Origin of the sequence: Methylobacterium sp. J-067, assembly GCF_022829465.1 — a bacterium.
GTDB lineage: Bacteria > Pseudomonadota > Alphaproteobacteria > Rhizobiales > Beijerinckiaceae > Methylobacterium > Methylobacterium litchii.
In genome coordinates, this window is record NZ_JAKSXZ010000030.1 from 1 (window position 1) to 56387 (window position 56387).

At 67.6% G+C, this 56387-nt stretch carries 54 protein-coding genes; 33 read left to right on the forward strand and 21 right to left on the reverse strand.

Features of this window, described 5'->3' with window-relative positions; all coding sequences use genetic code 11:
• Window positions 1–363 precede the first annotated feature (363 nt).
• Window positions 364–630, reverse strand: a complete 267-nt coding sequence (locus MKK52_RS02020; protein ID WP_243952081.1) for a hypothetical protein — start codon at window positions 628–630, stop codon at window positions 364–366.
• 146 nt (window positions 631–776) lie between these two features.
• Between MKK52_RS02020 and MKK52_RS02025 the strand changes: the two genes are divergently transcribed.
• The 7 genes from MKK52_RS02025 to MKK52_RS02055 all read left to right on the forward strand — a co-directional run bounded on the left by MKK52_RS02025 (window position 777) and on the right by MKK52_RS02055 (window position 4075).
• Complete coding sequence (locus MKK52_RS02025; RefSeq protein WP_243952082.1) at window positions 777–983, forward strand: hypothetical protein; 207 nt, start codon at window positions 777–779, stop codon at window positions 981–983.
• Window positions 984–1050: 67 nt separating this feature from the next.
• Window positions 1051–1470, forward strand: coding sequence for a DUF5681 domain-containing protein (locus MKK52_RS02030; protein WP_243952083.1), 420 nt, complete (start codon window positions 1051–1053; stop codon window positions 1468–1470).
• Window positions 1467–2066, forward strand: coding sequence for a hypothetical protein (locus MKK52_RS02035; protein ID WP_243952084.1), 600 nt, complete (start codon window positions 1467–1469; stop codon window positions 2064–2066). Before MKK52_RS02030 ends, MKK52_RS02035 begins: the two co-directional genes overlap by 4 nt.
• Window positions 2063–2314, forward strand: a complete 252-nt coding sequence (locus MKK52_RS02040) for a hypothetical protein (protein ID WP_243952085.1) — start codon at window positions 2063–2065, stop codon at window positions 2312–2314. The genes MKK52_RS02035 and MKK52_RS02040 overlap by 4 nt, the downstream gene beginning before the upstream one ends.
• A complete protein-coding gene (locus MKK52_RS02045) occupies window positions 2311–2562 on the forward strand; it encodes a hypothetical protein (protein WP_243952086.1) in 252 nt (83 codons plus the stop codon). Before MKK52_RS02040 ends, MKK52_RS02045 begins: the two co-directional genes overlap by 4 nt.
• Before the next feature lie 199 nt (window positions 2563–2761).
• A complete protein-coding gene (locus tag MKK52_RS02050; RefSeq protein WP_243952087.1) occupies window positions 2762–3343 on the forward strand; it encodes a chemotaxis protein CheB in 582 nt (193 codons plus the stop codon).
• Window positions 3344–3829: 486 nt separating this feature from the next.
• Window positions 3830–4075, forward strand: coding sequence for a hypothetical protein (locus tag MKK52_RS02055; RefSeq protein WP_243952088.1), 246 nt, complete (start codon window positions 3830–3832; stop codon window positions 4073–4075).
• Window positions 4076–4257: 182 nt separating this feature from the next.
• On the opposite strand, the gene MKK52_RS02060 is transcribed toward MKK52_RS02055, so the two are convergent.
• A complete protein-coding gene (locus tag MKK52_RS02060) occupies window positions 4258–5223 on the reverse strand; it encodes a site-specific integrase (RefSeq protein WP_243952089.1) in 966 nt (321 codons plus the stop codon).
• Between the two features lie 398 nt (window positions 5224–5621).
• Here MKK52_RS02060 and MKK52_RS02065 point away from each other — a divergent pair, with 398 nt between their 5' ends.
• The 3 genes from MKK52_RS02065 (at window position 5622) to MKK52_RS02075 (ending at window position 7312) form a co-directional block, all read left to right on the forward strand.
• Window positions 5622–6272 (forward strand): ParA family protein, encoded by a 651-nt coding sequence (locus MKK52_RS02065; protein WP_243952090.1) that lies wholly within the window; start codon window positions 5622–5624, stop codon window positions 6270–6272.
• Window positions 6269–6601 carry a hypothetical protein gene (locus MKK52_RS02070; RefSeq protein WP_243952091.1) on the forward strand — a complete coding sequence of 111 codons (333 nt, stop codon included), beginning with the start codon at window positions 6269–6271 and terminating at the stop codon, window positions 6599–6601. Before MKK52_RS02065 ends, MKK52_RS02070 begins: the two co-directional genes overlap by 4 nt.
• A gap of 264 nt (window positions 6602–6865) precedes the next feature.
• Entirely contained in the window at window positions 6866–7312 is a 447-nt protein-coding gene (locus MKK52_RS02075) for a MucR family transcriptional regulator (RefSeq protein ID WP_243952092.1), read from the forward strand.
• Between the two features lie 392 nt (window positions 7313–7704).
• On the opposite strand, the gene MKK52_RS02080 is transcribed toward MKK52_RS02075, so the two are convergent.
• Window positions 7705–8094 (reverse strand): hypothetical protein, encoded by a 390-nt coding sequence (locus tag MKK52_RS02080; protein WP_243952093.1) that lies wholly within the window; start codon window positions 8092–8094, stop codon window positions 7705–7707.
• Window positions 8095–8140: 46 nt separating this feature from the next.
• Between MKK52_RS02080 and MKK52_RS02085 the strand changes: the two genes are divergently transcribed.
• Together MKK52_RS02085 and MKK52_RS02090 are read left to right on the forward strand one after the other, a co-directional pair.
• Window positions 8141–8329, forward strand: coding sequence for a hypothetical protein (locus tag MKK52_RS02085; RefSeq protein ID WP_243952094.1), 189 nt, complete (start codon window positions 8141–8143; stop codon window positions 8327–8329).
• 388 nt (window positions 8330–8717) lie between these two features.
• The gene (locus MKK52_RS02090) at window positions 8718–10361 is read left to right on the forward strand and encodes a DUF4214 domain-containing protein (protein WP_243952095.1); all 1644 of its coding nucleotides are present in this window, start codon (window positions 8718–8720) and stop codon (window positions 10359–10361) included.
• Window positions 10362–10488: 127 nt separating this feature from the next.
• On the opposite strand, the gene MKK52_RS02095 is transcribed toward MKK52_RS02090, so the two are convergent.
• Both MKK52_RS02095 and MKK52_RS02100 read right to left on the reverse strand, forming a co-directional pair.
• Entirely contained in the window at window positions 10489–11400 is a 912-nt protein-coding gene (locus tag MKK52_RS02095; protein WP_243952096.1) for a DNA-binding response regulator, read from the reverse strand.
• Window positions 11393–14782, reverse strand: a complete 3390-nt coding sequence (locus tag MKK52_RS02100) for an ATP-binding protein (RefSeq protein ID WP_243952097.1) — start codon at window positions 14780–14782, stop codon at window positions 11393–11395. The genes MKK52_RS02095 and MKK52_RS02100 overlap by 8 nt, the downstream gene beginning before the upstream one ends.
• 253 nt (window positions 14783–15035) lie before the next feature.
• Between MKK52_RS02100 and urtA the strand changes: the two genes are divergently transcribed.
• The 14 genes from urtA (at window position 15036) to MKK52_RS02170 (ending at window position 29281) form a co-directional block, all read left to right on the forward strand.
• A complete protein-coding gene (gene urtA / locus MKK52_RS02105) occupies window positions 15036–16304 on the forward strand; it encodes an urea ABC transporter substrate-binding protein (protein WP_243952098.1) in 1269 nt (422 codons plus the stop codon).
• Window positions 16305–16375: 71 nt separating this feature from the next.
• A complete protein-coding gene (urtB, locus tag MKK52_RS02110) occupies window positions 16376–17302 on the forward strand; it encodes an urea ABC transporter permease subunit UrtB (protein WP_243952099.1) in 927 nt (308 codons plus the stop codon).
• 13 nt (window positions 17303–17315) lie between these two features.
• A complete protein-coding gene (urtC, locus tag MKK52_RS02115) occupies window positions 17316–18500 on the forward strand; it encodes an urea ABC transporter permease subunit UrtC (RefSeq protein ID WP_243952100.1) in 1185 nt (394 codons plus the stop codon).
• A gap of 7 nt (window positions 18501–18507) precedes the next feature.
• Entirely contained in the window at window positions 18508–19293 is a 786-nt protein-coding gene (gene urtD, locus MKK52_RS02120) for an urea ABC transporter ATP-binding protein UrtD (RefSeq protein WP_243952101.1), read from the forward strand.
• 2 nt (window positions 19294–19295) lie between these two features.
• Window positions 19296–20060 (forward strand): urea ABC transporter ATP-binding subunit UrtE, encoded by a 765-nt coding sequence (urtE, locus tag MKK52_RS02125; RefSeq protein ID WP_243952102.1) that lies wholly within the window; start codon window positions 19296–19298, stop codon window positions 20058–20060.
• A 59-nt stretch (window positions 20061–20119) separates the two neighbouring features.
• Window positions 20120–21349, forward strand: coding sequence for a formamidase (gene fmdA, locus MKK52_RS02130; RefSeq protein ID WP_243952103.1), 1230 nt, complete (start codon window positions 20120–20122; stop codon window positions 21347–21349).
• A gap of 1 nt (window position 21350) precedes the next feature.
• On the forward strand, window positions 21351–21668 hold the full coding sequence (locus MKK52_RS02135) for an FmdB family zinc ribbon protein (RefSeq protein ID WP_243952104.1): 318 nt from the start codon (window positions 21351–21353) through the stop codon (window positions 21666–21668).
• 35 nt (window positions 21669–21703) lie between these two features.
• Window positions 21704–22753, forward strand: coding sequence for an aliphatic amidase (locus MKK52_RS02140; RefSeq protein WP_243952105.1), 1050 nt, complete (start codon window positions 21704–21706; stop codon window positions 22751–22753).
• 197 nt (window positions 22754–22950) lie between these two features.
• Window positions 22951–24177, forward strand: coding sequence for a transporter substrate-binding protein (locus tag MKK52_RS02145; RefSeq protein ID WP_243952106.1), 1227 nt, complete (start codon window positions 22951–22953; stop codon window positions 24175–24177).
• Window positions 24178–24190: 13 nt separating this feature from the next.
• Window positions 24191–25801, forward strand: coding sequence for an urea ABC transporter permease subunit UrtB (urtB, locus tag MKK52_RS02150; protein WP_409564606.1), 1611 nt, complete (start codon window positions 24191–24193; stop codon window positions 25799–25801).
• Window positions 25798–26898, forward strand: a complete 1101-nt coding sequence (gene urtC / locus MKK52_RS02155) for an urea ABC transporter permease subunit UrtC (RefSeq protein WP_243952108.1) — start codon at window positions 25798–25800, stop codon at window positions 26896–26898. Before urtB (MKK52_RS02150) ends, urtC (MKK52_RS02155) begins: the two co-directional genes overlap by 4 nt.
• Entirely contained in the window at window positions 26895–27605 is a 711-nt protein-coding gene (locus tag MKK52_RS02160) for an ATP-binding cassette domain-containing protein (protein ID WP_243952109.1), read from the forward strand. Before urtC (MKK52_RS02155) ends, MKK52_RS02160 begins: the two co-directional genes overlap by 4 nt.
• A complete protein-coding gene (gene urtE, locus MKK52_RS02165) occupies window positions 27602–28315 on the forward strand; it encodes an urea ABC transporter ATP-binding subunit UrtE (protein ID WP_243952110.1) in 714 nt (237 codons plus the stop codon). The genes MKK52_RS02160 and urtE (MKK52_RS02165) overlap by 4 nt, the downstream gene beginning before the upstream one ends.
• A gap of 18 nt (window positions 28316–28333) precedes the next feature.
• Entirely contained in the window at window positions 28334–29281 is a 948-nt protein-coding gene (locus MKK52_RS02170) for an acetamidase/formamidase family protein (RefSeq protein WP_243952111.1), read from the forward strand.
• Between the two features lie 19 nt (window positions 29282–29300).
• On the opposite strand, the gene MKK52_RS02175 is transcribed toward MKK52_RS02170, so the two are convergent.
• On the reverse strand, window positions 29301–29654 hold the full coding sequence (locus MKK52_RS02175) for a transposase (protein ID WP_243952112.1): 354 nt from the start codon (window positions 29652–29654) through the stop codon (window positions 29301–29303).
• A 281-nt stretch (window positions 29655–29935) separates the two neighbouring features.
• Here MKK52_RS02175 and MKK52_RS02180 point away from each other — a divergent pair, with 281 nt between their 5' ends.
• Window positions 29936–30877 carry a helix-turn-helix domain-containing protein gene (locus tag MKK52_RS02180; protein WP_243952113.1) on the forward strand — a complete coding sequence of 314 codons (942 nt, stop codon included), beginning with the start codon at window positions 29936–29938 and terminating at the stop codon, window positions 30875–30877.
• 23 nt (window positions 30878–30900) lie between these two features.
• Here the strand turns inward: MKK52_RS02180 and MKK52_RS02185 are convergent, their stop codons facing one another.
• Window positions 30901–31602: a sugar transferase gene (locus MKK52_RS02185; RefSeq protein WP_243952114.1), complete on the reverse strand. Its 702-nt coding sequence runs from the start codon at window positions 31600–31602 to the stop codon at window positions 30901–30903.
• A 914-nt stretch (window positions 31603–32516) separates the two neighbouring features.
• Here MKK52_RS02185 and MKK52_RS02190 point away from each other — a divergent pair.
• The 3 genes from MKK52_RS02190 (at window position 32517) to MKK52_RS02200 (ending at window position 35866) form a co-directional block, all read left to right on the forward strand.
• Window positions 32517–34214, forward strand: a complete 1698-nt coding sequence (locus MKK52_RS02190) for a hypothetical protein (protein ID WP_243952115.1) — start codon at window positions 32517–32519, stop codon at window positions 34212–34214.
• Between the two features lie 3 nt (window positions 34215–34217).
• On the forward strand, window positions 34218–34448 hold the full coding sequence (locus MKK52_RS02195) for a hypothetical protein (RefSeq protein WP_243952116.1): 231 nt from the start codon (window positions 34218–34220) through the stop codon (window positions 34446–34448).
• 230 nt (window positions 34449–34678) lie between these two features.
• Window positions 34679–35866, forward strand: coding sequence for a flagellin (locus tag MKK52_RS02200; protein ID WP_243952117.1), 1188 nt, complete (start codon window positions 34679–34681; stop codon window positions 35864–35866).
• Window positions 35867–35922: 56 nt separating this feature from the next.
• Here the strand turns inward: MKK52_RS02200 and MKK52_RS02205 are convergent, their stop codons facing one another.
• Complete coding sequence (locus tag MKK52_RS02205) at window positions 35923–36915, reverse strand: DUF808 domain-containing protein (protein WP_243952118.1); 993 nt, start codon at window positions 36913–36915, stop codon at window positions 35923–35925.
• Window positions 36916–37069: 154 nt separating this feature from the next.
• On the opposite strand from MKK52_RS02205, the gene MKK52_RS02210 reads away from it, so the two are divergent.
• The gene (locus MKK52_RS02210) at window positions 37070–38860 is read left to right on the forward strand and encodes a thiamine pyrophosphate-requiring protein (RefSeq protein ID WP_243952119.1); all 1791 of its coding nucleotides are present in this window, start codon (window positions 37070–37072) and stop codon (window positions 38858–38860) included.
• A 24-nt stretch (window positions 38861–38884) separates the two neighbouring features.
• Here the strand turns inward: MKK52_RS02210 and MKK52_RS02215 are convergent, their stop codons facing one another.
• Window positions 38885–41869, reverse strand: a complete 2985-nt coding sequence (locus tag MKK52_RS02215) for a PAS domain-containing protein (protein ID WP_243952120.1) — start codon at window positions 41867–41869, stop codon at window positions 38885–38887.
• Window positions 41870–42116: 247 nt separating this feature from the next.
• On the opposite strand from MKK52_RS02215, the gene MKK52_RS02220 reads away from it, so the two are divergent.
• Entirely contained in the window at window positions 42117–42497 is a 381-nt protein-coding gene (locus MKK52_RS02220; RefSeq protein WP_243952121.1) for a VOC family protein, read from the forward strand.
• Window positions 42498–42525: 28 nt separating this feature from the next.
• On the opposite strand, the gene MKK52_RS02225 is transcribed toward MKK52_RS02220, so the two are convergent.
• Window positions 42526–43098, reverse strand: a complete 573-nt coding sequence (locus MKK52_RS02225) for a cell wall hydrolase (RefSeq protein ID WP_243952122.1) — start codon at window positions 43096–43098, stop codon at window positions 42526–42528.
• 794 nt (window positions 43099–43892) lie between these two features.
• Here MKK52_RS02225 and MKK52_RS02230 point away from each other — a divergent pair.
• Entirely contained in the window at window positions 43893–46982 is a 3090-nt protein-coding gene (locus MKK52_RS02230) for a rhamnan synthesis F family protein (protein WP_243952123.1), read from the forward strand.
• Here MKK52_RS02230 and MKK52_RS02235 read toward each other — a convergent pair.
• From MKK52_RS02235 to MKK52_RS02285, 11 genes are all read right to left on the reverse strand, one after another.
• On the reverse strand, window positions 46979–47137 hold the full coding sequence (locus MKK52_RS02235; RefSeq protein ID WP_243952124.1) for a CsbD family protein: 159 nt from the start codon (window positions 47135–47137) through the stop codon (window positions 46979–46981). The two genes, MKK52_RS02230 and MKK52_RS02235, sit on opposite strands and share 4 nt — an antisense overlap.
• Window positions 47138–47247: 110 nt before the next feature.
• Window positions 47248–48549, reverse strand: coding sequence for an alpha/beta fold hydrolase (locus MKK52_RS02240; protein WP_243952125.1), 1302 nt, complete (start codon window positions 48547–48549; stop codon window positions 47248–47250).
• A gap of 156 nt (window positions 48550–48705) precedes the next feature.
• A complete protein-coding gene (locus MKK52_RS02245) occupies window positions 48706–49206 on the reverse strand; it encodes a DUF427 domain-containing protein (protein ID WP_409564607.1) in 501 nt (166 codons plus the stop codon).
• A 75-nt stretch (window positions 49207–49281) separates the two neighbouring features.
• Window positions 49282–50604, reverse strand: coding sequence for an MFS transporter (locus tag MKK52_RS02250; protein ID WP_243952127.1), 1323 nt, complete (start codon window positions 50602–50604; stop codon window positions 49282–49284).
• A gap of 102 nt (window positions 50605–50706) precedes the next feature.
• Window positions 50707–51630 (reverse strand): hydroxymethylglutaryl-CoA lyase, encoded by a 924-nt coding sequence (locus MKK52_RS02255; protein WP_243952128.1) that lies wholly within the window; start codon window positions 51628–51630, stop codon window positions 50707–50709.
• Complete coding sequence (locus tag MKK52_RS02260; RefSeq protein WP_243952129.1) at window positions 51627–52844, reverse strand: CaiB/BaiF CoA transferase family protein; 1218 nt, start codon at window positions 52842–52844, stop codon at window positions 51627–51629. Before MKK52_RS02260 ends, MKK52_RS02255 begins: the two co-directional genes overlap by 4 nt.
• 103 nt (window positions 52845–52947) lie before the next feature.
• Window positions 52948–53865 carry a LysR family transcriptional regulator gene (locus MKK52_RS02265; protein ID WP_243952130.1) on the reverse strand — a complete coding sequence of 306 codons (918 nt, stop codon included), beginning with the start codon at window positions 53863–53865 and terminating at the stop codon, window positions 52948–52950.
• Between the two features lie 4 nt (window positions 53866–53869).
• On the reverse strand, window positions 53870–55045 hold the full coding sequence (locus MKK52_RS02270) for an alpha-hydroxy acid oxidase (RefSeq protein ID WP_243952131.1): 1176 nt from the start codon (window positions 55043–55045) through the stop codon (window positions 53870–53872).
• Between the two features lie 86 nt (window positions 55046–55131).
• The gene (locus MKK52_RS02275; protein ID WP_243952132.1) at window positions 55132–55623 is read right to left on the reverse strand and encodes a DUF2721 domain-containing protein; all 492 of its coding nucleotides are present in this window, start codon (window positions 55621–55623) and stop codon (window positions 55132–55134) included.
• A gap of 75 nt (window positions 55624–55698) precedes the next feature.
• Window positions 55699–55881 (reverse strand): hypothetical protein, encoded by a 183-nt coding sequence (locus MKK52_RS02280; RefSeq protein ID WP_243952133.1) that lies wholly within the window; start codon window positions 55879–55881, stop codon window positions 55699–55701.
• Window positions 55882–56037: 156 nt separating this feature from the next.
• Window positions 56038–56262, reverse strand: coding sequence for a hypothetical protein (locus tag MKK52_RS02285; RefSeq protein ID WP_243952134.1), 225 nt, complete (start codon window positions 56260–56262; stop codon window positions 56038–56040).
• Window positions 56263–56387 lie beyond the last annotated feature (125 nt).

Genomic DNA, 56387 nt, shown 5'->3' on the forward strand with positions numbered 1-56387 from the left:
GCAGCTGGGCCCCCCCGTTCATCTCCCCTGACGCGGTGTCCCGCGTCATACTCGGTGACGGCCAAATCCTCAGTGCGGACTGGTGCGGGCGGGATTGGGTCGTCAGGCATCAGCGTCCTCCTGGATCAAAACCAACCTCACCTCGTGAGTTTAGGTCCGTCAGCGCGCGCCGACCTTCGCGCTCTACCTCGCCCGCAAACAAAAAAGGCGGGGCTCTCGCCCCGCCGTCGATCCGTGGGGGTCCCTGGGTCACAGCCCCATCAGCACGTTGGCCGATCCGATGGCCGTCATGGCGAGGCCGCCGGCAAAGACAGTGGCCATCGCGTAGGAAAACACCTTCAGCATCAGTCTGTCCCTGGTCGCTTAGCAGCGGTTGCCGCCAGAGGTCTGGCCGTACTGCTTCACCGGGAAGTTCTGCTGATTGGCGTTGCCTTCAGCGGCCGAACTCATCGGGCAGGTCGCCGGGTTGTTGTCGCGAAGGCTTCCAGGAAAGGCGCCCAGGGAACCGGTCGTCTCGACGCTGTAGGGCGTGAGGCCAGTCCACGTGGACCGATCATAGGCCATGGCGGACGAGATCGGAGCGACGCCAAGCACAAGCGCGGTGACGACGGCGGCGATACGGGTCTTCATGGTCTGAATTATGCTCCTTTGCGCAATGTAGTCCGAGTTGTTCGGCCTATTTCGTCTTGCGTGAAGCTAACATGGTGCTTGTTTTGCCGACATGACGTGTCTCCGCGCACGCGACAGCGGGGATTAAGCGGGACGGAGATTTTGGCATGACCCCGCGCGAGCAAGCCGCCTTCGCTGCCGGCATCGAGACCGCCCGGCAAATGGCGATGGTCGCCGCCGTTACCCTCGAAACCCGCGACGACGCGGGAGAGGTTCGCCACCGAGCCGCAGTCGCTGCCCTTCAGGGCCTCGCGGAAGGTCTGCGGACCTTAACCACCCAACAGCCGGAGGAACATAATCGTGAAAGTTCTTAGCCAGTGCTATATATCTAACCTGTTCTTAGCCTGTCTTTTACAGGCTGTGCCCGCGAGACACTGACCAATGCCGAGGGAAGACACACAGTTTGAGCCCGGTCGCAGCGGCAACCCCGCCGGTCGCCCGCGAGGCTCGCGCAACCGCTCGACGCTTGCCCTTGAACAAATCTTCGAAGGCGAGGCGGAGAAGCTATCCCGCAAGGCCATTGAGATGGCGCTCGACGGCGACGGCCCTGCCATGAAGCTGTGTCTCGACCGCCTTCTGTCCCCACGCAGGGATCGCAGCATCACCTTCGACCTGCCGGCGATCAATTCGGCGGCCGACCTCCCCAAGGCGACGGAAGCCATGCTCCGCGCCGTCGCGTCGGGCGAGATCACGCCCAGCGAGGCCGCCGATATCGGCAAGGCCGTCTCCGCACACATCGAGGCCATCACCGCCGCCGACCTGTCCGCCCGCCTCGCCCGCTTGGAGGATCCGAGCCTATGAACCTCGTCAGCCTTGAACGCCGCCTCCGCGAGATAGAGAGTCGCCGGTCGGGCGAGCCAACCGTCTATCTCGCCTGGGGCCGCACTACCGCCGAAGCCAAAGACGCACTCGAAGGCGCCAAGCGGGCAGGCGCCGTCTCCGAGAGGGACGAGGCCGTTGCCCTGGTTTGGCCCGATGCGGGGCCGGTGCCGCTATCCCGCTGGATCGTCTTCGGCCGCAAGCACGAGGACGACATCAGCGACCGCGAGCTTGAGATCCTGTACGAGGCCAACGAGGCCGAGGCCGTACGGAACGAACGTGAGGCAGCTGCGGAACGGGGCGAGGATCTATCAGGCCTAGATGACACGGACGTTCGGATCCGCGTCATCCGCCGCACGAGCCGCGATCTGACCGGCGACCTGCGGTTCCTCGCTGTCCGTGAGAACCCGAGGCCAGAAATGCATTGGGCCGCCCCCGGCCCCGGCCTTGTGCGTCCCTGCGGTTGCCCAACCTGCCAGATGGGCGAGACATCGCCGCGTGTAGTGTTCCCAGCTTACCGAGCCCAGTTCGATGCATGGCTCAACCGGTATGTGCCTAGCGAGGGGCTGTTCGCATGAACCTCGCCTCCCTCACCCAGCGCCTCGCCCGCCTTGAAGGCCGCCAAGGCTCCGGCCGCATCACCGCGATTTGCAATCTCGCGAACCATCCGCCTGCCGTTCTGGCCGAGGCTGTTCGGGATTGGCGCGCATGGACTGCTGCCGGCCGCGCTCGCCGGGCGGGCTCCATCCTCATCCTGCACGCCGAACGGATGACCGTTGCCGAATGGGCCGCCCGGCATAGCCCGCGCATTGGGAGCCTGTCGTGAAGCTCATCGACCTTGAACGCCGCCTCGCCCACATCGAGGCCACCCGCTCCGTCTCCGCACCGACGCGCATCCTCATGGATCGCGCCCTCGGGGATCCGGCCGGCGACATCGAAGCAGCCGACGCCCTGGCGAACTGGCGGCAGTGGGTAGAGCAGGGGCGCGCCACCGTTCGGCATAGCGTGCTGTGCCTCAGCCGGCCGGCGATGACGGCGGGGGAATGGGTGGCCGCACACGTCACTGCGGAGTGATTGGAATGCTCAGGGCCTGGGCTCAACCCATAAATGCCGAGCGGATAGTCATCTGCCCTTCTTCGGGGCCGCCATCTGTTAGTGGGTTGCTGATTTTAACATAAGGTGTAGCGCAGGTTCGAGGTTCAAGTTGTCAATTGCGCACGCTGAGCGCAAGCGTGACTGATAGACGAACATATTTTCATTTTAGGAACTGTCAGTGAATGCTTCGCCCTGGTTTGTTGCTATCGGTGCGTCCGGAGGCGATGGCCTTGAGGATATTAAAAATCTACTGGCCACTCTTTCATCACCAATTCGGGCAGTGATCCTCGTTGTACTTCACAGATCTTGGGACAAGCCGAGCAATCTGAAGTTTGTGCTAGAACGGGCCTGCTCGCATCCGGTCATGGTCGCCGAGGAAGGCGATAAGTTCCATCAGGGCACCGTTTACATCGGCGAGCCCGCGCAGCACCTCACCCTTGCGGCGCGCAGCATAGGCGAGATGGTCCAAGATCCAGATCGCCTGCACGGAAATCGAACTGTCGACCTTCTGTTCCGCTCAGTCGCCTTGTACGGTAATGGCCGGATAATCGGTATTGTCTTGTCCGGATCACTGGATGATGGGTCACGCGGCCTCGCAGCAATCCATGAAGCGGGTGGCCTTACAATGGTTCTTACGCCTGACCCAGAACCGTATCGGGGTATGCCTAGGAACGCGATCAACTACGATGGTCCAATCGATGTGATTGGTAGCCCACAGGTGATTGCTGCCGCAATCGCTGACGCCATTGCAAGTGGATAAATCCAACCAACGCTAGGGAGATATAATTTGGACTCAAGCAATGATGATAGCGATGTCTCCTACTGTAAACTGTTATATTAAAGTAGAACGGTAAACATCCTTCTTAAAGTAGATTGTCTACTGCTTTCGCCATGGTATTGCGCCCAGAACCGTACAGAAGGCGGGCTCTGACATTGCCGTGAAGATCGGTACTTTGTGCAGTCTCGGGCAACATAGATCAGTGTACCCGTTTGCCGGTGGTTGTTCGCTCTGGCTTATGGCACAGACTGATTTGCATCTTGCCCATTTTGTCGTGTCGGCTAGGCGCGACAATGGCCTTATCCAGCAGACGCGGAAGCACCCTGCTAGCGCTGTAGTTCTCGCCCTCAAATGGCGAGAAAAAGGATATGCGGACGTGGTGGTTCTCGATCCAAGCGGCAGACCAGTCACCCCAGAAAGCTATCGGAGAGAAGCAATGCGACGGATCAAACGTGATCTGAGCCCTTGATGGTAGCAAGTCAGTCTTTGATCTGGGGCACCTTCCGCGCGCTCGGCTTCGGGGTTTCATCGAACGCCGTTTCATCCTCGCTCGTCTCCGAAGTCCGCGCCGGCCTCACCGTCATGGCCCGACAGGATCCCGAGGACCGCGCCCGTCGTGAGGCTGAGATCGCCGAACGCCGCCGACAGGACGCCGAGCGCCACCGGCGAGCCGCCGCCATGCGGCAGACCATCGAGACGTTCCGCACTCGGTAGGCGTCAACCTACGCCTCACTGCAAAACAGCCTTGTCGAGCGCTTTAGTTGTGGTATATCTCACAACCTGAGGCTAATCACCTGAGGGCCGATAAGGGATATTATCGGCCGTTAGCTAAGCAAGCAATCACTGTAGCGCCTTAAGTAGCATCGCTCAGGTTGGCTTACTGGCGACCCCGGCTGCTACAGAAAACCGCTTCCGCTGTGCCCTTTGAAGGCGTTTGCCCGGCGGATGTACCCGACGACGGTTCGGGGATCGCGGTGGCCTGACTGATCCATGATCCTGGCGAGATCCGCGCCCCGCTCCGCTGCGGTGGTGATGTAGCCGGCCCGCAGGCTGTGCGCCCCGAACGTCGAGGCATCGAGACCGGCAGCGGCGCAGTAGTGTTTAAGCACCCGTTCCACCGTCTTCGGCCCAAGCCGTTCGGCTTCGACCCTACCGGCCTTGTTGACCGGTCGGAACACCGGCCCTTCGGTGATGCCGGCCGCATCGAGCCACACCCGCACTAACTCGACCGGCCGGATGAAGCGCCCGTGCGGAATGGCCTTCTCGATGCCCCTGCCCTCTTGGTCCGTCTTGCTCTTGCGAACGGTGACGCGGAGCCCTTCGGGATCGTCGCGGAGGTCGGCCACGTCGAGGGCGACAAGTTCGCTCCGGCGGAAGGCACCTGCGAAGCCCAGCGCGAGCAACGCCCGATCCCGCTTGCCGGCCAACGTGTCAGGAGTCCGCATTAGGAGTGCGGCCAGTACGTCCGCCGTCGCGGCAGTCTTCTGCGTCGGCCGGGTGCCAATCTGGCGCCGGATCCCGCGCAGCCCTTCGCGCAAGCCTTCATCGTCGGTTGGGTCCGGGTGGCCCGCGAGCTTGTGACTGAACCGGATCGCCGCCAGCCGGCGCGCGACCGTCGAAGCCTTCGCCCCGCGCGTCGCCTCGTGGCTGAGAAATTCGAGGACGGCGAGCGGCGAGGCCGGCACGGCCTGAAAGCCAAACTGCTCGCACCACGCCACGAACTGCGCCCAATCGCTCCGGTAGGCGCGTCGCGTGCTCTCGGCCTTGCCGGCGCGCTGGAACGCGCGGGCCTGATCCGACAGCCCGGCCATGACCGGAACGGCAGCGCCGGTCTTCGGACGGTAGGGTTTCAGCGCCGACATCGCATCGTGTCCGATAACTGTCCTTCTCAGACACTATCACGCACGCTATGGTCGCGCGAGTGTCATTCCACGATCCCGCTTTTATCACACCACGAAAGTGTGACGATGGCGCGTCGAGGTTCGACGGCGATCAAGTGGTAAAGTTGGCCATTTGATCGGGCGGACTTCCGACCCCAGTAAGTCGCCAACTTGGCGACACACGGGGCGGTCGCTCCGGCACGAGGTGTTCGCCAGTTTGGCGAAGGCCGCTTCGTGCCGTCACGTCGATCCGGCCACGCGCCGGGAAGCGACAGAGCAAACGCCAACTTGGCGTCTGCATAGTACAGCGTGAAGAGACGTGACGATGGCATGACGATGGTGGTTTATTGCCACCACAAAAATGGGGCTGTGACGTTGCTATGGTGATGATTGTCGGGCTTGCGCAGAGCAAGGGCGGGGTCGGCAAGACGACGACGGCGCTCAACCTCGCCGCCGAGCTACACCGCCGGGGGCGCACCGTCGCGGTGCTTGACGCGGATCCGGCCGCGCACGCCGCATCCATTGCCGAGGACGGCCAGCTTCCCTTCACTGTCACTGCGCACCTGTTGGAGACGGACGAAGCCGGCGCGGTCGCCGCGTGGGTGAAGACGGCGCGCGGGCAGGGAACCGACTTCGTACTGATCGACGCGCCTGGCGCCATGGGCGCAGCCTTCGGCGCGACGATAGCCGTTTCGGACCTCGTGCTAGTTCCGGCCGGCTCGACGGTACTGGATGTGCGCGGCGCGGCCGAGACGGTCGGCACGATCCGCCGGCATCGCAAGGCGGCCAAGCGCGAGCGGCCGGATATCCTCATCGTGCCGAGCCGGATCGATAAGCGCACCGGGGCAGGGCGGGACGTGGTGACGACACTCGCCGCACTGACGGAGCCAGTCGCCCCGGCGATCTCCTATCGTGCCATCGTGGCCGACAGCCTTGCGACAGGCGAAGCCGTGCCGCCCGACAGTCCGTCTGCTGGCGAATTTGCTGCCCTAGCCGACGCCGTTCTGATCCGCCTCGGGGAAGCCCAATGACCCGCCGCCCGAGTGTTTCGGCCACCCTCGCCATGAAGGCCGCCGCCGCCGCAGCCGCAGCCCGTGACGACGAGCCGGAGGAGATCCCCGCGCCCGCCTTAGAGCCGGAGCCCCACGCCCAGGGCGAGCCGCACCCGCTCCCCGCGAAGGCCGTGGGACGCCCCAAGGGGCGCCGCGCCGTCGCAGCCCGACAGACCGTCTATCTCGATGATGCCCGGCACGCCGCGTTGGCGCGGATCGCGGAGGACCGGGGGCGCTCGATCCATTCTCTTATCCTCGAAGGGATAGACCATGTGATCGGGAAGCCCACCGCTTCGGGGTGGCAATAGCATTGCAGCGACGCTTTGATGGTGTTTTTATGGTGTCGAAAAAACACCGCGACAGTGCGACGTGACCTAACCTGCCGTGGCACGGTGGGGATGCGCAGAGCCGAGCGGGCCTCGATGATGAAGCCGCCCGGCAATAGGTGAGTGAGATATCTTGCTTAAAATCAAGAGGCTGGGAACTTCAACATGCATCCGCGAATGTTGGGTTGCTAATGCTTCTAAATTGCCTCATGTGCCCCAGCATCGAAGCTTCAAAGGGTGCTGAAAGTGAGTGAAGACAGCTTGGCGATTAACCATGGCATCATTGAACAGGTCGGCGATATTGTCGCAGCATACGTATCCAACAACCACGTTGCCGCTGCCGATCTGCCAACCCTGATCGCGACTGTTCACGCTGCGATTGACGGCCTCAACCGACCCAGCAAAGGCGCAGAAGTCGGAGATGCTACGGAAGCTAAGGCCACCCCCGCGCAAATCAGGAGGTCCGTCCAGCCTGACGGGCTGATCAGCTTCATCGATGGCAAGGCGTACAAGACCTTGAAGCGACACCTCACCTCGCACGGGCTTACCCCGCAGCGCTATTGTGAGCAGTTCGGCCTACCATCCGACTACCCGATGGTCGCCCCCTCATACAGCGAGAAGCGGTCGAACCTCGCCAAGGCGGCAGGCCTTGGACAGTTCCGTGAGCCGAAGGTACGGAGGAACGCGGCATAAGTCAGCGGCGCTTCGGCGCCGCCGTCAAGTTAGTTATGTCGGCTTGCGGCCTGGTGCCCAGCGTGGTTGGGCTACCGAACTTTCGGTAGCCTTTTCGTCTTTCAGTCTCCGTTCGGCAGTCTGAGTTTTATAGTTGCTCCAGCCCTTGCCAAATAAGGTACGAGCAAGCTGCTCCCAAACTTCATCAAGCGTTGGCGATTTAGAGGTATCGGGCATAGGCCGGTCTCAGTTTGAATGACTGTGATGCTCTGCTGCCTGAGCGGCCAAGGCTAAGCCACGAAGGCCGGCCCTTCCGCTTAGGGGCGTATGAGACCGGGCCGGCACGCTCCATGAGAAGATGCAAACAAGCTAGACTGCTTGCTGGCATTTGTGAACAGACTTCAGAGGCTTAGTTAGGCTCGGCCCGTTCCAGGCTTAGTAAATTCCCAGATCGGCACGCCCCACACCTGCCTGGCCTTGTTCCGATAGGCAGACCCCCGCGCGGTCACGATCCGGGTTGCCTCGACGCCATGCACTTCATCGCCCCCGATCATTAGCGCCCCGCAGCAGTCGATGCGCAACGTCCCATGCTCCGGGTGGACCGCGAACAGTTCGGCCGCCGTCCACCCTAGCCGGTGCGCCTCGGCGCCGAGCCGGTCGCAGAAGTCGATACCGCTCCCGCGGATCGCGGCCCACTTCGCCGGCACAAGGTATCGGCAGGGCGAGGCGTGAGGCGACAGGTTGTCGAGCTCTGCCCGCAAGCCGGCAACAGGATCGTGAAGGGTGGTGACATCGGATGACATGCGGCCGAGCTACAGGACCGGCGCCGGGTGAGCTATACCCGCCTGCATGGACCAGCCGCCCGACCTCATCGCCCAGGACGCGGCCGAAGCTCTCATCGCCCTCGGCTGGCCCGTCGAGCCCTACGGCCCTGATGTGGACCGCTGGCAGATTGGCGACCTAATCCTGACCGACGCCGACCTGATGGGGCTGGCAGCCCGGCAAGGCATCCGCGTCGCCCTGGAACGGGTGCAGTGAGCCGGCCGGCATGTCTGATCCGACCGAACGGCCAAAGCCTCCCCCGCTTCGAGGCAAGCAACTGGCCGCGCTCCGCGCCATAGCCTCGACGCCCGGCGGTTTGCGGATCGTGGCTTACTCCTCGGCATGCCGGTTCTGCTACAGGTGGCATTAATTAAGGTAAAGGAAATTTACCATCCCACGAATGAGAAATCTGAATAAACTAATTTCTGAAGTGTGTCTTCGATGCAATCGACATGATGCTGCGCTTACCTCAAAATTGGGTTGCCATTTATTATCGAAAGATATCGCGGAATAAGATCCGAAAGATCTAATCGATGATCGCTGTGCAACAGCAATCGATTTTGCATCTACGAAATCAATTGAATAGCTCTATGGGGTAAAGAGGATGGGTACAATTGATAATCCGACTAGTCTTGGGTTTATCTCAGATTATGTCATACAAACAAATGGGCAATTGACTCATAGTAGCGGAGCGCTTGGTCAGTTTTCGGCAAACCCTAAGTATGACTATTACTCATTTACGTATCCGGGCGGATTACAACAAGTCACAATCAAGATCAATTTTCCTGCCGCTTCAAATATTAGCGCATTAGAGGAAAAATTTGCCCAAATAATACCAATATCTGGTATAAAAAGTATCGATGGTAGCGTTCAGACCGTTGATACGTTTGCCGATCCAATCCACAATTGGCAATTTGCGAAAAGTAATTATTCCCTAGATTACAAGCTCGATTACGCAAATCCCGGAAAAGCGATATTTGCGGTTTATTCTGGCGACATTACAACCACGGGGCAACCAACCGGATCTTACTCTATTTCGGTTACAGATAAATTTGAGCTTCCTCCGACTTCTACGAGTGCCGGAACGGGCAGCGGCGGCTCAGGAGGATCGCTGCCGGATTTTGTGTCTAATGCCGAAGGTGTATCCTCAACGTCGCTTGCGCCCGGCGCGAACGTTTCTATCAACGGTCGTGTAGCAAACGTTGGAACAAGCGCGGCTGCACCGGGCCATATCGGGTACTATCTCTCGACCGACTCTAACATCACAACATCTGACCTTTTTCTCGGCCAGATCAATCAGGGCTCAATCGGGGCGGGCAGCTCTGTTGGCCTTTCCACCCAAGTGACGCTTCCGACCAATCTGAAAGCTGGGTCCTATTATCTCGGGTTCATAGCCGATTATGACAACGCTGTTGCCGAGTCGAACCAGTCGAATAATGCGAGCAGTGGAACTCTTATAACCGTTACAAACGGAGGATCCACCGCGAAAGCTCTGTTTGGCACGGTGACAACCGACCCTCACAGCTCCGGTGGACAGGTTTACGCCCTGTACGACGGCATCTTTGGCCGTGCGCCAGACACGCTCGGGCTTGAGTATTATGCCGACCAGATCGTACACGGAACTAACCCAGCGTCTCTAGCCACGAACTTTCTTGCCTCTCCAGAGGGTCAAGCTCGCTTTGGTGCCGTCGATAACACCGCCTTCGTTCAGCAACTCTACCAGAACACCCTGCACCGTGCCGCCGATGTGAGCGGTCTACAGTACCACCTCGACGAACTCGCCCACGGCGTCACCCGCGTCGATGTCGCGCAACACTTCGTATTCTCGCCCGAGCACTTGGCTAGCCTGCAACCGACCCTCAATGCCGGCTTGTTCGTGCCCGACGCGCAGGCGGCTCAGGTGGCCCGGGTGTACTACACCATGCTCGGCCGGGCGCCGGACGCAGGTGGTCTGGCGTACTACACGGACCAGCTCGACCACGGCGGAACAGCGGCCAGCATCGCGCAGGTCTTCCTGAACTCGCCGGAGAGCCAAGCGACCTACGGCAAGCTGTCCAACAGTGCCTACGTCGACGCCCTGTACGTGAACGCGCTGGGCCGCCACGCCGATGCCAGTGGCCTGAGCTACTGGACCGATCAACTCGACCATGGCGTGTCGCGGGCAGACCTTGCGGTGTCCCTTTCGCAGTCGCCCGAGTCCCAGAACCTGCACTTGGCCCAGATCGAACAGGGCTGGCACCTCAGCTGAACGCCTCAATGGGCCTCGGATCGCTCAGAAGGCCAGAGCATCCGCGACGCCATCCGCTCCGATCAGCATTCGTTTGTCGCATCGGAATGCTGAAGCGAGGGAGCTGACCTCGGCGCGTTACGATGCGTCAACCGCCGCCCTGGATGTAGCGGTTGGCGATCATCGACGCCGCGGTGCGGTTCTCGACTCCGAGCTTGGCGTAGATGGCTTCGAGATGCTTCGTCACCGTCCGGTGGCTGAGGCCCAGGATCTCGCCGATGTCGCGGCTCGCCTTGCCCTGGGACAGCCAGAACAGGACGTCCGCCTCGCGGGCGGTGATGGGCAGGCTCGCGCGCAGGCGGGCGAGGCTCAACGCCGGGTCGTCCTGCGACAGGCGCAACAGGATCTCCTCGGCCGTCCCGCCCACGAAGCTGAGGCTGTGCGGTGGGCCGTCCGATCCCTTCAGCGTCACGGAACCGGTGGTCGTCCCCGCGAGACAGGAGCGGAGCCACGCCACCGCCTCGGGCGGCAGGGACAGGACGCCGTCGGGCGTCGCGGCCAGGGAGGCGATGAGCTGTCCCGCCTGGGGCGTGCACCACAGGACCCGGCCGTCCGCCGCCACCGCCAGCAGGGTCCGCCCCATCGCGTCGAGGGCGGTGCGGGCGCTGCGGGCGGATCGCGCCCCGGCAAGATGGGTGCGGATGCGGGCCAGCAACTCGTCGGGGACGATGGGCTTCGTCACGTAGTCGACGCCGCCCGCGTCGAGGCCCCGCACGATGTGCTCGGTCTCGCTGAGCCCGGTCATGAAGATCACCGGGACGCTGGCGAGATGCGGCTTCGCCTTGAGTCGGCGGCAGGTCTCGAACCCGTCGAGGCCCGGCATCACCGCGTCGAGCAGGATCACGTCGGGTGTGACCTCGTCCACCAGGGCGAGGGCGAGATCGCCCGCCACCGCGATCAGCACCGTCGCGCCGGAGCGTTCGATCGCCTCGGTCAGGAAGCTCAGGGTCTCGGGGGAATCGTCGACGACGAGGATCACGTCGCGGCCGGGCTCAGTCATCGCCGGCGAGCTCCTTCAGCACCGTCAGGTAGCGGCGCAGGTCGAAGCCCGCGCATAGCCCGCGCATCTCCGCCACGAAGTCCGGCGGAACGGTGTCGTCCTGTTCCATCGCCGCGAGCTTCGCCTCGATGCCCCGGATATGCCCGATCCGACCGAGGCGCAGCAGGTCGCCGATATGGGCGGCGGCGGGGCGGTCCGCCCCGGGCGGGCCGTCCGCCTCCGCCGTCGGTCGCGGCGCGGCGCCCGTCTCCGTCCAGTCGAGGCGCAGCAGGGCGCCAGTCCGGTCCAGCACGTCGCGCAGGTCGAAGGGCTTGGTGAGGATCGCGTCGTGGGGCGGGCTGTCGCCCCGCACGGGGCCGAGTTCGTGGACGTTGGCAGACATCATCACGATCGGCCCGCCATGGCCCCGCGCCCGCAGCGCCGCCGCCACGTCCCAGCCGCTCAGGCCCGGCATCGCGATGTCGAGGAGGATCAAGTCGATCGCGTCCGATTCCGTCGCCTCCGCCACCGCCGAGAGGCAGGCGGCCCCGGTCTCGGCCTCGCGCACCGTGAGCCCGCGCGGTTCCAGGATGGCCCGCATCAGGGTGCGGTGCGCGCTGTCGTCATCGACCACGAGCACCGTCCGGCGGGGGCCCGCATAGCCGGGCTCCGCGCGGGGCACGGGGGCGACCGTCGGCACCAGCGTGGGCTGGGTCACCGTGGCCAGCATCAGGCGCAGCCGGGCCTGCGTCCCGCCCCCCGGCGCCGGCATCAGCGAAACCTCCCCGCCGAGGAGCTGCGCCAGCAGGTTGGCGATGGTGAGCCCGAGGCCGGTTCCGGGCGTGCTGCGGGCGGCGGGCGTCGAGCCGCGCTCGAACGGCTCGAAGATCCGGGCGCGGTCCGCCTCCGGGATGCCGGGGCCCGTGTCGCGGATCGTAAAGACCGCGACCTGGCTGCGGTAGCTGAGGTCGAGCGAGACGGTCCCGCGCGGCGTGAACTTGATGGCGTTCGACAGGAGGTTGAGCAGCACCTGGCGCAGGCGCTTCTCGTCGGTGGCGACGACCTGGGGCAGGGTCTCGGGGCGGGTGAAGCGGAAATCGAGCCCGGCCTCGCGGGCCTGGAGCCGGACCATGTCGGCGAGCTGATCGAGGAAATCCGAGAGCCGGATCTCGTCGCGGTTGATCTGCAGGCGGCCGGCCTCCATCCGCGAGATGTCGAGAAGCCCGTCGATCAGGCCCGAAAGGTGCTGGGCGCTGCGCCGGATGACGCGGATGCCGTTGAGGCGGGCGGGGGGGATCGTCGGGTCGGTCTCGAGGAGCTGGGCGTAGCCGAGCACGCTGGAGAGCGGGGTCCGCAACTCGTGGCTGAGGCCGACGACGTAGCGGCTCTTGGCTTGGTTGGCGGCCTCGGCCCGCTCCTTGGCCTCCTGCAGCTTCGCGTCGGTCACCTTGTGCGCGGCGATCTCGGCCTCGTAGAGGACGGTCTGGCGCCGCGTCTCGGCCTGAGCGACCCGCCGGCTTTCCTGCGCGAGCACGAATAGCCACGCGACGACCCCGAGGATGACGACGAGGATGAAGAACACGCTGGTCAGCGCCGCGCGCAGGACCTCGCGGTGGTCCGGGTGGGCGATGCTCGCGCCCGCATGCACGACGCCGAGGATCAGGCCGATCACCGCGCAGAGCGTCAGCATCACCGCCAGATAGCGGCCCAGCGGCGCACCGATCCAGGCGGCCGTGCGGCGCGGCAGGATGCGCGCGAGGGCGTCCTGCGCCTGGACCTCGAGACGGCCGTGGGGCTTGCAGAGGTCGCCGCAGCGGGCGTCGAGGGAGCAGCACAGGGAGCAGATCGGCGCGTCGTAGGCCGGGCAATGGGCCATGTCCTCGCCCTCGAAGGGCAATTCGCAGACTCGGCAGGTGATCTCGCCCGCCCCCCAGTCCCGGCGCGGCGCCCGGGCGAGATACCAGCGCCCTCCCGTCGCCCAGGCTAGCGCGGGCGCCGCGCCGAACGCGATGGCCAGCGTCAGCATCGGGGCGAAGGCCTGGGGCGTGGGCCCCAGGAGGCCGAGGTAGAGCAGGCAGCCCGCCGCCAGGGCCAGCAGCATCGCCCCTGTGCCGACCGGGTTGACCGCGTAGAGATGCGCCCGCTTGAACTCGATGCCGGGCGGCGACAGGCCGAGCGGCTTGTTGACGGCGAGGTCGGCGGCCAGCGCCCCGACCCAGGCCGAGACGACGCAGGCATAGAGCGGCAGGGTGCTCTCGATCGTCTTGTCGATGCCGAGCATCATCAACAGCACGGCGATGGCGACGTTGAAGACGAGCCAGACCACCCGGCCGGGATGGCTGTGCGTGAGGCGCGAGAAGAAGTTCGACCACGCGATCGAGCCGGCATAGGCGTTGGTCAGGTTGATCTTGAGCTGCGAGACGAGGACGAAGGCCCCCATCAGCAGGAGCGCCGCCCGTCCGTTCCCGCCGGTCACGTAGCCGAAGGCGACGCGGTACATCTGGGTCGGTTCGGCGGCCTGATCGGGTGGGACGCCGTGGGACAGGGCGAGGACCGCGAGCCCGGCGCCGAGCAGGATCTTGGCCATGCCGGGCAGGATCCACCCGGCGCCGCCGGCCAGCACCGCCAGCCACCACGTACGGTCGCGCGCGGAGGTCGGCTCGGGCACGAAGCGCAGGAAATCCACCTGCTCGCCCACCTGGGCCAGCAGGGCCAGCAGCACCCCGGTGGCGGTGCCGAACCGCGCGAGGTCGAAGCCGTCGCCCCGTCCGTCGAGGCCGGGGAACGCCGCCAGCGCGGGCAGGGCGGCGGGATCCCGGACGGCGATGAAGACGAGGGGCAGCAGGCCGAGGGCGAGCCAGAGGGGCTGCGTCCAGATCTGGATCCGGCTGATCAGGCGGATGCCGTAGGCCACGAGGGGAATCACTGCGCTCGCGCAGACGAGATAGCCGATCCAGAGCGGCAGCCCGAGGCAGAGCTGCAGCGCCAGCGCCATGATCGCCGCCTCGATGGCGAAGAACAGGAAGGTGAAGCTCGCGTAGATCAGCGAGGTCACCGTCGAGCCGAGATAGCCGAAGCCCGCCCCGCGGGTGAGCAGATCCATGTCCACGCCGTAGCGGGCGGCGTAGGTGGTGATCGGCGCGGCGGTGGCGAAGATGATCAGGCCGACGGCGAGGATCGCCGCCAGGGCGTTAACGAAGCCCGCCGTGAGGACGAGCGTGCCGCCGATCGCCTCCAGCGCCAGGAACGACACCGAGCCGAGCGCCGTCTGCGCGACCGCGAAGCCCGACCAGCGCCGTGCCTTCTTGGCCGTGAAGCGGAGGGCGTAATCCTCCAGGGTCTCGTCCGCGACGAAGCGGTTGTAGTCGCGCCGGATCGGGATGATGCGCTGCGGGCCGCTCATCGGTCGCCGACCGGGCATGCGGGCGCGACCGCGCGCGATCCGGGCCGCACGGCACAAGGCGCTCCCGCGCAACGTGGATTCCCGATCCTGAGCGCCATCGGTCCCTGGACTAGCCGGGTCGACGGTGCCTCAGAGGCAAGAGCCCGGCCATACGCAAAACAGCGTATATGCTGCGCTGCGGCGACCGCCCTAGCCTGCATCGGTCGATCCGGGGGCCGCCTCTCAAGGCCCCGGACGCAACCGGGGCAGGGCAATGGCAGACGACACCGATTCCGGCGCGGATCACGGCTTGCGGTCGCCGTTGCGGCGCAGGCTGCTCATGGGACTGGCCGGCGCGCCGGCCCTGGCGATGATGCCGGGGCGCGCCTTCGCGGCGGCCCCGACCGCCGCCGTCAACACCACCGGCCTCGCCGTGACCGACACCGAGGTGACGGTCGGCATCCTGCACTCGATCACCGGCACGATGGCGATCTCCGAGACCGGCGCGCAGGAAGCCGAGAAGCTCGCGATCCAGCAGATCAACGATGCCGGCGGCGTGCTCGGCCGCAAGATCAAGATCATCCAGGAGGACGGCGCCTCCGACTGGCCGACCTTCGCCGAGAAGGCCAAGAAGCTCCTCGTCAACGACCATTGCGCGGCGGTGATGGGCTGCTGGACCTCGGCCTCGCGCAAGGCGGTGCTGCCGGTCTTCGAGCAGTATAACGGGCTCCTGTACTACCCGACCTTCTACGAGGGGCTGGAGCAGTCCAAGAACGTCTTTTACACCGGCCAGGAGGCGACGCAGCAGATCCTCGCCGGGCTCGACTGGGTGCACAAGGAGAAGGGCGGCGACACCTTCTACTTCATCGGCTCGGACTACATCTGGCCGCGCACCTCGAACAAGATCGCCCGCAAGCACGTCGAGAACGTGCTGAAGGGCAAGGTGGTCGGCGAGGAATACTTCCCGCTCGGCCACACGCAGTTCAACTCGGTCATCAACAAGATCAAGCTGACGAAGCCGAAGGTGATCTTCGCCGACGTGGTCGGCGGGTCGAACGTGGCGTTCTACAAGCAGCTGAAGGCGGCGGGCATCGACCTGTCGAAGCAGGTGCTGATGACGATCTCGGTCACGGAAGACGAGATCGACGGCATCGGCGGCGAGAACATCGCCGGGGCCTATGCCTGCATGAAGTACTTCCAGTCGATCGAGAACGAGAACAACAAGGCGTTCGTCGCGGCCTTCAAGAAGATGTGGGGCGAGAAGACCGTCATCGGCGACGTGACCCAGGCGGCCTATCTCGGGCCCTTCCTGTGGAAGATGGCCTGCGAGAAGGCCGGCTCGTTCGACGTGGACAAGGTCGTGGCGGCCTCGCCGGGCATCGAGTTCAAGGGCGCGCCCGAAGGCTATGTCAGGATCGATCCGAACCATCACCTCTGGTCGAAGACCCGGGTCGGCCGGGCCAAGACCGATGGGCAATTCGAGATCGTCTACACCAGTCCCGAGCTGATCAAGCCGGACCCGTTCCCGAAGGGCTACCAGTAGGCGCGCCGATCCCGCCCCCGGAAGCGGGGGCGGGACAAGAAACGTCGTCCCCATCGCGCGAGAGTCCACAGATGTTCGGCGATTATTCCCTCGGCGATCTCGGCGCGATCTTCGCGATGCAGGGCTTCGCCGGACTGATCCTGTTCTCGGTCTACCTGCTGATGGCGCTGGGGCTGGCGATCATCTTCGGGCAGATGGGCGTGATCAACATGGCCCACGGGGAGTTCATGATCCTCGGCGCCTACGTCACCTATCTCTGCTCGACGTTCTTCCAGACCTATCTGCCGGCGCTCTTCCCAATCTACTTCTTCATCGCGATGGGGTTGGCCTTCCTCGCCTCCGGGGCGCTCGGGATGCTGGTGGAGTGGAGCCTGATCCGGTTCCTCTATAAGCGCCCGCTCGACACCCTGCTCGCCACCTGGGGCCTCTCGCTGATCCTGCAGCAGGCCTACCGCTCGATCTTCGGTGCCCGCGAGGTCGGCGTCGAGCTGCCCTCCTGGCTGATCGGCTCGGTGCAGGTCACCGACACGATCGAAATCCCGATCAACGGCCTGTTCGTCATGGCCGTCACCATCCTCATCACCGTGAGCGTCGCGCTCCTGATCTTCCGCTCGCGCTTCGGCCAGCAGGTCCGCGCGGTCATGTCGAACCGCGCCATGGCGGGGGCGGTCGGCATCGATACCGAGAAGGTCGACCGCTACACCTTCGGCCTCGGCTGCGGCATCGCGGGCATCGCCGGCTCGGCCTTCACGATGATCGGCTCCACGGGGCCGACCTCCGGCCAGCTCTACATCGTCGACACCTTCCTGATCGTCGTGTTCGGCGGCGCGGCGAGCCTTCTCGGCACCATCGCCTCGGCCTTCTCGATCTCGCAGACGCAATCGACCCTGGAATTCTTCCTCTCCGGCTCGATGGCCAAGGTGATCACCCTCCTCGCGGTGGTCGGCATCCTGATGCTGCGGCCGCAGGGACTCTTCACCCTCAAGGTCCGGCGCTGAGGAGTTTTCGGCCATGACGAACCCGGTCCAGATCCTCACCAAATCCGTCACCGTCAACGACAACCCGTTCATGAAGCCGGTGGAGTGGCTGAGCTTGGCTCTGCTGGCCGGGGTGATCCTCGTCGTCCTGCCGCTGATGCTCGACGGCTTCCGCCTCAACCTCGTCGGCAAGTACCTCACCTACGCCTTCGTGGCGCTCGGCCTCGTGATCTGCTGGGGCTACGCCGGCATCCTCTCCCTCGGCCAGGGCGTCTTTTTCGGATTGGGCGGGTATTGCATGGCGATGTACTTGAAGCTGGAAGCTTCGAGTGTCGCCAACACCAAGATCCAGTCGACGCCGGGCATCCCGGACTTCATGGACTGGAACCAGATCACCGCCCTCCCCTGGTTCTGGCAGCCGTTCAAGAGCTTCCCGCTCACAGTGCTGCTGGTGGTGACGGTGCCGGTCCTGTTCGCGATGCTGATCTCCTTCGCGATGTTCAAGCGCCGGGTCGGGGGCACCTACTTCGCCATCATCACCCAGGCCATCGCCGCCATCCTGACGATCCTGATCGTCGGCCAGCAGGGCTATACCGGCGGCATCAACGGCATCACCGACCTGCGCACCCTCCACGGTTGGGACATCCGCACCGACCACGCCAAGGTCATCCTGTACTTCGTCAATGGCGGCCTGCTCCTCGCCTGCATCCTGGCGGCGCAATACGTGAAGAAGTCGAAGCTCGGCCGCATCCTCGTCGCCATGCGCGACAAGGAGGACCGGGTGCGGTTCTCCGGTTACTCGGTGGCGGGGTTCAAGGTCTTCGCCTTCAGCCTGGCCGCCGCCTTCGCGGCGATCGGCGGGGCGATGTTCACCCTGCAGGTCGGGTTCATGTCGCCCTCCTTCGTCGGCATCGTGCCCTCGATCGAGATGGTGATCTACGCCGCGGTGGGCGGGCGCCTGTCCCTGTTCGGCGCGGTCTGGGGCACGCTCCTCGTCAACTGGGCCAAGACCACCTTCTCCGAGAGCTTCCCGGACCTCTGGCTGTTCGGCCTCGGCGCCCTGTTCATCGCCGTGGTGCTGGCCTTCCCGAACGGTCTCGCCGGCATCTGGCGGGAGCACATCGAGCCCCGCCTCACCGGCCGGGTGAAGGGCCTGCGCGCCCCGCCGCCCGCCATCGTCCCGCCTCAGAATGCGCCTGCCGGCGCCGCCGCCGAGTGAGGATGCCATGAACGCCGCGATCCTCTCCTCCCCCGTGGTCGGCGCCGAGTCCGCCCCGCCCGACCATCTCCTCGCCGTCGAGGCGCTGACGGTCTCCTTCGACGGGTTCGTGGCGGTGAACGACGTGTCGTTCTACGTCGAGCCCGACGAGATCCGGGTGATCATCGGCCCGAACGGTGCCGGCAAGACCACGGTGCTCGACCTGATCTGCGGGCGCACCCGCGCCAGCGCCGGCTCCATCAAGTACAAGGGCCAGGAGCTGACGAAGCTCTCCGAGAGCGCCATCGTCCAGGCCGGGGTCGGCCGCAAGTTCCAGACGCCGTCGATCTACGACGACCTGACGGTGTTCGAGAACCTCGAAATCTCGTTCCCCCGGGGCCGCTCGGTGTTCGGCGCCCTGACCTTCAAGAGGGATGCGGAAGTCCGCGACCGCATCCACGCCATCGCCGAGACGATCTTCCTGAAGGACCAGCTCCGGGAGCGCGCCGAGTTCCTGAGCCACGGTCAGAAGCAGTGGCTGGAGATCGGCATGTTGCTGATCCAGGACCCGGAACTCTTGATGCTCGACGAGCCGGTGGCCGGGATGAGCGTCGGCGAGCGGATCAAGACCGCCGAACTGCTCAACCAGATCATCAAGGGCCGCTCGGTGCTGGTGATCGAGCACGACATGAAGTTCGTCGAAGACATCGCCCACCGGGTGACGGTCCTGCACCAGGGCAAGGTGCTCTCCGAAGGCTCGATGGAGCGGGTCAAGACCGACCCGAAGGTCATCGAAGTGTACCTGGGACATTGACGATGGCCTCGCTCCAGACCGCGCACGCCGCCCCCGTCCCGCCGCCACCCCTTGCGGCGATCCCCTCCGCCGTGCCGGCGCTCGCCGTCGAGGACCTGCACGCGGCCTACGGCCAGAGCGAGGTCCTGCACGGGCTCACCTTCGCGGTGGCCCCCGGCGAGATCGTCGCCGTGATGGGCCGCAACGGCATGGGCAAGACCACGCTGATGAAGACCCTGATGGGCCTCGTGCCCGTCAAGGCCGGGTCGATCCGTGTCGAGGGCGCGGATGTGGCGGGGCTCAAGAGCCACGCCCGGGTCGCCAAGGGCCTCGCCTACGTGCCGCAGGGCCGGATGATCTTCTCGACCATGACGGTGCAGGAGAACATCGAGACCGGCCTGACGGTCACGGGCGCCCGCGCGGTGCCGCAGGACCTCTACGAGATGTTCCCGGTCCTTTTGGAGATGAAGGGCCGCCGGGGCGGCAACCTCTCGGGCGGGCAGCAGCAGCAGCTCGCCATCGCCCGCGCGCTCGCCAGCCGCCCCAAGGTGCTGCTCCTCGACGAGCCCACGGAGGGCATCCAGCCCTCGATCATCCGCGAGATGGGCCGGACCCTGAAGAGGATCCGCGACGAGCGCGGCCTGTCCATCGTGGTCTCGGAGCAGGTGCTGAGCTTCGCCCTCGACGTCGCTGACCGGGTCGTCGTGCTGGAGAACGGCGCCATCGTCCACGAGGCCCCGCGGGCCGGCATCGATGAGGCGGCCGTCGCCCGGTTCCTGTCGGTCTGACCGGCCGGCCCCCGCCCCGAAGACCCGACACTCACCATCGCAGCAGGGAGTCGTAAAAAATGCCCGAGACGCTGATCAAGGTCGATCTCACGCAGTCGGCCTACGACAACGACATGGTGCACAACCGCTGGCACCCGGACATTCCGATGGTCGCCACCGTGAAGCCGGGATCGGACTTCATCGTCGAGACCTACGACTGGACCGGCGGCTTCATCAAGAACAACGATTCCGCCGACGACGTGCGCGACATCGACCTGTCGATCGTCCACTTCCTCTCGGGCCCCATCGGCGTCGAGGGCGCCGAGCCCGGCGACCTGCTGGTGGTCGATCTCCTCGACATCGGCGCCAAGCCGGAGAGCCAATGGGGCTTCAACGGCTTCTTCTCCAAGAAGAACGGCGGCGGCTTCCTCGACGAGCACTTCCCACAGGCCCAGAAGTCGATCTGGGACTTCGAGGGCATGTTCACCAAGTCGCGCCATGTCCCCGGCGTGCGCTTCCCCGGCCTGATCCATCCTGGCCTGATCGGCTGCCTGCCCGATCCCAAGATGCTGGAGACGTGGAACACCCGCGAGAAGGCCCTCTACGACACCAACCCGGACCGCGTCCCGGCGCTGGCCACCCTGCCCTTCGGCCCGACCGCCCACATGGGCCGCCTGAAGGGCGACGCGAAGGATGCGGCCGCCGCCACGGGCGCCCGGACGGTCCCGCCTCGCGAGCATGGCGGCAATTGCGACATCAAGGATCTGTCGCGCGGCTCGAAGATCTACTTCCCGGTCTACGTGCCGGGCGCCGGCCTCTCCATGGGCGATTTGCATTTCAGCCAGGGCGACGGCGAGATCACCTTCTGCGGCGCCATCGAGATGGCCGGCTGGGTGCATCTCAAGGTCGACGTGATCAAGGGCGGCATGGCCAAGTACGGGATCAAGAATCCGATCTTCAAGCCGTCGCCGATCACGCCGAAGTTCGACGATCACCTGATCTTCGAGGGCATCTCCGTCGACGAGCACGGCGGCCAGCATTACCTCGACGTGCACATCGCCTACCGGCAGGCGTGCCTCAACGCGATCGAATACCTGAAGAAGTTCGGCTATTCCGGCGCGCAGGCCTACTCGATCCTCGGCACGGCGCCGGTCCAGGGACACATCTCGGGGGTGGTCGACATCCCGAACGCCTGCGCGACCCTCTGGATTCCGACCAAGATCTTCGAGTTCGACATCAATCCCGGCGCGGACGGGCCGACCCAATTCCTCGACGGCTCGATCCAGATGCCGCTCTCGCCGGATCTCTGAGATGCCCGTCTACGATTACGCCTGCGAGGCCTGCGGGCCCTTCACCGTCATGCGCCCGATGGCGGAGTTCCGAGAGCCGCATGACTGCCCGGATTGCGGGGGGACGAGCCCACGGGCCTTCCTCACCGCCCCCCGCATCGCCGGGATGGAGGCGGGGCTGCGGGCGGCCCACGCCGCCAACGAGCGCAGCCGCCACGCCCCCCGCCGCTCGGGCGCCCATGGGGCGGGCTGCGGCTGCTGCGCGCCGAAGAAGACGGCCGCGGCCCCGGCCGCCGCCAAGAGCTTTCCCGGCGCGCGGCCCTGGATGATCAGCCACTGAGCCGACCGCGCAGACCTCCTGGAGGATAAGACGCCATGATGCACGGAGACATCTCGTCCAGCCAGGACAGCGTCGGCGTCGCCGTCGTGAACTACAAGATGCCGCGCCTGCACACCCGCGCGGAGGTCCTGGAGAACGCCAAGGCGATCGGCCATATGATCGTCGGCATGAAGTCCGGCCTGCCGGGCCTCGACCTCGTGATCTTCCCCGAATACTCGACCCACGGCATCATGTACGACGCCGCCGAGATGTACGAGACCGCCGCGACGGTTCCCGGCGCCGAGACCGAGGTGTTCGCCGCCGCCTGCCGGGAGGCGAAGGTCTGGGGCGTGTTCTCGCTCACCGGCGAGCGCCACGAGGAGCACCCGCACAAGGCGCCCTACAACACCCTGATCCTGATGAATGACCAGGGCGAGATCGTCCAGAAGTACCGCAAGATCATGCCCTGGACGCCCATCGAGGGCTGGTATCCGGGGGACCGCACCTACGTCTCGGACGGGCCGAAGGGCCTGAAGATCAGCCTGATCATCTGCGACGACGGCAACTACCCGGAGATCTGGCGGGACTGCGCCATGCGCGGCGCCGAGCTGATCATCCGCTGCCAGGGCTACATGTATCCGGCCAAGGAACAGCAGATCGTCATCTCGAAGGCGATGGCGTTCGCCAACAACACCTACGTCGCGGTGTCGAACGCGGCCGGGTTCGACGGGGTCTACACGTATTTCGGCCACTCGGCGATCATCGGCTTCGACGGCCGCACCCTCGGCGAGTGCGGCGAGGAGGAGATGGGGATCCAGTACGCCGCCCTGTCGAAGTTCCTCATCCGGGACTTCCGCGCCCACGGCCAGTCTGAGAACCACCTCTTCAAGCTCCTGCACCGCGGCTACACGGGCATGATCAACTCGAAGGAGAACCGGCACGGGATGTCGGAATGCCCCTACGACTTCTACCGGCGCTGGATCGAGGATCCCGACGGGACCCGCGACGCGGTGCGGGCCATCACCCGCCAGAGCGTCGGCACGGAGGAATGCCCGATCGAGGGCATCCCCTTCATCGGCCGGGGCGACGCGCCGCCCGATCCCTGACCGGCGCGGCCGCGCGCCGAAGGACAACATCGGCCGATAACGAGAATTTTGACGTAATCGGCCGGTCTCCGCCCGTCCTTCGCCCAGGGGGCGCCCACCTGCGCAAGCTTTGCGCCGTCCTGCGCCCTCTTTGATCTTCCGGTCGTCCGGAAGGCCGGCAATGATACGGCCGCTTGTCCAAGGGGGCTTCGGGATCGATGGCACATCTCACGCGGCGAAGCTTCGTCGGGGCGGCGTCCTTGCTCGCCTCCCCCGCCCTGATCCGGCCGGCCTTCGCGGCCGACACCGTCAAGCTCGGTTGCCTGTTCTCCTCCTCCGGCACGATGGCCAACCTCGAGGGCCGGCTGAACTACGTCGTCCGCATGGCCGCCGACGAGATCAACGGCCGGGGCGGCGTCAACGGCCGCCAGATCGAGGTGCTGACCTCCGATCCCGCCTCGGACTGGCCGCTCTACGCCCAGGTCGGCCGGCAGATGCTGCAGCAGGAGAAGGTCGCGGCCCTGTTCGGCTGCTGGACCTCGGTGTCGCGCAAATCCGTCCTGCCGGTCGTCGAGCAGAACGACGGGCTGCTGTTCTACCCGCTGCACTTCGAGGGCGACGAGAATTCGAAGAACGTCGTCTACGTGAACTCGCCCCCCGCCAGCTCCGTGCTGCCGGCGGTCGATTACCTGATGGGCCAGGACGGGGTCGGGGCGAAGCGGTTCTTCATGATCGGCTCGGACTACGTCTGGCCCCGGACGATCAACAAGCAGCTCAAGGGCTATTGGAAGAGCAAGGGCATCCCCGAGAGCGCGTGGCGCGAGGAATACGTGCCGTTCGGCTTCTCGAACTTCCAGACGCTGGTGAACCAAGTCCGCAGCTTCGCCAGCCAGCCCGGCGGCCAGGCGATCGTGGTGCTCACCGTCGTCGGATCCTCGATACCCGACTTCCTGCGCGAATTCGCCAACCAGGGCATCACCGCCACCGACGTGCCGATCCTCGGCCTCGACATGGTGGAGGCCGATCTCGAAGGGCTCGACACCGCCAAGCTCGCCGGGCACCTGAATTGCTGGGCCTATCTGCAGGCCGCCAAGAGCGAGCGGAACACGAAGTTCCTCGGCGACTGGGCCACCTACGTGAAGGCCAAGAACGTCCCGTTCAGCGCGGATACGGTCATCGACCCGATGGTGTCGGCCTATGACAGCGTCCAGCTCTGGGCGCTCGCCGCCGCCAAGGCCGGGTCCTTCGCGGTCCCCGAGGTGCGCAAGGCCTTCGCCGGCCTCAGCTTCGAGGACCCATCCGGCTACACGCTGACCATGACGGGGGAGAACAATTACGTCTCCCGCGGCGTGTTCATCGGCTCGGTCAACGAGAAGCGCGACTTCGACGTGCTGTGGCAATCCCCGAACGCGCCCAAGCCGGTCCCGTTCAGCCCCTATGGCTGAACCGGGGATGCCCGTGCTCCGCGCCGTCCTGGTCCTCGTCTGTCTCGCCCTCGTGCCGGCTCCCGCCGCCGCCGCGTCCCTCGACCGGGCGGGGTTCGCGGCGGGCCTGTGCGATGACGCCGCCGGGCAGGTTCGCGCCGCCGAGGGCCTGATTCAATCCGCCGGAGAACTGCCGTCGGACGACCTCGCCTTCGCCGCCAACCTCCTCGGCGCACTCGCCGAGCGCCGCCTCGCCTGCCCGGCGGATGGCGCCCTCCTCCTCGACAGGCCCGGCGCGCCCGAGGGGCGCGATGCGCTTACCGGCCTCGCGCGGGCGGCCCCGGACGCGCGGGTGCCGGTCCTCGGGTTGCGCCAGCGCGCCGCCGTGGAGACGGCGCGCGGCGTCTCCGCCCTGCTCACCGGCCCCGATCCGGCCGCCCGATCCGCTGGCCTCGCCGCCGCCGAGCGGCGCATCGCTACCGTCCCGGCGGCTGTGCTCGACCGGGCGCGGGATGCGGAGAGCGATGCCGGATTGAAGGAGCGGATCACCGGCCTCGCCCAGGCGGCGGCTCTGTCGTCGCCCGATCCGGTTCGGCGCCGGGCGGCCATCGCCGCCGTGGCCGCCCATCCGTCGGGGGCCGCCCAGGCGCGCCTCGCGGCGCTGAAGGGCGACCCGGCCTACGCCGCCGACCCGGCCTTCCGGGCGGCCCTCGACGCCGGCCTCGCCACGGTCTCCCGCGCGGTGGCGGTCGGGGACGGCCTCGCGGTGGTCTATAACGGGCTGAGCTTCGCCAGCATCCTGTTCATGGCGGCGGCCGGGCTCGCGATCATCTTCGGGCTGATGGGCGTGATCAACCTCGCCCAGGGCGAGTTCATCATGCTCGGCGCCTACGCCACCTACGGCGTGCAGGAAGCCTTCCGCCGCCTCGCCCCCGGCCTCCTCGACCTCTATCTCGTCGCGGCCATCCCCGTGGCCTTCTGCGCCGTCGCCCTGGTGGGGATCGTCGTCGAGGCGCTGATCCTCCGCCATCTCTACCGGCGGCCGCTCATGAGCCTGCTGGCCACCTGGGCGGTGAGCCTGCTCCTCGTGAACCTCGTGCGCGTGACGGTGGGCACCCAGAACCTGCAATTCGTCATGCCCGCCTATGTCAGCGGCGGCGTGCCCCTCTACGCCGACTTCGTCGTGACCTGGAACCGGCTCTTCGCCATCGGCTTCGCGGCGGCGACCCTCGTCCTGACGCTGCTGATCCTGCGCCGCACGCCGCTGGGGCTCGACATCCGCGCCGTGACCCAGAACCGCGACATGGCCGCCTGCCTCGGCCTGCCGACCCGCCGGGTCGACCGCCTCGCCTTCGGGCTGGGCTCGGGCATCGCCGGGCTCGCCGGGGTGGCCCTCTGCCCGATCTACAGCGTCAATCCCGGCATGGGGTCGGGCTTCATCGTCGACAGCTTCATGGTCGTGGTGCTGGGCGGCGTCGGCAGCCTCCTCGGGACGCTGGTGGCGGCCCTCGGGATCGGCGGCGCCAACGTGCTGATCGAGCCGGTCTCCGGTGCGGTCGCCGCCAAGGTCATCGTGCTCGTGGGCATCATCCTGTTCCTGCAGCGGCGGCCCGAGGGGCTGTTCGCGGTGCGGAGGCGGCGGTGAGCGGCGCCGTGCAGACCGTCCTCGCACCCCCGGCCGGCCCGGCCCGGCGCGCGGTGCGCGATCCCCTGGTCGCCGGCCTCGTCGGCCTCTGCCTCGCCGTCGCGGTGGGGCTCCTCGTGGCGCGGCCCGCGCCGTATCTCGTCAACGCGCTGGGCCAGCTCGCGACCTTCGCGATCCTGGCCGTGTCCCTCGATCTGGTCTGGGGCTATCTCGGCATCCTCAGCCTGGGCCACGGGCTGTTCTTCGCCATCGGCGGCTACGTCTGCGCCATGCACCTCCTGTCCCACGGGGTGGCGGTGACGGGCGTGCAGCCGGACTTCGTGCAGTTCATGGGGTGGAAGAGCCTGCCGGCCTATTGGGCGGGGCTCGACCATCCGGCCTACGCCCTCGTCCTGGCCCTGGCGCTCGCCGGCCTCGTCGCCTTCCTGTTCGGGCTCGCCTCGTTCCGCTCGCGGGTCAACGGCGTCTATTTCTCGATCATCAGCCAAGCCCTCGTCTACGTCGCAATGCTGCTGATGTACCGCAACGACACCGGCCTCGGCGGCAACAACGGCATGACCGGGTTCCCGCTCCTGTTCGGCTGGCCGATGGGCTCCCCCGGCGTGGCCACCGGGCTGGCCGTCGCCGCCCTGGTGGCGCTGGCCGCCGTGCTCGCCGGCACGCGACTCCTCGTCGGCAGCGCCGTGGGCCGGCGGATGATCGCCTGCCGCGACGACGAGACCCGCCTGCGCACCCTCGGCTACAGCACCACCCGGCTGAAGCTCGGCATCTGGTGCCTCTCGGCCATGATCGCGGCCCTCGCCGGCATCCTCTACGTGCCGCAGGTCGGCATCATCAACCCGCGCGTGTTGGCGCCCGACCTCTCCATCGAGATCGCCGTCTGGGTGGCCATCGGCGGCCTGGGGCGGCTCGGCGGGGCGGTGATCGGCGCCGTGCTCGTCAACGGCCTGAAGTTCTGGCTCAGCACCGCGATGCCGGAGGCGTGGCCCTTCATCCTGTCGGGGCTGGTGCTCGTCGTGGTGCTGGTCCTGCCGAACGGCCTGCTCGACCTCGTGGCCCTGCGCCCCCGCCCGAACTGGCTGCGGAGGTCCCGATGACCGGCCTCGTCATCGAGGCCCTGACGGTCGCGTTCGGTCGCTTCACGGCGCTGGACGGCGTCTCGCTGGCGGTCGATCCCGGCGAGGTGCGGGCGGTGATCGGGCCGAACGGCGCCGGCAAGACCACCCTGCTCGACGTGATCTCCGGCATCACCAAGCCGGTCTCCGGCCGGGTGATGCTCGGTGATCGGATCGACCTCACCACGCGGTCGGAGGCGGAGATCGCGCGGGCCGGCGTGCGGCGCAAGTTCCAGAAGCCCAGCGTCTTCCCGGCGCTCACCGTGCGGGAGAACCTGGAGATCGGCTGCGGGCCCGCCGTCCCGGCCGGGGCGCGGGCCGCCCGCATCGCCTCCGTCCTCGGCGAGATCGGCCTCCGCCCCCGGGCCGACATCATCGCCGGCCGCCTGTCCCACGGGGAAAAGCAGTGGCTGGAGATCGGCATGGTGCTCGCCGCCGAGCCGGCCCTGCTGCTCCTCGACGAGCCCGTGGCCGGGTTGTCCGATGCCGAGACCGCGCAGACTGCCGCGCTGATCCGCGCCCTGCGGCGGCCGGACCGGGCGATCCTGGTGATCGAGCACGACATGGACTTCGTCGAGGCCGTCGCCGACCGGGTGACGGTGCTGCACGAGGGCCGCACGCTCTACGAGGGCAGCCTGCACGGCGCCCGGAGCGATGCCCGCGTCATCGAGGTCTTCCTCGGCCGATGACGCACGCCGCCACGCCCGCCCGCCTCACCGTCGAGGGGCTCGATCAGCATTACGGCAGCGCGCAGGTGCTGCGCGGGATCGCGCTCGCGGTCGAGCCGGGGGCCTGCCTCACCGTGCTCGGCCGCAACGGCGCGGGCAAGACCACGCTGCTGCGCTGCCTCACCGGCTCGATCCCCGAGAGCCGCGGCCGCATCGCCCTGGACGGGACCGAGCTGACGCGCCTGTCCCCCGACCGGCGCGCCCGCGCGGGCCTCGCCTACGTTCCGCAGGGGCGCGAGATCTTCCCGGATCTGAGCGTCGCCGAGAACCTGCGGGTCGCCGCCCGCGCCCACGGGCTGGAGCGCACCGGGGCGGTGGACGAGGCAGTCGCCCTGTTCCCCGCCCTGCGCGGGCTCTGGCACCGGCCGGGGGGAAACCTCTCGGGCGGCCAGCAGCAGCAGCTCGCCATCGCCCGCGCGCTCGCCACCCGGCCCCGCGCCCTCCTCCTCGACGAGCCGACGGAGGGCATCCAGCCCTCCATCGTCGCCGCCATCGAGGAGGTGATCGCCGGGCTGAAAGGCCGGATCACCGTACTGCTGGTGGAGCAGTACCTCGATTTCGCGCTCCGGGTCGCCGACACCGTGGTGGTGGTGTCGCGGGGCCACGTCGTCGCGCGCGGCGATCCCGGGTCCCTGAGCCACGAAACCCTCACACGGCACATCGCCGTCTGACAGTTGGAAGGAGCCGCCGTGCCCACCCATCACGAGATCCCCGCCACCCCCGAGACGATGGTGCTCGGCTATTTCGACGCCGCGCTGCCGCCGGTCCTGACGGTCCAGTCGGGCGACACCGTCACCCTCCACTCGCATCCGGCGGGCGGACGCGAATGCCTCCACCCGGACCCGGCGCGGGTGCCCGCCGACCTGCTCCAGGCCCTCGACACGCTCCCCTCTGGCCCCGGCCCCCACTTCGTCACCGGCCCGATCCACGTGGAAGGCGCCGAGCCCGGCGACATGCTGCAGGTCGACATCCTCGACCTGAAGTTCCGCCTCGACTGGGGCTTCGTGGCGATCCTGCCGCTGCTCGGAACCCTGCCGGACGAGTTCACCGAGTACGAGACGATCCACGCCGACATCGACACAGCGCGCGGCGTCTGCCGCCTGCCCTGGGGCGCGGAACTGCCCCTCGATCCGTTCTTCGGCATCCTCGGCACCGCGCCGCCGGCCGCCTGGGGGCGGGTCGGCACGCCGGTGCCCCGCGCCTTCGGCGGCAACATGGACAACAAGGAGATGCGGGTCGGCACGACCCTCTACCTGCCGGTGTTCAACGCCGGCGGCGGCTTCTACGCGGGCGACGGCCACGGCGTGCAGGGCGACGGCGAGGTCTGCATCACCGCCCTGGAGACCGGGTTGACCGGCACGTTCCGCCTGACCGTCCGCAAGGACCTGCCGGCCGCGTGGCCCTTCGCCGAGACGCCCACCGACCTGATGGCGATCGGCCTGCACGAGAGCCTCGACGAGGCGATGCGCCAAGCCGTGCGCGAGATGGTGCGCCTCGTCTGCGCACGCACGAGCCTCACCCGCAACCAGGCCTACATGCTCTGCTCGCTCGCCGGGAACCTGCGGATCACCCAGACGGTGGACGGCAACAAGGGCGTGCACATGCTGATGCCCAAGGCGGCCCTCGCCACGGCGTGAGGCGGGACGGGCCTGCGTCTCAGTTCGCGCTTCGGACGAAGGCGAACCGGCCGACGCAGGCCTCGGCGCCGCGATGGCGGAGCACCGGTCGCGCCCCTGCGGGGCCGGTGCGGGCCGGCTCCGGTCGCGACGGCTGCACGAGCAGGGCCGCCCGGAGCCGCTGCACCTCCGCCCGGAGGTCGGCGTTCTCCCGCTCGACCTGATCGAGGCGGGCCACCCCGGCCGGTTTCAGCCCGCCGAGCCGTCGCCGCCAGCGATAGAAGGTGCCGGGCGAGACATGCGCGCTCGCGCAGATCGCCGCGATCGGGATGCCCCTCTCGGCCTCGCCCAGCAGGAAGGCGATTTCCTCGTCCGTGTGCAGGGACCGACGCATGCGGGACCTCCCGGTTCTTCGACCTCGAACGCCCATCGGGCGAGCAAGAATTGGACCGGGGACGGAAAGGACGGGAGCGGGGCGCCCGCGAGGGATCGTCTCCAGCCGCCCGTAGACTGTATAGGTCGCACGATGGCGCCGGATCTACAGTCAAAATAATTGCTATAGACTCCCAATAAAATAAATTTGTCGGCCAAGCATCCAAACCCGCTTCCGGCCATTGATGGGGCGCCGGTTTTCCAGTGGGACGAGGCGCGCACGGGTCGCCGGGAGCGAGCGTTTTGGCCGATCCATCCTTCGTCAAAACGTTCGTCCAGAGCACGGAAGAGGTCGAGACGGGCCGCGCTTTCGAGTACTGGCGAGATTCGATCTCCGCGCTGAGCGGCGTCGACATCCATACGACGAAGCCGGCATCCGCGTTCTCGGCCGGTCGCTTCATCGCCCGGGCCTCGCACAGCGTCCTGCTCCACACGCGAAGCGATCAGGTCGGGGTGACGCGGCTGGCGCATCACATTCGCCGGGACGAGGACGATTCGGTGAGCCTCGCCATGTTCCTGTCCGGGAGCGGGTATTTCGAACAGGGCAATCGCGGCGCGCGGCTGGTGCCCGGCGATATCAGTCTCGTCGATGCCCACCGCCCCTATCAGGTCGGCGGGTACGAAGCCTACGAGGAGGTGCGGCTGCGGGTGTCGCGCTCCCTGTTCCGCACCCATGTCGGCGAGCCGGAGGTCTATGCGGGACGCGTGATCCCGAGCGGCCCGCACAGCGCCCTCTTCGCGAGCTATCTGCAGACCTATGCGGGTTTGGTCGGGCGGATGTCCGAGGCCGAGGCGAAGGTCGCCATCGAGGGCGCGCTGCACCTCGTCTGGACCTTCACCGCCACGTCCGAAGGGCCCGTCTCGTCCGAGGCGCTGCGCTCCCTCGCCCTGGTCCATATCGAGCGCGGCCTGCACGATCCGCATTTCGGGCCGGAGGCGATGTGCCGGAGCCTGCAGGTGTCCCGCACCCGGCTCTACGCCGCGTTCGCGGAGGGCGACGGCGTCGTGGCGACGATCCGTGACGCACGGCTCGACCGTGCGCGCGCCTACCTATCCCATCCGGCGCAGGCGCGTGAAAGCGTGGCCACGATCATGATCCGGTGCGGCTTCACTGATCCGTCGCTATTCAGCCGGTCATTCCGCCGTCGGTTCGGGGTGGCGCCGCGCGACGTCAGGCCCCGCTGACCGAGGGGCCGGCGCTTCCCGGCTCACCGGCTGCCGCGCTGGCCGAAGACGGCGGGAACGGTGCGGATCAGGATCACGAGATCCCGCTTGAGGCTCCAGCCGGCGGCGTAGGCGAGATCGAGCGCGATGCGCTCCTCGTAAGTCGTGTCCGAGCGGCCGGAGACCTGCCACAGGCCGGTGACGCCAGGCGGCACGGAGAAGCAGGCGGGGAAGGCCGACCCGTACCGCGCCACCTCGGCTTGCACGATCGGTCGGGGCCCGACGAGGCTCATGTCCCCACGCAGGACGTTGATCAGTTGCGGCAACTCATCGAGGGATGTCTTGCGCAGCACGCGGCCGATGGCCGTCACGCGCGGATCGTCGGTGAGCTTGTGCGTGGCGTCCCATTCGGCCTGCGCCGCCGGGTTGGCGACGAGATGGGCCGCCAGGGCCGCCTCGGCCTCCACCACCATGGTGCGGAACTTCAGGCAGCCGAAGGGCCGGCCCTGGCGACCCAATCGCCTGTGCCGGAAGATCGGCGACTTGCGGTCCCCCGCCCAGACCGCGCCGGCGACGAGGGCCAGGAGCGGCAGGAGCAGGACGAGGGCGACGCCCGCCACGATCACATCGATGGCGCGCTTGGCGGAACGCTCCAGCCACCTGCGGCCCTGCGAAACGGACGTCGCCTCCGCCGGGGCATAGGCCAGGGCCACAGCGTCAGGGGTGATCGGCGCAGCGCGCGGCATGGTACAGTCCTCTGGGTTGGCCCGTGTCGGGTCTTGGTCTTGCGATGATCGGTAGGCGATCGACTAGTTTGGAGTGTCGCCTTGCCGCTAGGCCCGGCCGAATGTCTGATCCCAGGTCAGGAAGATGACGTTGTTTGCATTCGTTTCGAGGCGAACGTGGGCGTCTCCCCGACGCTTGCGCTGTGCTTGGCCAATCCAGCGGCGGATCAAGTCCGTGTCTTGGAAACGTCGCGACCACCGGGCGCGATAGACAGCTTTCGGTCGAGCGCCCTTCCTGTCCGTACGTCTCCCCACAGCCATTGCGTTAGGCCCTGTCGCTTGAGCTGAGCTTTATGCGGCCAGCTCTTCTCGGTCGCCGAAGCTTGGCGTCCCCTTCGGCATGCCTAATAGCAGATGAACGCGAATCGTCATTTGACTGCATGTCCTAAAAACTTGGCTCGGCGTCTCGGGCCGGCGCCAGAGGGCGGCGCTATACCGGTATAGAGGGCCGGGCGGGCTTTCATCCTCCGCATCTCCCGCAGAAAGTCGGTTCACCGATCCGTGCGCGGCCTTGGCTTCTCCCACTTGGCCAAGCCCTCACAGGCTCATCGTCGGCCGGGGGCATGCCTCCGAAGGTGCCGAAGGTGTTCGCTTCTGCGCGGGATCGTCCCGTCCTGCATGCCCGGCGAGCGTGGCCGCGACGAAACCTTCTGGTCCTGTCGGGACCAAACCCTAGAACGGAGGTGGGCCTCTCGCTTGGTCCTGATCGAGATCCGCCGGACGCACGTCATGCCCGCACTCGCCGCTACCCTTCGCCTTCCGACGCTTGGCGGCACGGTGAGGGAGCGGCCCATCAGGCAGTCCGTCATGGCCGGAGACCCGCCTGCGGCGGTCGCCTGCCGCAACTGCGTCTCGTCCGCGCGATGAGGGGCGTGATGCGCATCGTCCGTCTTACAGAACGTGTGGCGCTGCGGTTCGGAGGGCGACGGGGGCCGGATACGGCGGAACCGGGGCGACGCTTCATGCTGCCGATGCTGGTCGGCTTGGCGGGAGGCGCGGCTTGGGCGAAGCCGGCTGTCGCGCAGCGGACCCTCGGCGATGCCGATTCACTCAGTGTCGTTCCGGCCGGGCAATCCGCCAGGGTCGCGCTTCCCGAGGCCGTCAATCCGCAGGTGGCGATTGGCGGCGTTACCGCGACGCCCGCGCCGTACCTCTCGAAGATCGCCTCGGGGCAGATCCCGGTCCTCGACATGTTCGGCCCCTACCGCGACGGGGTGCGAGGCGACGAGACGCTTTTGAACGCCATCCTAAACGGCCATAACGCCTGCTACATCAAGCCGAACATCCGCGGCGTCGGCCCCGTGCTGGCCAAGGATGGCCCCATCATCGTCCCGCAGAACGGCAAGCTGATCGGGATCGCAGGTCGGCAAAGCACCACCATCACCCGCCTCAGCGGGTACACGGGCGATACCCTCCAGATGGGGTCGCCTACCTCCGGCATGGGCTCGGCCGAGATCGAGGGCCTGTGGTTCACGGCGCCGGGTCGGTTTCTCGGCGCCGTCCCGGCTGGAACCAAGCTCGGCGGACGTCTCACGGCGGGCCAGGCTCACATTCGTGCCTACGGCAGCCAGTCCGGGGCTATTCGGAACTGTGGCGGTATGCCCATTCCCTATTTCATCGCACAGCAGGGAGGGTATGGCCTCACCATCGAGAATTCGTTCACCATCGGCGGCCTGTGGGACCGAACTCAGACAGCGTTGCAAGAGGCGATCGCGGTGCTGGTGACGAATTATGACCCGGTCCATGGTCATCCGACCTGTACCACTGTCATCAATCCGAATTGGGTGGGCGGAAACAGCGCGTCGGAATCACGCACGATCAAGCTCTACAGCAAATCTTACGAGTGCAAGGAGCGTATCGGTCCAAAATATGGCTGGTTGCACGCGGCGGGTGAAGACTGTCAGATGATCGGAGGCTTTGCGGGCGGTTTCAATCGCTCGCCGATCGCGATTCTGCCAGGGGGGCCCGAACTCATCGGCGGCAAGCCGGCTTGGGTTCAAATCAAGTTCAGCCTCCTCGGCGCCCGTCTCGATGAGAGCATGTGGGCGGGTATCGAGGCGCGGCGCGCGGAGGCCTCACAGGCCGTTCTGAATATCCTTTCTGTCGCGAACTGCGAGTTCAACGGCCAATTGGTGGGCGCGCACGGGATCGATATTTCGCCATCGCCTCTGATGGCCGTGGCCCGGCTGCGCGCCGCCAACCTTGTGCTGGCGGCCTATCAGGGAGCTGGGGCTCGCTTCTATGCGGTCGATGGCGGAGAGGTCCACAAGGCGGACATTCATGGGTTCAACGTGGCGGGGTTCGACACGACCAAGGGCGATCCGATCGATTACGGCGCCGGCCTCGTGATCGGAGGGCTGACGCGCAACATGGCCGTCACCGATTTGCGCGGCGGCGGCGGTCCGAACGGCGATACGGATCCCAACAATGGCCAGTATCTCTTCGCCGACACGACCCCCGTCTCACGCGGTCAGTCCAAGCAGGGGAACTCCTATCATCGCGTCCGCGCGACGAACCTCGGTTTGGCAGGGGGCGCCCCTGCCATGGGCGGCGTCAACGATACGGCGGGTTGAGCAATGGCAACCTTCATCACCAACGAGGACGGCACCGTGTCCGTCCGGCATTCGCCCGAAGACATCGCCGAGGCGGCGCGGCAGAATGCCGGCACCGCGCATGCGAGGGCCGAACAGATCGAGGCGGATCGCAAGGCCGCGCAACAGTTGACGGACGCCAGGCTCGCTGCGGTGACGCCATCGGCCCAGGACACGGTTCCGGGGGCGGACCCCGCGAACGACGCGGCGTCGTAGCCGTCCGGTGCCGAGCCCGGGCACCCGATCTCACCCGGATCATGCCGGCCGCCGCCACGCGAGCGGCCTCTCTGCTCGCTCGGTCTAAAACCACACATTCACGGATGGTTAACCATGCTACCCGTCTCCGAAAACATATTTCCGCGATTTACAAATCGGCAGAGGTTGGCGGAATAGAAGTAATCGCCACTAAAAACGGTGGTATTATGATCTAGTAAGGATCAACGATAGTGTCGAACGGCGTCACGCTCACCGCTGCCACCCGCCAGAACCTGCTCTCCCTGCAGGATACGGCGTCGCTGACGGCCACCACCCAGAACCGGCTCGCCACCGGCAAGAAGGTCTCCTCGGCCCTCGACAACCCGGTCACCTTCTTCACCTCGCAGTCCCTCGACCAGCGGTCGGGCGATCTGTCGAACCTGCTCGACGGCATTTCCAACGGCGTGCAGGCGATCCAGGCCGCCAACCAGGGCATCACCTCGATCCAGAAGCTGGTCGATCAGGCCAAGTCGGTCGCCAACCAGGCTCTCTCGACCCAGATCACCACCACCGGCACGGCCTCGACCGCCTACGCCACGTCGACCACCGCCACGACCGTCAACCTGTTCGTGAACGGTTCCTCGACCGCCGCCTCGATCCCGGCCAACGCCACGATCGATCAGGCGATCACGGCGCTGAACACCGCCGTGGGCTCCGGCAGCTTCACGAAGGACTCCACCGGCACCAAGCTCGTGATGAACGCCAGCTCGGATGTCGAATTCAACACCACCGCCGACCAGACCCTCATCGGCTTCGCCGCGGGTTCCGGTTCGGCCACCACCTACGGTGCCACCACCGCCGTCGCGCAGAGCGCCGACCTCACGGTCTCCGGCGTCTCCGCCCGCTCGGCCCTGGCCAAGCAGTACAACAGCCTGCTGACCCAGATCGACCAGCTCGCCGGCGACGCGAGCTACAACGGCACGAACCTGATCGGCGGCAAGGGGGCGAACAACAACCTGACGATCAACTTCAACGCGAAGGGCAACTCGAACCTCCAGGTCACGGCGACCGACGAGACCTCGAGCGGCCTCAACCTGAGCGCGATCACCAGCTCGTCCGCCGCCGGCACCGCCGGCCGTGGCAACTTCCTGCTCAACGGCGACATCAACGCGACGTTGACCGGTCTGACCAAGGCGTCGAACCAGCTGCGGTCGGATTCCTCGACCTTCGGCTCGGCCCTGTCGGTGGTTCAGAACCGCCAGGACTTCACGAAGAACCTGATCAACGTCCTCGACACCGGCTCCGCGAACCTGACGAACGCCGACCTCAACGCCGAGGCGGCCAACTCCCAGGCCCTCTCGACCCGCCAGTCGCTGGGCATCTCGGCCCTCTCGCTGGCGAACACCGCCCAGCAGGGCATCCTCCAGCTGCTCCGCTAAGCGCGGCCGCGGCGAAAACCGAAGCGGCCGGGGCCGATCTCGGCCGCTTCACGGGCTCACGCCGGGCGGTGCCGAAGGCCCTTCAGGGCGTTCCAGGTCGGCGCGAGAACGACGCTCGTCAGCGGGATCAGCAGCAGGCCCACCACCATCCCGATCACCCCCGACACCGCCGCCGTCACCAGCCACTCGACGAAGCCCTTGGCGACGGGGACGAACGAGGCCGCGCCGTGGGCGGCCTCATGGGCGACATGGGCGGGCGCGGCGACGCCGTAGCCCTCCAGCCCGTGCATCAGGATTCCGCCGCCGACCCAGATCATCGCCGCCGTCCCGATGACCGAGAGGATCTGGAGCAGGACCGGCATGCCCCGGACCACGCCGCGCCCCAGCCCCCGGATCAGGCTCCCCAGCGGCGGCCTCGCCGTGCTGCGGGCGAGGGCGAGGCCCGCATCGTCGGCCTTCACGATCAGCGCGACCACGCCGTAGACGCCCACGGTGATCCCGATGGCGACGAGGGCCAGCACCGCCGCCCGCATCCAGAAGCTGCCCTCCGGCAGGGCGGCCAGGGTGATTGCCATGATCTCGGCCGAGAGGATGAAGTCGGTCTTGATCGCGCTCGCCACGCGGCGGTCCTCCCGTGCCTGATCGCCCCCGGCGCCGTCCTGGTCCTCCTCCTCGCCGGCCGGGCCGTGATGGGGGAAGACCGCCTCGACCACCTTCTCGGCCCCCTCGTAGCAGAGGTAGGCGCCGCCCAGCATCAGCAGCGGCGTGATCGACCAGGGGGCGAAGGCGCTGAGCGCCAGGGCGCCCGGCAGGAGGATCAGGAGCTTGTTGCGCATCGACCCGAGGGCGATCTTGCCGACGATCGGCAACTCGCGCTCGGCCGCGAACCCGACGACGTAGCGCGGCGTGACGGCGGCATCGTCGATGACGACGCCCGCCGCCTTGGTTCCGGCTTTCGCGGCCTGCCCTGCCACATCATCCAGGGACGCCGCCGCCGTCCTGACCATGAACGCCACGTCGTCCAGCAGCGCAATCAATCCGACGCTCACACGGTGTCTCCTCGTCGGGGTGGGATCCCTCCTACAGACGAACCTCGGCGCGGTTTGATCCGCCGAACGACGAGGCCGCCAGGAACTGGGTTTCCCACGGGTTGTTACCGGGGACGACATGGCCGCCGACGCGGCCCGCATGCAAGGAGCCCCCATGGCAGAGGCCGTCGCCGACTTCTTCTGGAAGCGCCTCGCCGAATGGGGCGTGACCAAGATCTTCGGGTATCCCGGCGACGGCATCAACGGGCTTCTCGGCTCTCTCCAGCGCAACGATCTGCCCTTCGAGTTCATCCAGGTCCGCCACGAGGAGATGGCGGCCTTCATGGCCTCGGCCTATTCCAAGTTCACAGGGGAGGTCGGCGTGTGCCTCGCCACCTCCGGCCCCGGCGCGACCCATCTGCTGACGGGCATGTACGACGCCTATTCCGACCATGTGCCGATGCTCGTCATCGCCGGCCAGCAGGCGCGCAACGTCCACGGCGCCCATTACCAGCAGGAACTCGACCTCACGAGCGTCTTCAAGGACGTGACGGCCTACGTGCAGCAGGCCTCCTCCCCCGCGCAGGTCCGGCACATCGTCGACCGCGCCATGCGCATCGCCAAGGGCGAGCGGAAGGTGACGGCGATCATCCTGCCGAACGACCTGCAGGACGTCCCCTACGAGCCGCCCGTGCGCAAGCACGGCAACACCTTCTCCGGCGTCGGCTACACCGCGCCGAAGGTCGTGCCCTTCGAGGCCGACCTGCGCCGGGCCGCCGACGTCCTGAACGCCGGCAAGAAGGTCGCGATCCTCGTGGGCGCGGGGGCGCTCCACGCCACCGACGAGGTGATCGCGGTGGCCGACAGGCTCCAGGCCGGCGTGGCGAAGGCCCTGCTCGGCAAGGCGGCCCTGCCCGACGACCTGCCCTTCGTGACCGGCACGATCGGGCTCCTCGGCTCCAAGCCCTCCTCCGACATGATGGCCGGCTGCGACACCCTGCTGATGATCGGCTCCGGCTTCCCCTGGGCCGAGTTCCTGCCCGAGGAGGGACAGGCCCGGGGCGTGCAGATCGACATCGCCCCGGCGATGCTGTCGCTCCGCTACCCTATGGAGGTACCGCTCTGCGGCGACTCGGTCGAGACGCTGAACGCCCTGCTCCCTCTGCTGGAGCAGAAGAAGGAGGGCGGTTCCTGGCGCAAGGGCATCGAGAAGGGCGTCGCCGCGTGGTGGAAGGAGGCGGAGGACCGGGCCATGGCCAAGGCCAACCCGGTGAACCCGCAGCGCGTGACCTGGGAGCTCTCCCCGCGCATGCCCGAGCGGGTGATCGTGACCTCGGATTCCGGCTCCTGCGTCAACTGGTATGCCCGCGACCTGAAGATGCGCCGGGGCCAGATGTGCTCGCTCTCCGGGGGGCTGGCCTCCATGGGCGCGGCGGTGCCCTACGCCATCGCGGCGAAGGTGGCCCATCCCGACCGGCCGGTGATCGCGCTGGTCGGCGACGGCGCCATGCAGATGAACAACATGGCCGAGCTGATAACGGTGGCGAAGTACCGGCACCGCTGGTCGAACCAGACCTTCGTCTGCTGCGTGTTCAACAACGAGGACCTGAATCAGGTCACGTGGGAGCAGCGCGTGATGGAGGGCAACCCGAAATTCGAGGCGAGCCAGACCATCCCGAACGTGCCCTACCACAAGTTCGCGGAGCTGATCGGCCTGAAGGGGATCTATGTCGATGACCCGTCCCAGGTCGGCGCCGCCTGGGACGAGGCGCTGGCGAGCTCCGTGCCGGTGGTGCTGGAGGTGAAGACCGACCCCGAGGTGCCGCCCCTGCCGCCCTTCTTCACCCTGGATCAGGTGAAGAGCTTCATGTCGATGCTCGGCAAGGGAGATCCGAAGGAGCGCCACCTGCTCGTGGACACCGCCCGGCAGATGCTGAGCGCGGTCCTGCCCGGCGACCGGAAGTAGGTTCGCGCCGGGGCCGGCCCGGACTTAGGCCGCCGGGGCCGCCAGCGCGAGCCGGCTGCCGAGCACCCGATGCAGGATGCGGCCGAGCTGTTCGGCCGAATAGGGCTTGTGCAGCAGGGCGAAGCCGTGGTCGCTCTCCTGCGCGAGGACGTGGCTGTAGCCCGAGGTCAGGATCACCGGCAGGTGAGGCAGGCGCCCCTGCAACTCCCGGGCGAGGGCGACCCCGCCCATGCCCGGCATCACGACGTCCGAGAACACCAGATCGAACCCGTTCCCGTCGTCGCCGAGCCGTTCCAGGGCCTCCTCGGCGTTGCCGGCCCAGGTCGGCCGGTAGCCCAGGTCCTCCAGGATCTGCGTCGCGAACTGGCCGACCCCGACATTGTCCTCCACGACGAGGATGCTCTGTCCGCAGCCGAGGGGGGCCAGCCCCTCCTCCCGCTCGCGCTCGCCCGCGGGCATCTCCGACACCGCGACCTCGGGCAGGTAGAGGGTGAAGGTGGTGCCCTCGCCGACGACGCTGCGGACATCCACGTCGCCACCCGACTGCTTGGCGAAGCCGAAGACCTGGCTGAGCCCGAGGCCCGTGCCCTTGCCCACCTCCTTGGTGGTGAAGAAGGGCTCGAAGATCCGCCCGATCCGGTCCTGGGGAATGCCGATGCCCGTGTCGGTCAAGGCGATCGCCACGAAGGGCGTCCCGGAGCCGGCATGGCCCCGGACGGCCGGCAGCGCCGCGCCGCAGGTCACGCGCAGGATGAGGGTGCCCTCCCCGTCCATGGCGTCCCGGGCGTTGACCGCCATGTTGACCAGCGCGGTCTCGAATTGGCTGACGTCCGCACGGATGTGGCAGTTCGAATCCGGTGCCTCGATCAGCACCTGCACCCGCGCGCCGGTCAGGGTGTCGAGCATGTCGGCGATGGCGCGCACCCGCTGGCCGACGCTGAACACCTCGGGCTTGAGCGCCTGCCGCCGGGCGAAGGCGAGGAGCTGGCCGGTGAGCTTAGCCGCCCGGTCGACCGTGTCCGACACGGCGTCGAGGTAGCGGCGCTTGCGCGCCTCCGGCAGGTCGGGCCGGCGCAGGAAATCCACCGACGAGCGGATGATCGTCAGAAGGTTGTTGAAGTCGTGCGCCACGCCCCCCGTGAGCTGGCCGACCGCCTCCAGCTTCTGCGATTGGCGCAGGGCCTCCTGGGCTTGCAGCAGCTCGTCCTGGCCGCGTAGCCGCTCCGAGACGTCCATGACGAACTGGTAGCAGCCGGTGCGCTCGCCCCGTTCGTTGCGCAGGGTGCGGAAGCTGATCTCGTAGGCCGGGCGCGCCCGGGCGGGATCGCCGTATTCGTGGACGAAGGTCAGTTCCTCGCCCGCGAGCCCCCGCCCCCACCCGGCCTTCACCTGGGCCTGATGCTCGGGTTGGTCGGCCAGGAGGTCGAGCATGTTGTCGCCGACCTTCGGACGCACGCCGTAGATGCGCGCGAACTCGTCCGCATTCGCTCGGTTGATGGCCAGGATGGTGTAGGTCAGATCGACCGCCATCACCATGATGTCGGTCCGCTCGACGATCGTGGCGAACAGGTTGCGCTCGGCGGTGCGCTCGGAGACCTGCTGTTCCAGGGTCTCGTTGAGGTGCTGGAGCCGGCGCTCGCTCTCGGCCAGCCGCTGCTCGGCCTCCCGTCGCTCGCTGAGATCGACGGTGACGATCAGCAGGTTCCTGAAGCGGCCCTGCGCGTCGTCCATCCGCCGGATGCTGCTGCTCGCCCAGACCGTCGTGCCGTCGGGGCGGCGGTAGATCTTGTCGAGGCCGGCGCCGTGCCCGGTCTCGACCGCCTGCGCCAGCGTCGCCGCGCTCTGCGCGACCGAGAGGGGATCGGTCACGTCGGCGATGCCGAGTTGCAGCAATTCCTCCGCCGGGCGCCCGAGGATGCGGCACAGTTCGGTGTTGACCCGCAGGAAGCGGCCCCCGGCATCGACCTCGGACAGGCCGACGGACGCGCCCGCAAAGATCGCCGCCAGCTGCTCCTCGCTCTCGCGCAGGGCAACCTCGGCGCGGGCGCGCTCGATCGCGGTCTTGACGCGCTCGCCCACCTCCCGGATCAGCGACCCCTCTTCCGGGGTCCAGGCGCGTGGGACCGCGCTCTGCACTGCCAGCAGGCCGACCCATTCCTCGCCCCGGAACAGCACGACGTCGACGAAGGCCCCGACCTCGCGCGAGCCCAGGCCCGCCCGCGCCTCGGGGTTGAACCGGGGGTCCGAGGGCACGTCCTCGACGGCGACGACCCCGCCGTCGCGATAGGCGGTCAGGAGGTCGGGCCCGAAGGCCGCCAGCGAATGCTGGCCGACGATGGTGCCGACGCCGTCGATGTACTCGCACTCGACCGTCATCAGGCTGCCGGCGATCTCGGCGTAGAAGACGCGGCTCGCGCCGACCCGCGCGCCGAGCCGCTGGGAGGCCACCTCGACGATCTCGGCTGGCGTGCTCAGGGGCCGGAGCGCATCGCTGAGGGCGAGGAGGAAGGATTGCCGCTCCTCGGTCTCGCGGCGGCGGCTTTCGCCGAGCGCGGGGCCGGCGCCCTCGGTGCAGGTGCCGTACAATCCGTCCACGCCGCCGGCCGCATTGCGGACGGGCACGCAGGACAGGCAGGCCCAGGGGCCATGCGGGCCGTCCGCGTGGACGGCGCGGCCGGCCCAGGCTTCGGCCAGGAGAGGTTCCGGATCCGCCGCGACCGCGTGCCTGACCTCGCGGTAATCGCGGCCGAGGGCGGCCGGATGCGCCGCCCCGAGGAGCCGGGCATAGGCGTCGTTGTAGAGGAGCCGTCGCTCCGGCCCCCAAAGGATGAAGGTCGGCTGGTGCGCGCCGAGCATGACGCCCACGAGCGTCGCGAGGCTCGCCGGCCATGTCGCGGGATCGCCGAGGGGGGACGTGGCCCAATCGTGCTCGCGCAGGGCCAGCCCCGTCGCGCCACCGTCCATCAGGCAGACCGGGATGCACATCGTCGCGTTCGGTCTCTCGTGCATCGGGTCCCGCCGGGCCGCTCGGGATCGCGCCCGCCGATTCGAAGCGTGGCACGGTCGCAGTAAAGGAAGGCCCCTTCGAGGCAGACCGGGGAGCCCACCCTCCGGCGCGCTACCTCAACGAGCGGTCTCACGAGTGGCCGAGCTTGTCAAAGCCGCCGCTATCCGCCTGGACTTGTCTATGCCACCGACGGTTGATCTCGCGCGTCGGACAGCTAGCTGAGGCGGGAACCACAGGAGGAGAATGCCCGTGTTCAGCCACGTGATGGTCGGTACCAACGACATGGCCCGGTCGAAGGCCTTCTACGATGCCCTGTTCGCCGCCATGGGCGGCAAGCCGGGCCAGGAGGATCCGCTGGGCCGCGTGCTCTACTTCCATCGCGGGGCGCTGTTCATGATCAGCAAGCCCATCGACGGGGAGCCCGCCACCGTAAGCAACGGCGGGACCATCGGCTTCGGCGTCGCATCGCCGGAGGAGGCCGATGCGTGGCACCGGGCCGGGACCGAGAACGGCGGGACCGCCGCCGAGGACCCGCCGGGCGAGCGCAACGGCTCCGCCGGGCGGCTCTACCTCGCCTATCTCCGCGATCCCGACGGCAACAAGCTCTGCGCCCTCCACCGCCTCGGCTGAGCGGCGCGGGCAGGGCTGCGCGCCGGCCCTATTGGCCGGCGGGCGGCTCGGCGGCGGCGACCGAAGTCGGCGTCGCCGCGAAGGGGGTGGAGGTCTGCGTCCGGGGTGTCTTCTCGTAGAAGACGTTGCCCCCGGCCGCCGCCACGTAATGCATGTTCTTGTAGGAGAAGTGATAGCCGGCGGTGTGGAAGAACATCGCCTTCCCGACCTTGGGGTGCCGCTCGCCGGCCAGGACCGCATCGGCCACCTCGGCGATCTTGTCGAGGTCCTTCTCCTGCATCGGCTTCGTGAGCACGCCGCTGGCGAACTGGCCGGGCTGGCCCACCACCGCGCAGATGCCGCCCGGAAACATCGCGGCTTCCATTCGGTTCATCACGACCGTGCCCACGGCCAGCAGGCCCTCGGCGTCGTTGCGCTTCGATTCGAAATACATCGCCCGGCCGAGGCAATCGCGCTCCTCGTCGGAGACCTGAAGGGCGGTTCTCTGGATGGCGAGCCCGCCCGTGGCGGTGGGATTCACGGAGTTGCAGGCGCTCAACCCGGCGCTCAGGAGCAGGATTCCGATCCGCGCTGTCGAAGAGATCGCCTCGGCACGTTGCATGCGGCTTCGCTGTCCTCTGCCAGGGAGGCTCCGCTCCCGGGTTGCTCGATGGGGCCTCAACGTCTCGTCTACGGTCGAGCTTAACCGCCACTTCTGGGCGATGATGTGGCGAAGGTTCGTTGCGTCCGCCCTCGCCGAACGAACCGAAATCCGCCATCCCGGTGGCTTGTCCCCGGTTTCCCCGCTTGCAAATCGCTCTCGCGAGCCGCAGAACATTCGCGCCTTCTGTCCGAGTAAGATCGTGACGAATAGCGAATGCGTTGGGGTGCGTTTGGGCGAAAGACATGAGTTTGTTTAAAGTAATACTTCTAAATCGGCGCGAAAAGATCAACATAGATCTTATAAAAGCCAGTAATCTTTTCGACGAAGCGTTTTACTTCCGCAATCATCGTATTAGAACGATAGCCAATGGAGCTAAGCATTTCTATCTATCGGGATGGAAGCGCGGGTATGCCCCATCTCGATTTTTCGATACCGCCTTCTACCTCGAAAAATATCCCGACGTTCGGAGGTCTGGCCATAACCCTCTCGTTCACTACTTGAGACACGGCGCGCGGGAACGAAGGGTCCCGAGCCCGTCCTTCGATGTCGATGCCTTCTGCGAGGCGCATTGGGACAGGATGGCATCCGATGCCAATCCCGCCGAGCTCTGCATCGCGTGGTACGGCAGCTACGAGTGGGCGGAGCGGGTGGGATCGCCCACGGACGTCGGCCCCGGGGTCGTGGCTCAATTTCGCAAGCATTTCGACGAAGCGTTTTACCGTTCCATGAATCCCGATGCCGAAGGGTCGGGGATGAGGCCGTACGAACACTTCATCGCCCACGGCCAGCACGAGGATCGTGATCCGGCGCCCGGTTTCGACATCTACGAATACAAGCGCGAGATCATGAGGAGCCGGCCGCCCTACAGCAATCCCCTTGTCCATCAGGTCCGGATCGCCGACCGAATGGGCGCCCCGGGCTTTGGGGCGAACGGAATCGTGCTGGACCCCGCCTCCACCGTGCCGGAGGAGGACATGGCGGGCCTCACGCTCGCTGTCCACGCGCATTGCTACTATCCCGAACTGATCGGGGAGTTGCTGCCGCGCTTGCGCTCGCTGCCGCCGATGGCGGTGGCCGTCATCACGGTCGTCTCCGAAGCCGACCGGCTGTTCATCGAGAACGTCTGCCGGCGGGAGTGGCGGGACGGGCGGTATGAGGTCCGCGTAGTGCCGAACCGGGGGCGCGACCTCGGCCCGCTCCTCGTCGGGTGCCGGGACCTGTGGTTCGGTTACGACATCCTGCTCCACGTCCACACGAAGCGCAGTCCGCATGTCGCCTGGGGCGACGATTGGCGCCGCTACCTGTTCGACCAGACGATGGGGTCGCCCGCCCTGGTCGCCACGATCCTGCGGACCTTCTCGGACGCGCCCGATCTCGGATGCCTGTTCCCGCGAAACTTCCACATGATCCGCCGCTTCACGGCGGAGGAGGCCAATGCCGGCAGGATCGATGCGGCGTTGCGCCAGCTCGGCCACGACGGCTTCCCCTGGCGGGGCAGCGATTACCCGGCCGGCGCGATGGCGTGGTACCGGACGGCGCCGCTGCGGCCCCTCATCGAGGCCTATGGCACCTTCGAACGCTTCGAGGACGAGCGCGGCCAGCTCGATGCCACCTTCGCCCACGTCCTCGAACGCCTCCTGCCGATCGTGGTCCGCGCGTCGGGAGGCCGGGTCGTCAGCTACATCACGCCCCGCCGGGCGCAGCCGGCGCCCCTGGCCGGTCTGCCGGTGCGGGAGGATTCCGCTGCCACCGTGCCGGCGCGATGGCAGCGCGACACCCCGCGCATCGCCCGCCGCCCGCTCCAGCCCCTCGCCCCCCTCGCCCGGATCCACAACGCGCGGGCCCTCGACATCCACTGGATCATCCCCTCCTTCGGCCGTGGCGCGGGCGGACACATGACGATCTTCCGCATGGTCGAGCGCCTGGAGGAGTTCGGGCACCATCAGACGATCTGGATCCAGAACGCCGTCACCTTCCGCGACCAGGCCGCCGCCAGGACGGCGATCCGGGACTGGTACAGGCCCATCGGCGAGAGGGTCCATGTCCGCTTCCTGCCGGAGGACGTGCGCGAACTGGCGGGCGATTGCCTGATCGTCACCGATTGCTGGACCGCCTTCCCCGCCGCCGAGGCGCCGAACTTCAAGGAGCGGTTCTATTTCGTGCAGGATTACGAGCCGAGCTTCCATCCGATGGGAGAGCTGCAGCTCCTGGCGGAATCGACCTACGATTTCGGCTTCCCCACCCTCTGCGCTGGACGGTGGCTGACCGACCTGATGAGCGCGCGCGGCCTCTGGGCCCGCAACTGGGACCTCTGCGCCGACCACGAGGTCTATTATCCGGGGCCGGCGCGGAGCCTGCCCCCGAAGGTCCCCCGCATCGCCTTCTACGCCAGGGGCTACACGCCGCGCCGGGCGGTCGGCCTCGGGCTCGCGGCGCTGGAGGACCTGCACCGGCGGGGCGTCGCCTTCCACGCCGACCTGTTCGGCGAGGCCGGCCTCGCCGTCCCGTACGACTTCCCCCACACGCAGCACGGCATCCTGAGCCCGGAGGCGCTGGGCGACCTCTACCGGGACAGCGACATCGGGCTCGTCTTCTCGGCGACCAACTATTCGCTGATCCCGCTGGAGATGATGGCCTGCGACCTGCCGGTGGTGGAGATCGACGCGCCGAGCACCCGCGCGATCTTCCGCGACGGCGAGGTAAGCCTCGCCAAGCCCCTGCCCCACGCCATCGCCGACGCGGTCGAGGCACTGATGGCCGATCCGCAGCGCCGGGAGCGGCAGCGGCGGAAGGGCCGCGACTTCGTGGCGACCACGTCCTGGGCGCGGAGCGCGCGGATGGTCGAGGCCGCCCTGTTCGAACGGCTGGGGGAGCGCGGCTTCAGGTCCGTCGATCCGGAACGGTGCCTCGCGCCGAGCGTCCATCGCGGGCGGCGGGTGTCGGTGTTCATCCCGACCTTCAACGCGGGCCACGAGTTCGCGCGCGTCCTCGATGCCGTCCTCGGCCAGCGCTGCGTCTTCCCCTACGACCTGCTCGTCATCGACAGCGGTTCGACGGACGGCACCCCCGATCTCGTCCGCCGCCGCCGGGACCCCCGCCTGCGGCTGGAGACGATCCCGAACGCGGAGTTCCAGCATGGTCGGACGCGCAACCGCGGCATCGAACTGACGGACGGGACCTTCGTCGCGGTTCTCACGCAGGATGCCCTGCCCCGGAACGATCTGTGGCTCGCCTACCTGATCTCGGGCTTCGACCGCGGGGCGCGGGTCGCCGGCGTGATCGGCCGACACGAGGCCTATCCCGAGCACGACGCCTTCACCCGCCGCGACCTGACCGAGATGTTCGACGCCCTCGCCCTGCTGCCGCCGGTCATCGACCGCGAGACCGGCCTGCCGAGCTTCTTCCATCCCGGCGGCAGCCTGTGGCGCCGGGTGCGGCAGTTCTATTCCGACAACAACTCCGCGATGGCGCGGGCCGCCTGGGCGGTCCTGCCCTATCCCGAAATTCCATGGGGCGAGGATCAGGTCTGGGCCGACGAGATGCTGCGGGCGGGCTTCCAGAAGGCCTACGTGAACGAGGCCGTCGTCTTCCACTCACATCCGATCGCATGGACCCGGCACGCCGCCACCGCGCGGACCGAGGGCGCGTTCTGGGGGCGGCATTTCGGCATGGATCTCCATCCCGAGCCCAAGGCCGCCATCGCCGCGATGGATGCGCGCGACGAGGATTTCGCCTTCCGCCACGGCCTCGCCGCGCGGGACCTCGCGGCGCGCAAGCGGTACAATCGCGCCACCGTCGAGGGGCGCGCGGCCGGCTACGCGGACTCCCTCGGCCTGCATTAGGCCCCTCGGTTGGCCTTGCCCGGGGTGGCCTTGGAGCCCTGCTTCTCGCGCTGGCCCTCTTCCGCGATCCGTGTGTCGCCGGTGAGCTTGCCGATGGCCTCCTTCACCGAACCTTTGAGATGGTTCGCGGACGGCTTGTCCTTGTCTTCGGCCATGGGCGACGCGTCCTGTGCGAGGCAATCCTGTTCGAGAGGGAGATGTGCCGGCACACCGCGCCTTCAATGGTGAGTTTGTACCGGTGATGACGTCCCGAATGCGCAGCCGGTCAGGCGGTCGCGGGCGCGTCGAGGAGTGAGGTATCCTCGGAGAGGACCCGGTCGCGCAGGCTGCGGGGGCCGAGGGTCAGGGCGAAGATGTCGAACACCCCGGCATGGTCGTTCGCCATCAGGAACTGGAAATGCATCCGGAAGGGCCGCAGGCGGATGCGCTCGTAGGTCTGCCGGTTGATGATCTCGGCGAACTTGGCCGAGCGGATGATCGGGTTGGCCATCTCGCCCTCGGACAGGCCGAGGGGCAGGTCGCGGGCCGGGTTGAAGCCGGGGAAGTTCATCCAATCCTGCGGCGCCTGGAAATCGACCCAGGTCAGCCGCCGCGAGGTCACGAGCTGCGCCACCGCCGCCCGCGTGGCGCGGGCGTCGGGCTGCAGGGCCACGATCGGCAGGCAGGAGCCGAGGGTCAGGAGCGAGAGGACCGGGCCGCCGGCCTCCCCGAGGGTCGGGTCTTCGGCGAGGAGGCGGACGGCGAGTTCGACGGCGGTCAGGCCGCCGGTCGAGTGTCCGACGATCATCACCTCGTCGGCTTGGCTCTCGCGGATGCGGTCGCGCATGTGCGCGGCGAAGGCCTCCACCCGCGCGTCGTAATCCGGCCGTTTCCCGCACGCGTGCTGCCAGTGGAAGACGCAATCGTGCATCAATTGCCAGAGGAAGGCGCGGTCGAGGCGCGGGGCCAGAAACTTCAGGCCGACCAAGCTGGCGACGATCCCCACCAGCAGGGCGAACCAGCCCGGCAGGCCGAACCCATGATGCAGCAGCCCATGCCCGGCGAAGCTCGCCACCAGGAGCGCCATCAGCAGCAGGAGCGACCCGACGAACGGGTACACCATTACGTTCGCGCATTTCCAGCTGGTGCGGTAGAGGCCGGCCAGCGTGCCGTTGACGGCGAAGTTCAGCGTCGCCCAGGCGTTGAGGCCGATCCCGACGACGCGCGGCTTGCCCATGTCCCGGCGGACGAGGTCGCTCCACAGGAGGAGTTCGTACTCCGTGCGGGTGCGGCCGCCCCCGGTCTCGACGTCCCAGCTCTGGCGGTTGCCGTCCTCGCTCGCCGTCGGGCAGCCGACCTTCGGCATCGGGACGCCGAACACTTTGGCGTAGCGGCGGATTTCCCGCAGGAACAGGGTGCGGTAGCGGCGCTCGGAATCGGGATCGTAGCCGGGCACGTAGAACAGCAGGCGCCGCGCGACGGGCCCAGTCGGCTCCCGGGAGGTCAAGGGCGGCGTGAACGCGATGGTTGTTGTCCGGACGGGCTCGCAGACCCGTTCCGGCCCGGCGCTCATCGCGTCGGTTTGCATAGTTTCAGCTCTGACTTCGTGCGTGACGGATTATAAACACGTCGTAAACCACCGTCACAAGTCGGACATTATCGGCAATCGCTGCCTAGACCGTCAATGAACGATCGGTACCGGTCGCCTCAATACGCCCGGGTGCGGCAGGACAGATACAGTCCGTCACCAGCCCTGGCTACCGGGTCCACCCTTGAACGGGCCGACGATGCGGGGGGTGATCCAGCCGCCGTAGAAGCCGCCGGGTTGGGGCGTCACGAGGTCGTCGCCGACATGGCATGAATCCATCGGCGCCGCGTAGAAGGCGACGTGGTTGGCGATTGGCCCGAAATCCGGGGTCGGGGTCGGGTAGGCCCAGGCCGCCTGCGAGGCCCGGCGGGTCGGCCCGACCACGTCGAAATGGATCGCCCGGCCCTTCCATTCGCAGAAGCTGCCGCTGGCGATCCGGGCGAGGCTGCCGGAGGCGATGTCCTCCGCCGGGATGTAGTAGGTCGGCGGGTGGCTCGTCTCCAGCACCCGCCAGCCGCTCGTGGTGTCGGCGATAATCATGCCGTCGAAGACGATGCGCAGGCGCTCCGGCACGGATTCCAGCCGGGGCGGGCGCGGGTAATCCCACACGCTTTCCTGGCCGGGGCCGACGGGAAGGGGGTTCGGATGCGGGGCCATGGGCATGCGGATCCTGAGGGGAGCGCCGCAGGACCATGTAGGGCGCCGCACCCGCAAGAGGATGCGGCGCGGGGGTCAGAGACCGCGATCGTTCCGGCGCAGGCTCGCCGGGGTGGCGAACAGGAGCAGCGCCGCCGCGACGAGGCAGAGAACGCCAATCCCGTAGAGGGCCGGGGTGGTGGAGCCGGTGAGGTCCTTCACCCAGCCGACCGCCACGGGGCTGACGATGCCGCCGAACTGGCCGAGCGTGTTGATGAGGGCGATGCCCCCCGCCGCGCCGACGCCGGTGACGAGCTTGGCCGGCAGGGTCCAGAAGGTTGGGATCGAGGCGACGATGCCGGAGCCGACCAGCGCCAGCGCGATCATCAGGGGCACGATCTGCTTGTCGAACAGGCCGGCGGCGAAGAAGCCGAGGGCCGCCGCGATGGCGAGGCCGGCGACGAATTTCGGCCGCTCGCCCGAGGCGTCGGACAGGCGCCCGACGACGACCATGCTGATCGCGCCGCAGATATAGGGGATGGCGGTGAGGAAGCCGACCGAGGCCGCCGACCCGCCCGTGGCGGTCTTGATGAGGTCCGGCCCCCAGAAGTTCAGGCCGTAGGAGCCGATCTGGAGCAGGAAGTAGACCAGCGCAATGAGCAGAAAGCCCGGCAGCTTGATCGCGCCCCAAAGGGAATGGTCGCCGATGTCCCGGTTGTGGTGGGCGATCTTCGAGGAGAGGAGATCCTTCTCCTCCTGCGTCAGCCAACGCGCGTCGGAGATCCGGTCGTCGAGGCGCAGGAACACCAGCACGCCGAGGAGGAGGCAGGGCAGGCCACCGGCCAGGAACAGCCATTGCCAGCCGGCAAGACCCGCCACGCCGTTGAGCCCGCCGAGGATCAGGCCCGCGATCGGCGCGCCGAAGATGCCGGAGAAGGCCGAGGCGACGAACATGAAGGACGTCACGCGGCCGCGGAACGAGGCCGGGAACCACAGGGTCAGGTAATAGAGGATGCCCGGCGCGAAGCCCGCCTCCATGGCGCCGATGAGGAAGCGCAGGGCGTAGAACTGCCACTCGGTGCTGATGAACACCATGAGCGCCGTGGCGATGCCCCAGGAGATCATGATGCGGGCGATCCAACGCCGCGCCCCGACCTTGTAGAGGAACAGGTTCGAGGGCACCTCGAAGATCACGTAGCCGATCACGAACATGCTCGCCCCGAGCCCGTAGGCGACGTTGCTGAAGCCGAGGTCGCTTTGGAGCTGGAACTTCGCGAAGCTGATGTTGATGCGGTCGAAGAACGCGAACATGTAGCAGATCATGATCAGCGGCATCAGCCGCCACGCAGCCTTGCGGACCACGCTGCTTTCCGTGACTTCGGCCACGCCCGCGAGCGGGCTGGTGGTGACGGCGCTCATCTTATTTCCTCCAAGACTTCGGGCGGCATGCGCCCGCGTGCCGCCCGGCGCCGCTTCTCTGGCGGCGTCCGGTCGGGACGGGGTTTGCGGGGGGCGAAGGCCTCAGGCGGCCTGCGGGATCGGGTGAAGGTCGCAAGGACGCCCCGCCTTGGCGACCTGCCCCGGCACGTCGTGCCCGACGAGGCGGGGGAGATCGCGGGAGAGGCCGATCAGCGCCTCAAGGTCGAGGCCCGTCGCGATGCCCATCTCCTCCGCCATGTTGGCGAGATCCTCGGTGCAGATGTTGCCCGTGGCCCCCGGCGCGAAGGGGCAGCCGCCGAGGCCGCCGAGCGCCGCATCGAAGCGACGGGCGCCGACCTTGTAGGCGGCCAGCACGTTGGCGAGGCCGAGGCCGCGGGTGTTGTGGAAGTGGAGCGTCAGCGTCGAGGCCGGCACCAGGGTCAGCGCCCGCGCGACCAGGGCCTCCACCTGACGGGGGTTGGCCATGCCGGTCGTGTCGGCGAGGGTGACGTTCTCGACGCCCAGCGCGAGGTAGCGCTCCACCTGCGCCATCACCTTGTCCGCCGGCTGGTCGCCCTCGAAGGGGCAGCCGAAGGCCGTGGCGACGGTGGCGTTGGTGGAGACGCCGGAGCCCTTCACCGCCTCCATGATCTTGCCGAAGCCCTCGATCGAGGCGGCGGGCGTCATGCCCATGTTGGCGCGGTTGTGGGTCTCACTCACGGAGGCGACGAGGTTGATCTCGTCCACCTTGGCGGCGAGCGCCCGCTCCGCGCCTTTGGGGTTCGGCACCAGCGCCACGTAGACCGTGCCGGGCCGGCGGGTGATCCCGGCGAAGACCTCGGCGGCGTCACGGAGCGCAGGCACCGCCTTCGGCGAGACGAAGGACGAGACCTCGATCCGCGAGAAGCCGGCGGCCGAGAGGGCGTCGATCAGGGCGATCTTGTCGGCGGTCTCCACGAAGACGGGTTCGATCTGGAACCCGTCGCGGGTGGCGACCTCCTGGATCAGCATGGCATCCCCGCTCATTGGACGGCTCCCTCGCGGCGCAGGCGTGCAATGGTCTCGGCGTCGCGGCCGAGATCGGCCAGGACGTCGTCCGTGTGGGCGCCGAGCGCCGGGCCCTGCCAGCGCACCGAACCCGGCGTGCCGGAGAGCTTGGGCACGATCCCCGGCATCTTCACGGTGGTCCCGCCGGGCAGTTCCGCCTCCAGGATCATGTCGCGGGCGGCGTAATGCGGGTCGGCCACGATGTCGGCGACCGAGTAGATGCGGCCCGCCGGCACGTCGGCACCGTCGAGGACCTCCAGGGCCTCCTCGACGGTGCGCACTTTCGTCCAGTCGGCGATCACCCCGTCGAGCATCGCCGCCACGGCGCTGCGGCCGTCATTGCCGCGCAGCGACGGGTCCTCGGCGAGGTCCGGGCGGCCGATGGCATTCATCAGGCGGCGGAAGATCGGGTCCGAATTGCCGGCGATGACGACGTAGCCGCCATCCTTCGTGGGATAGGTGTTCGAGGGCGTGATGCCCGGCAGCGCGCCGCCGGTGCGGGTGCGGACCTCGCCCAGCAGGTCGTATTCCGGGACGAGGCTTTCCATGACGTTGAACACGCTCTCCACGAGCGAGACGTCGATCACCTGACCCGCGCCGCCGCCGGTCTTGACGTGGAGCAGCGCCATCAGGGCGCCGATCACCCCGTGCAGCGAGGCCAGCGTGTCGCCGATGCTCACGCCGACGCGGGCGGGCGGGGAATCCGGGCTGCCGGTGGTGAAGCGGATGCCGCCCATCGACTCGCCGATGGCGCCGAAGCCCGGCCGGTCGCGATAGGGGCCGGTCTGGCCGTAGCCGGAGATGCGGACCATCACCAGCTTCGGGTTCAGCTCTTGCAGCACATCCCAGCCGAGGCCGAGCTTTTCCAGGCCGCCGGGGCGGAAATTCTCCACCACCACGTCGGCGCTGCGGACGAGATCCTTCACGACCGCGAGGCCGTCCGGCGATTTCAGGTTGATCGCGATCGACTTCTTGTTGCGCGATTGAAGATACCACCAGAGCGAGGTGCCCTCGTGCATCTTGCGCCACTTGCGCAGCGGGTCGCCGTCGTTCGGCGGCTCGACCTTGATGACCTCGGCGCCGAATTCGGCGAGGATCTTGGTGGCGAACGGTGCCGCGATCAGCTGGCCGAGTTCGAGAACGCGGATTCCAGCGAGCGGACCCTGGGACTGGGCGGTTGCCGAGCTTGCCATGAGCGCTCCTCCATCGTTGATTGATGGAAGAATAGTTCATTGCGCCCAGTGGGTCTAAACGTCATGCGCGAGCCTGCGTTCTCCGCACGAGAACGCTAAGGCGTCAGCCGGCCGCCCGGCGCAGGTGGTCGAACAGCAGCGCGGGGGCGGGCGTCTGGGCGCCCGGCCGGACGACGAGGAGGAGCGTGCGCTGCGCCCACGGATCGGTGAGGGGCACGGCGGCGACGCGCATCTGTGGCCCGAGCAGGGCGTAGACCCCTTCCGGCACGACGCCGAGCCCCATTCCGGCCTGCGCCATCCGGCAGATCGCATCGAAGCTCGGCACATGGATGCGCAGCTTCAGGGGGCGCCCGAGCCGGCGGGCCTCGTCGCGCAGGGCGGCGTAGATCGAGCTTTCCCGGTGCATCCCGACATGGTCGTGGTCGAGGGTGTCGGCGAGCGCCACGGAGTCCCGCCCGGCGAGCGGATGGCCATCGGGGACGACGAGGACGAGGCGGTCGCTCCGGTAGGGGTAGGCGTCGAGCGAGCGGGTGTCGGTGCCGCCCGCGCAGATGCCGAGGTCGGCGGCGCCTTCCTCCACCCCGGCGACGACCCCGCTGCTCGGGCGCTCCTCTAGGTCGACGCGGATCTCCCCCTGTGCGGCGAGGAAGGCCTGAAGGTCCTCCGGCAGGAACTCGACGATGGCCGAGAGGTTCGCGAGCACCCGCACGAAGCCGCGCACGCCGCGGGCATGTTCGGCGAGTTCGAGGCTGATCTGCTCGGCGCTCGCGAGCATCCGGCGGGTGTGGTGGAGCAGGGTCTCCCCGGCGGGGGTGGGGCGCATCCCCTTGGGCTCGCGGATCAGCAGGTCGCAGCCCAGCGCGCGTTCCAGTTCGGCGAGGCGCTTGCTGACCGCCGAGGGCGCGATGGCGGCCCGCCGGGCTGCGCCGTTCAGCGTGCCGTCCTCGCAGATCGCCACGAAGAGGCGCAGGGTCTTGAGATCGAGGCGGTTGAGGAGGGATGGCGTCGCAAGCCCCGTCACCGGCTCAACCCATCCTGGCGGCCGTGAGGTCCGGCCCGTGGGGCGGGCGCAGGATCGCGCGGTCGATGGCGCGGATGTCGCGATGGCCGCACAGCGCCATCGTCATGTCGAGCTCCTTGCGGATGATCTCCAGGCAGCGGGCGACGCCCGCCTCCCCGCCCGCGCCGAGCCCGTAGAGGAACGAGCGGCCGATGAAGACGCCCTTGGCGCCGAGCGCCACGGCCTTCAGCACGTCCTGACCCGAGCGGATGCCGCCATCCATCAGCACCTCGATGCGCGAGCCCACCGCCTCCACGATCTCCGGCAGGATGGCGATGGAGGACGGCGCGCCGTCGAGCTGCCGCCCGCCATGGTTCGAGACGACCAGCGACTCGGCCCCCGTGGCGACGGCCCGCTCGGCATCCTCCGCGTCGAGGATACCCTTGAGGATCAGCGGCCCCTTCCAGCGGTCGCGGATGCGGGCCACGTCGTCCCAGTCGAGGCGCGGGTCGAATTGCTGCGAGGTCCAGGCGGAGATCGAGCGCGTATCGCCGACGCCCTCGACATGGCCGACGATGTTACGGAATGTCCGCCGCTTCGTGCCGAGCATCTGCAGGCACCAGCGCGGCTTGGTGAGGAGGTCGAGGACCGTGGACGGCGTCAGGCGCGGCGGCGCCGAGAGGCCGTTGCGGATGTCCTTGTGGCGCTGCCCGAGGATCTGGAGGTCGAGGGTCAGGACCAGCGCCGAGCAGCCCGCCGCCGCCGCCCGGTCGATCAGCCGGTCGTTGAAGGCCCGGTCGCGCATGAAATACAGCTGGAACCAGAACGGCGCGGAGACCGCCTCGGCCACGTCCTCGATGCTGCAGATGCTCATGGTCGAGAGGGTGAAGGGCACCCCGGCGGCCTGCGCCGCCCGCGCGGCCAGGATCTCCCCGTCCGCGTGCTGCATCCCCGTCATGCCGGTGGGCGCCAGGGCGACGGGCATCGCCACCGCCTGCCCGGCCATGGTGGTGGCGAGCGTGCGGTTCGTCATGTCCACCGCCACCCGCTGGCGGAACTGGATCGCGGCGAAGTCGTCCTCGTTCGCCCGGTAGGTGCCCTCGGTCCACGAGCCGGAATCGGCGTAATCGTAGAACATCCGCGGCACCCGCCGCTTGGCGATCCGGCGCAGATCTTCGACCGTGGTGATGGTGGGGTCCATCGGGCGTGGTCCTCCGTCCCGCGCGAGGTGTGTTGTCCGCACCCTATACCGGCAGGCGGCCGTGCGGCCAGGCGCGGCGCGGCGCCTCAGGCCCCGCGCTTCGAGGCGGCGTCGCGCTGGCGCTCCACCTCGACGCGGACGCCCCGCCCCGCGAGCAGGATCTCCGCCAGGAAGGCGCAGATGGCGGCGACGGTGAACACCAGGGCGAGGCCGAACAGGGCGAACAGCACCGAGGCCGCCGCGCCATCGCGCAGGGCGCCGACATAGAGGGTCAGGATCGAACTCAGCACGAGCCCCGCCCCGACGCAGGCGAGCACCACCGCCGCGTCGAGGAGGATCGACCGGCGGTGCAGGAAGGCGAGCCGGACGGAAATCGCCCGCGCCGCGTCCTCGTCCGCCCCCATCAACTCTCGGTCGGCCGCGTTCACCTTGTCGGAGATCCGGGCGAGCCGGGTCGAGAAGGTGTTGAGCAGCGTCGCCAGCGCCGAAAGCAGGAAGGCCGGCGCGAGCGAGACTTGGATGATGTGGGCGATGTCGTCGGGCGAGTTGACGCTGAGCGCGCCGCCGAACAGGTCCATGCGCTGAAAACCCCCGGATACGCCCGCGCGGAATGCGGGCGGCAGGGGCTTTAGCGCATCAGGGCGTCCGGGTCGTCACTCGGTCTTGGCCAGCGCCTTCGCCTGCGCGGCGAGGCGCGCCTTGCGGGCCTCCCGGATCATGATCTCCGCCCGCTCGGCCTCCGTGCGGATGCCCATGCGGTCGATCAGCTCGGTCCCCGCCCTCTTCTGCACGGCCTGCAGATCGGTCTTCGGCCGCGGCCCCTTCACTTGCCCCATTCCCCACCTCGTTGCGCCAATATGGCCACGCTTGTGCGAAGGGGGATCTTGGGCGCTACCGCAGCGCGTCAACCCTGGACTGTACGAGGATACACAGAACAAAGCGGCCGGATGGGTGATTCCATCCGGCGCGCACGGCGGTTCAGCAGGTTCCGGTCAGTTCAGGCTGGTCCAGCCGGTCGAGGCGACGGAGCGGTTCCAGGCATGGCCGGCGCCGTCCATCAGGTGGAGCTCCGTGGCGTCGGGATATTCCCGGCGGACCTTCTCGTAGGCCGCGTTGGCCGCGAACTGCGCCGACGATTCGTCGCCGGCCGAGATCGCGATCCGGCGAACGGGCTCGTCATCGCCATCGGCCATGATACCCAGCGTGAACTTGGCCATGGTTCCTCCCTTATATTTGTCGAGACATTTCACCTCGCTTCATGCAACGGAGTCAATCGATCTTTCGCCGAATGCCGTGATGGATGTTGTATTCCGTCATCCCGCAATTGCGAAGAACGCATGTC

Excerpts from the sequence above, each read along its gene's own strand:
- MKK52_RS02020 (WP_243952081.1), bottom strand. The coding sequence starts at position 630 with ATGAAGACCCGTATCGCCGCCGTCGTCACCGCGCTTGTGCTTGGCGTC.
- MKK52_RS02025 (WP_243952082.1), top strand. The coding sequence starts at position 777 with ATGACCCCGCGCGAGCAAGCCGCCTTCGCTGCCGGCATCGAGACCGCC.
- MKK52_RS02030 (WP_243952083.1), top strand. The coding sequence starts at position 1,051 with ATGCCGAGGGAAGACACACAGTTTGAGCCCGGTCGCAGCGGCAACCCC.
- MKK52_RS02035 (WP_243952084.1), top strand. The coding sequence starts at position 1,467 with ATGAACCTCGTCAGCCTTGAACGCCGCCTCCGCGAGATAGAGAGTCGC.
- MKK52_RS02040 (WP_243952085.1), top strand. The coding sequence starts at position 2,063 with ATGAACCTCGCCTCCCTCACCCAGCGCCTCGCCCGCCTTGAAGGCCGC.
- MKK52_RS02055 (WP_243952088.1), top strand. The coding sequence starts at position 3,830 with ATGGTAGCAAGTCAGTCTTTGATCTGGGGCACCTTCCGCGCGCTCGGC.
- MKK52_RS02060 (WP_243952089.1), bottom strand. The coding sequence starts at position 5,223 with ATGTCGGCGCTGAAACCCTACCGTCCGAAGACCGGCGCTGCCGTTCCG.
- MKK52_RS02065 (WP_243952090.1), top strand. The coding sequence starts at position 5,622 with ATGGTGATGATTGTCGGGCTTGCGCAGAGCAAGGGCGGGGTCGGCAAG.
- MKK52_RS02070 (WP_243952091.1), top strand. The coding sequence starts at position 6,269 with ATGACCCGCCGCCCGAGTGTTTCGGCCACCCTCGCCATGAAGGCCGCC.
- MKK52_RS02080 (WP_243952093.1), bottom strand. The coding sequence starts at position 8,094 with ATGTCATCCGATGTCACCACCCTTCACGATCCTGTTGCCGGCTTGCGG.
- MKK52_RS02085 (WP_243952094.1), top strand. The coding sequence starts at position 8,141 with ATGGACCAGCCGCCCGACCTCATCGCCCAGGACGCGGCCGAAGCTCTC.
- MKK52_RS02090 (WP_243952095.1), top strand. The coding sequence starts at position 8,718 with ATGGGTACAATTGATAATCCGACTAGTCTTGGGTTTATCTCAGATTAT.
- MKK52_RS02095 (WP_243952096.1), bottom strand. The coding sequence starts at position 11,400 with ATGACTGAGCCCGGCCGCGACGTGATCCTCGTCGTCGACGATTCCCCC.
- MKK52_RS02100 (WP_243952097.1), bottom strand. The coding sequence starts at position 14,782 with ATGAGCGGCCCGCAGCGCATCATCCCGATCCGGCGCGACTACAACCGC.
- urtA (WP_243952098.1), top strand. The coding sequence starts at position 15,036 with ATGGCAGACGACACCGATTCCGGCGCGGATCACGGCTTGCGGTCGCCG.
- urtB (WP_243952099.1), top strand. The coding sequence starts at position 16,376 with ATGTTCGGCGATTATTCCCTCGGCGATCTCGGCGCGATCTTCGCGATG.
- urtC (WP_243952100.1), top strand. The coding sequence starts at position 17,316 with ATGACGAACCCGGTCCAGATCCTCACCAAATCCGTCACCGTCAACGAC.
- urtD (WP_243952101.1), top strand. The coding sequence starts at position 18,508 with ATGAACGCCGCGATCCTCTCCTCCCCCGTGGTCGGCGCCGAGTCCGCC.
- urtE (WP_243952102.1), top strand. The coding sequence starts at position 19,296 with ATGGCCTCGCTCCAGACCGCGCACGCCGCCCCCGTCCCGCCGCCACCC.
- fmdA (WP_243952103.1), top strand. The coding sequence starts at position 20,120 with ATGCCCGAGACGCTGATCAAGGTCGATCTCACGCAGTCGGCCTACGAC.
- MKK52_RS02135 (WP_243952104.1), top strand. The coding sequence starts at position 21,351 with ATGCCCGTCTACGATTACGCCTGCGAGGCCTGCGGGCCCTTCACCGTC.
- MKK52_RS02140 (WP_243952105.1), top strand. The coding sequence starts at position 21,704 with ATGATGCACGGAGACATCTCGTCCAGCCAGGACAGCGTCGGCGTCGCC.
- MKK52_RS02145 (WP_243952106.1), top strand. The coding sequence starts at position 22,951 with ATGGCACATCTCACGCGGCGAAGCTTCGTCGGGGCGGCGTCCTTGCTC.
- MKK52_RS02160 (WP_243952109.1), top strand. The coding sequence starts at position 26,895 with ATGACCGGCCTCGTCATCGAGGCCCTGACGGTCGCGTTCGGTCGCTTC.
- urtE (WP_243952110.1), top strand. The coding sequence starts at position 27,602 with ATGACGCACGCCGCCACGCCCGCCCGCCTCACCGTCGAGGGGCTCGAT.
- MKK52_RS02175 (WP_243952112.1), bottom strand. The coding sequence starts at position 29,654 with ATGCGTCGGTCCCTGCACACGGACGAGGAAATCGCCTTCCTGCTGGGC.
- MKK52_RS02185 (WP_243952114.1), bottom strand. The coding sequence starts at position 31,602 with ATGCCGCGCGCTGCGCCGATCACCCCTGACGCTGTGGCCCTGGCCTAT.
- MKK52_RS02190 (WP_243952115.1), top strand. The coding sequence starts at position 32,517 with ATGCGCATCGTCCGTCTTACAGAACGTGTGGCGCTGCGGTTCGGAGGG.
- MKK52_RS02195 (WP_243952116.1), top strand. The coding sequence starts at position 34,218 with ATGGCAACCTTCATCACCAACGAGGACGGCACCGTGTCCGTCCGGCAT.
- MKK52_RS02210 (WP_243952119.1), top strand. The coding sequence starts at position 37,070 with ATGGCAGAGGCCGTCGCCGACTTCTTCTGGAAGCGCCTCGCCGAATGG.
- MKK52_RS02215 (WP_243952120.1), bottom strand. The coding sequence starts at position 41,869 with ATGCACGAGAGACCGAACGCGACGATGTGCATCCCGGTCTGCCTGATG.
- MKK52_RS02225 (WP_243952122.1), bottom strand. The coding sequence starts at position 43,098 with ATGCAACGTGCCGAGGCGATCTCTTCGACAGCGCGGATCGGAATCCTG.
- MKK52_RS02230 (WP_243952123.1), top strand. The coding sequence starts at position 43,893 with ATGAGGCCGTACGAACACTTCATCGCCCACGGCCAGCACGAGGATCGT.
- MKK52_RS02235 (WP_243952124.1), bottom strand. The coding sequence starts at position 47,137 with ATGGCCGAAGACAAGGACAAGCCGTCCGCGAACCATCTCAAAGGTTCG.
- MKK52_RS02240 (WP_243952125.1), bottom strand. The coding sequence starts at position 48,549 with ATGCAAACCGACGCGATGAGCGCCGGGCCGGAACGGGTCTGCGAGCCC.
- MKK52_RS02245 (WP_409564607.1), bottom strand. The coding sequence starts at position 49,206 with ATGGCCCCGCATCCGAACCCCCTTCCCGTCGGCCCCGGCCAGGAAAGC.
- MKK52_RS02250 (WP_243952127.1), bottom strand. The coding sequence starts at position 50,604 with ATGAGCGCCGTCACCACCAGCCCGCTCGCGGGCGTGGCCGAAGTCACG.
- MKK52_RS02255 (WP_243952128.1), bottom strand. The coding sequence starts at position 51,630 with ATGAGCGGGGATGCCATGCTGATCCAGGAGGTCGCCACCCGCGACGGG.
- MKK52_RS02260 (WP_243952129.1), bottom strand. The coding sequence starts at position 52,844 with ATGGCAAGCTCGGCAACCGCCCAGTCCCAGGGTCCGCTCGCTGGAATC.
- MKK52_RS02270 (WP_243952131.1), bottom strand. The coding sequence starts at position 55,045 with ATGGACCCCACCATCACCACGGTCGAAGATCTGCGCCGGATCGCCAAG.
- MKK52_RS02275 (WP_243952132.1), bottom strand. The coding sequence starts at position 55,623 with ATGGACCTGTTCGGCGGCGCGCTCAGCGTCAACTCGCCCGACGACATC.
- MKK52_RS02280 (WP_243952133.1), bottom strand. The coding sequence starts at position 55,881 with ATGGGGCAAGTGAAGGGGCCGCGGCCGAAGACCGATCTGCAGGCCGTG.
- MKK52_RS02285 (WP_243952134.1), bottom strand. The coding sequence starts at position 56,262 with ATGGCCAAGTTCACGCTGGGTATCATGGCCGATGGCGATGACGAGCCC.